Origin of the sequence: Micromonospora sp. NBC_00898 (assembly GCF_045207895.1) — a bacterium.
Classification (GTDB): domain Bacteria; phylum Actinomycetota; class Actinomycetes; order Mycobacteriales; family Micromonosporaceae; genus Micromonospora.
The window spans coordinates 7053650-7111320 of the sequence record NZ_CP108775.1 but is presented as its reverse complement, the minus strand read 5'-3'; the positions used below and the strand labels follow the sequence as shown (position 1 = coordinate 7111320).

The following is a 57671-nucleotide window of genomic DNA, read 5'->3' as shown; positions in this document are numbered from 1 at the left end:
GGCACCGCGCCCTGGCGCAGCACCCGGGGCACCTCGCCGGTGAGGTCGACGATGGTGCTCGGCACCGGGTCCGGGGCGGGCCCGGCCTCCAGGTAGGCGCGCACCGAATAGCCGAGCTGGTCCCGGGCCTCCTCGGCGGTCACCGCGGCCGGCTGGCCGACCTTGTTGGCCGATGCCACCGCCATCGGGCCGGTCTCCCGCAGTACCTCAAGGGCCACCGGGTGCAGCGGCATCCGCACCGCCACCGTGCCGCTGGAGTCACCGAGATCCCAGGCCAGGCTCGGCGAGTGCTCCACCACGATGGTCAGCGCGCCCGGCCAGAACGCCTCGACCAGCTCGCGCGCCGAACGGGGCAGCGAGAACACCAGGCCGTCGAGGGTGTGCCGCGACCCGATCAGCACCGGCGGCGCCTGCCGCGAGCCGCCCTTGGCGTCCGCGAGCGCCTTCACCGCGTACGGGGTGAAGGCGTCCGCGCCGATCCCGTAGACCGTGTCGGTCGGCAGGACGACGAGTTCACCGTTCTTGACCGCCTCGATGGCAGCGGCGATGCCGCGGTCCCGGTCGGCGGGCGACCGACAGTCGTAGAGCATCACGAGGAGCCAGTCTGCCACGCCGGGCCGCCGGCGGCGTGCTGGCCGTCCGCCCGCCGGGACGCGGTGGCGAACCGGGGCCGGCCGACCAGGTCCCGGTGCTCCGCCACGGCGGTGAACCGGCCGTCCCTGGCGAGCAGGTCCGGCACCGCCGCGCCGTGCGTGTCGTCGTGCTCGACGCCGAGCACCCCGCCGGGGCGCAGCAGCTCGGCGGCGCGGCCGATCACCGGCCGGATCACCGCCAGCCCGTCCGCCCCGCCGAAGACCGCCTCGTCCGGATCGTGTCCGGCCACCTCCGGCGGCACCGCCACCGACCGGGGCACGTACGGCGGGTTGCAGAGCAGCACGTCGACCCGGCCGACCAGCTCAGCCAACAACTCCGGGTCGGTCACGTCGGCGGCCACCACCTCGATCGGGGGGTCCCCCGCGGCGGCCCGGTCCGCGGCGTTGCGCCGCAGCCACGCCAGCGCCGCCGGCGACCGCTCCACCGCCACCACCCGGGCGTCCGGCAGTTCCTGGCCGACGGAGAGGGCGATCGCGCCGGAACCGCTGCACAGGTCCACCACCAGCGGCGCGGGGTGGCGTCGCCCCTGCTCGATCCCCCAGCCGGCGAGCAGTTCGGTCTCCGGCCGGGGCACGAACACGCCCGGGCCGACCGCCAGCTCCAGGTGCCGGAAGCCGGCGACGCCGGTCAGGTGCTGCAACGGCTCCCGGGCGACCCGCCGGCCAACCAACGCCTCGAAACGGTCGAGGTCGTCGGCGCCGAACCCGTCGGCCAGGGCCAGCCGGCCCCGGGGCACGCCCAGCACGTACGCGGCCAGCAGCTCGGCCTCCGCCCGGGGCGCCTCGACCCCCGCCTCGGCCAGCGCGCGGGCGGCCCGGGCTATCGCCAACGAGGGCCGCTCGCGTTCTGTCCCTTCGGACGGGTGTTGCGGGAGAGAGGTCACGACATAATCATGAAGCGTCGCGGGTCGCAGCACGAGCGGGTGCGTCCGGGCGCACACCGACAGGGAGGTCGCGGGTGGTTTGGCTCGACCGGGTCGAAGACCAGGTTGACGCCCTCCGGCATGCCCGGGCGTTGCAGGAGGCCAGCCGCTCGGCGGAGGCCTGCGCCGTCCTCGACCGGGTCATCCGCACCACCAGCGACCCGAACACCCGCGCCGACGCCCTCGTCCAGCGCCTCTCCGCGCTGATCAATCTCGGTCGGACGGCGGAGTTCACCCGGGCCATCGAGGACGCGTCCGCCGCCACCCGCGACCTGGCCGAGCCGTACCTGCGCGGGCATCTCAACGCGCTGGCCGCGCTGGCCGCGCACCACCAGGGGGCGCTGGACCGCTGCGTCACCCACTTGGTCAAGGCCTCGCGGTGGCTGGGCACCGTCGACGACCCGGACCGGGACACCGCCTGGGGCTGGCACGACCTGGCGATGGCCTACTCCTACCTCAGCTTCCACGGCCACGCCCTCGGGGCGATCGAACGGGCCCGCCAGGTCGGGCTGGCCGCCGGCATCCCGGAGGAGACCTTCGCCGCCCCCGGCATCCGGCTGCGCAACGCCGTCGCGCTGGACCACAACGGGGACAGCGACGGCTGCCTGCGGGTGCTCCGGGACGTCGCCGGGGACCTCAACCGGTTCCTGCGCGCCGGGCGGGCCGGCAACCTGCGGCCGAGCAGTCTGGCCGCGTACGGCTACGCGGCGGCCCGCCGGGCGGCCCTCGGCGACCGGGTGGAGTCGGGCACGGACGCCGACCCGGCCCGGCTGCTGGGCCACGGCGGGGACAGCGCCCGGGCGCGGGACATGCGCCAGCTCGGCCAGGTCTGCCTGGCCGTCGCCGACGGACGGCCGATCGAGGCGGTGACCCGGCTGGAGGCTGCCCAGGTCTCGGACGAGACGCTCGGCGCGGCCGAACCGGCCCGGCTGCGCAGCATCGCCCTGGCCCGGGCCGGCGACCACGCCGCGGCGCACCAGGCCGACCGGCACGCGTTCCGGCTGGCGGCGCAGCGCAGCGACCGGCTGCGCGACGTCTACATCGACGGGATCGCCGCCCGGATCGACCACGAGGAGATGCGCCGGGAGGCGGCCCGGTACGAGGGCGAGGCGCTCACCGACCCGCTGACCGGGCTGCCCAACCGGCGCCGCCTCGAGCGGTACATCGGTGCGGTGGTGGCCCGGGGCGAGCGGGTGGTGATCGGCATCTGCGACCTGGACGGTTTCAAGGCGGTCAACACCCGCCACGGCCACCACTCGGGGGACCTGGTCCTCCAGCGGATCGCCGGAGTGATCAACCGGGTGATGCGGCGCGGCGACTTCGTCGCCCGCTACGGCGGCGACGAGTTCGTGGTGGTGCTGGCGGGAGCCGGGATGTCGGAGGCCGCCGAGGTGGCCCGCCGGATCGACGCGGCGATCCACACCGAGGACTGGGAGTCCCTGGTGCCCGGCACGCCGGTCGGGGTGACCATCGGCTTCGCCGAGGTCAACGGCACCGGCGCGAGCCTGCGGGACGCTCTCGGCGCCGCCTTCGAGCTGGCCGACCGCGAAATGCTCCGCGCCAAGTCCCGCCTCCGCGCCTCCTGACTCCGCGCTCCCCCGCGCTGGCGCGGCCGGGCGGCGGGCGGGTGGTCAGCGGCGGGTCAGTTCGGTTTCGCCGGCCAGGCGGGCGGCGCGGTCGGCCTCGGCCAGGGCGTCGAGGACGCCGTCGAGCTCGCCGGCGAGGGCCAGGTCGAGGTTGTACGCGGTGTAGCCGATCCGGTGGTCGGTGATCCGGTTCTGCGGGAAGTTGTACGTGCGGATCCGCTCCGAGCGGTCCACCGTCCGGACCTGGGCCTTACGGGCGTCCGAGGCGGCCGCGTCGGCCTGCTCCTGGGCCGCCGCGAGCAGCCGGGCGCGCAGGATCCGCATGGCCTGCTCCCGGTTCTGCAGCTGGGACTTCTCGTTCTGGCAGGAGACCACGATCCCGGTCGGCACGTGCGTGATCCGGACCGCCGAGTCGGTGGTGTTCACCGACTGGCCGCCCGGCCCCGACGAGCGGAACACGTCGATCCGCAGGTCGTTCGGGTCGATGGTGACGTCCACGTCCTCGGCCTCCGGCAGCACCAGCACGCCGGCCGCGCTGGTGTGGATCCGGCCCTGCGACTCGGTGACCGGGACGCGCTGCACCCGGTGCACCCCGCCCTCCCACTTGAGCCGGGACCAGACGCCGTTGCCGCCCTCGGGCACGCCCTTGGTCTTGATCGCCAGCGAGACGTCCTTGACCCCGCCGAGGTCGGAATCCTGCGCGTCGATCACCTCGGTGACCCAGCCGTGCCGCTCGGCGTACCGGGTGTACATCCGCAGCAGGTCGCCGGCGAACAGGGCCGACTCCTCGCCGCCCTCACCGGCCTTGATCTCGACGATCACGTCCTTGGCGTCGTGCGGGTCGCGCGGGATCAGCAGCTCCGCCAGCCGCTCCTCCAGCGCCGGCAGGGTGGCCGCGATCGACTCGGCCTCGGCGGCGAACGCCGGGTCCTCGTCCGCCAGCTCGCGGGCGGCGACCAGGTCGGCGCGGGCCTGCTCCAGCTCGTCAGCCGCCTTGTGCAGCGGGACCAGTTCGGCATAGCGGCGACCCACCCGCCGGGCGGTGCCCTGGTCGGCGTGGATGGCCGGGTCGGCGAGCCGCTTCTCCAGCTCGGCGTACTCGTCGAGTAGGGCGGCCAGGCGCTCACTGCTCATGCTGGGGGTGCTCCTTCGACGACAACCGGGCGGGTGGGCGGAAACTGGCGAAAACGGACGAACGCCCGCGTCCGGCACGGAGCCGGACACGGGCGTCGTCGGTGAAGTTACTTGGCCTTCTTGGCCTGAACCTTGGCGTACTTCTGCTGGAACTTCGCGACCCGGCCGGCGGTGTCGAGAACGCGCTGCTTACCGGTGTAGAACGGGTGGCAGGCGCTGCAGGTCTCGACGTGCACGGCGCCGCCCTTGGCGGTGCTGCGGGTCGTGAAGGTGTTACCGCAGGAGCAGCTGACCTCGGTGGTCACGTACTCCGGGTGGATGTTGGGCTTCATGTCGCCTCGGTCCTTTCGTGGGTGGTCGCCGGGTCGCCGTCGGTCTCCCCGTCGCGTGCGACGGGCTCGGGCGTGAACCGGAACCGGTGGCCGATTGACCAGTGTGCCATGGGCGTCGGCCGACCCGGCGAGCGGGCCGCACAACTGGTCCGGCTGGCTCAACGCTCACCTACCCCCACGCATTCCCGCCCCGCCGGTGGGCATTCGCCAGTCGTACCGTGGGGGCCCGGCGCGGACCGGGACCGGACGAACCGGGGGTGAGCGGCATGTTCCGCCTGATCGCGACGCGGGGCCTACCGGCCTCCGGCAAGACCACCTTCGCCCGGCGGCTCCAGCCCGGCGTGGTCCGGGTCAACCGGGACGACCTGCGCCGGATGATGCACGGCGAGCGGCTCTTCACCCAGTGGGCCGAGGGGCAGGTCACCAGGGCCCAGCGGGCCCAGGTGGAGACGCTGCTGGCGGCCCGGGTGAGCGTCTGCGTGGACGACACCAACCTGCGGGCCCGGACCCTGCGGGACTGGGCGGAGCTGGCCGAGCGGTTCGGCGCGACGTTCGAGGTGCACGACTTCACCGACGTGCCGCTGGAGGAGTGCCTGCGCCGGGACGCGGAGCGGCCGGAGGTCGACCGGGTCGGCGAGGCGGCGATCCGCCGGCTGCACGAGCGTTACCTGGCCAACCGCCCGTTACCGCTGCCGGTGCCGACGGCCCGCACGGGCCCGCCGGCCACGGTCCACCCACCGCACCCCGAGCCGCCGGCGATCGTGCTGGTGGACATCGACGGCACGGTGGCGCTGAACGTCTCCCGCAGCCCGTACGACATGACCCGGGTGGGTGAGGACGCGCCGAACGAGGCGGTGATCGCGGCGGTGCGGGCGATGCACGCGGCCGGCCACGGGGTGGTCTTCTGCTCGGGCCGGGACGCCTCGGCGCGGGCCGACACGGAGGCCTGGCTGGCCCGGCACGTCAAGGTCCCCTACCTGGCGCTGCACCTGCGGGCGATCGGCGACCAGCGCAAGGACGCGATCGTCAAGCAGGAGATCTACGAGCGGGAGATCAGGGACCGGTACCGGGTGGTCGGCGTCTTCGACGACCGGATGCAGGTGGTCCGGATGTGGCGGTCGCTCGACCTGACCGTGTTCCAGGTCGCCGAGGGCGACTTCTGACGGCGCGCCGACGGGCTCCTCCCCAGGAAGGAGCCCGTCGGCGGGCGGCGGCCGGACCCCGGGACACGGCGCGTTCCCGAGCCCGGGGGTCCGGTCGTCAGGCGGCGGGAGCCTCCCCCGGTGCCGCCGCCGTGAGGACGACCGTCGCCTCGGCGCGGACGCCGTTGACGGTCACCGCGAGCAGCACCTGCGCCCCAGGCCGCAGCGCGGTGAGCCGGCCGGTGGCCGGGTCGAACCGGGCCACGTGCCAGGGCTTCACCCCGTCGGCGGAGCCGATGAGCAGGTTCGGCGAGCCCGACCAGTCGGCGCTGACCGGAGCCGCCACCGGCACGGTACGACCGCCGGGCTGGGTCAGCGTCGCGGTGACCGCCGCCGGGTCGCCGACCGCCACGCTCGCCGGCGCGGCCAGCGCGAGCCGGTCGACGTGGGCATGGATCTCTGCGTCGACCCAGCGCGGCCCCTCGGCGAGCGGGTCGCGGCGGGCCCGCTCGGCCTCCTGCGGGGTCACCGGGTCGACGCCGAACTCGGTCCACCCGGTGAAGCCGCCGAGCTGCGGCGGGGTGGACGGGTTCTTGCCCGAGTTGCCGTTGATGACGTACGGCACCCCGTCCACCCGGTCGGCGTGGAAGGTACCGACGTGCCCGTTGACCATGAGCGCGCCCTTGCCGGTGCGGTGCTGGAAGTCGGCCAGCCACTGCTCGACCAGCGCCGCCTCCTTGCGGTCACCGAGCTGGCTCGCCTTGGCCGGGGTGGGGTCGCGCGGCGGGTGGTGGAACAGCACCGCGACCGAGCCGACGGCCGGGTCGGCGGCGGCGGCGTCGAGGGTGTCGCGCAGCAGCTTCACCTGGTCGAACCCGCTGCCACGCAGTGAGCCGGTGGAGGTGTTCAGGGTGACGAACCGGGTGCCGCCGTGGTCGAAGGCCCGCGAGGTGTCGCCGAAGACGGCCGTGAAGTTCGTGATCGGCGCGCCCATGATCTCGTGGTTGCCCGGGACGTAGTAGAACGGCAGCTCGCCGCCCAACTCCTCGTCGAGGATCCGCTTCGCCAGCGCGAAGTCCGCCGGGTACGCGGTGTCCACGAAGTCCCCGTCGATGATCAGGAAGTCCGGCTTCGCCGCCTTGACCTCGCGGAGCGTACGGCGGGCCTGGGCGACCAGGTCGCTGTCCGGGTCGGCGGCGACGAACTGGGCGTCGGACAGCACCGCGAAGCGCCAGGTGGCGCCGTCCACCGTGCCGTCGCGGAGCACCACCCGGTCGGTACGCGGCTCCTCGGGCGGCGCCTGGACCGTGGGGGACACCTTCGCCACCAGATCGTCGATCACGATCTCGCTGGTGTACTGCGCGGCCGGGTTGGTCTCCGCCACGTAGAACCGGCGGACCCGGACCGGGTACTGCACGCCGGCCGGCACCGCGAACTCCACGTACTTCCAGCCGGTCCAGGTGATGTAGGGGCCGCGCAGCACGTGCTGGGTGTCCTGGGCGTCGTGCAGGTGCAGGCTGGGCCACTCCCCCTTGCCATTGCCCTTGATCCACATGCCGAACGCCTGCGGTTGGCCGGGCACCTCGATCCAGGCCGGCGGGTCGGCGTACGCGGCCCGGGTGCCGGTGGACTGGCTGAAGTCGTACGACAGCTTCAGGCCGGTGCCGGTGTGGCCCGCCGCCGGCGCGACGGAGCCGCTGGCCCGGGCCTGGCTGAACTTCCAGGAGGCGGCGTCGTCGAAGCCGGCGACCGGGACGTCGGTCAGGCCGACGGTGATCGGCAGCACGGTGGTGCGGTTGCCGACGTGGACGGTGACCAGGGCGGAGCCGCTGTCGCCGAGCGCCTTCACGGAGAGGTTGCCGTCGGCGGTGGGGGTGACCGCGAGCAGGTCCCGGTCGTACTCCAGCGTCAGGTCGGCCGGCTCGATCGGCGCGGTGTTCCCCTCGGCGTCGTAGCCGACCACCCCGAAGAGCCCGGTGTCGCCCTGCCGGTTCAGGCCGAGCCGGTCCACGGTGGAGTCGATCCGGTCCAGCGGCCCGAGCACGGTGAGGTCGAGGGTGCCGCTGGCTTCGTCCCGCCAGGCGGTGACGGTGCTGCGGCCGGGCGCGCCGGCCCGGAAGACGCCGTCGTCGTCCACCTTGCCCTGCACGGCCGGGTTCGCCCGCCACTGCGGCGCTCCGGCGGCCGGGCCGTACGTCTCGTCATAGCCGGCGGCGGTGAGCCGGCGGGTCAGACCGGGGAAGACCCGGTCCGGGCGGCCACCGCGGATCGGGGCGACCCCGGGCGCGGCGGTCGGGTCGCTCGCGGTCTCCAGCCAGTACCCGGTGAGCCGGCCGCTGCCCTGCGGCGCGTAGACGGCCAGGCCGTTGGGGACCGGGCGTTCGGTGCCGTCCGACGGGCTGTTCTCCACCTGCACCGCCGCCGTGCCCGGTTCCCGGGCGAGCAGGGTCGAGGAGCCGCCGCCGTCGAGGTTCAGCGCGGTGTACGCGCCGAGCTCGACCATCATCCGGCCCATCTCGGTCTGGGTGACGCCGCGGCTGTCGACCTGCCGGCCGTCCACGGTCAGCATGATCATTTTGCGTCCGTCGGCGGAGAAGCCGACCGAGGTGCGGGGCGCGAGGGTCGGGTCGGCGATGTTCTGCACCACCCCGTCCCGGACCAGCACGTTGCCGCCGCCCACCGCGGCGCGCAGGCTGCCGCCGTCGGACGGCTTCGGCTTCCAGGCCACGTCCACCGGGTCGCCGGGACGCAGCGCGGCGAGGGCGTCCGCGCCGGCCTCCCGGCCGAGCAGCACGGTGGTCCCGGCCGGGATCGGCCCCTCACCGGGCGTGGTGGCCACGGCCGCGACCCGGCCGCCGGTCACCGTCACCTCGACCGCCCGGGCCGCGCCGGCCACCGCCCGCTGCCGGGGGTACGACCCCCAGAGCGGGGTGAACACGCCGATGCCGTCCCGCTGCACCATGTTGTTGAACTGGGTCAGCGGGACCGGCCCGGCCGGCAGCGTGGCGCTGCCCTCGAAGCCGACCTGGATGATCCGGCCCAGCCCTTCGGCGCTGATCGCGGCGGCGTTGGGGTGCCCGGCGACCGGCGACTGGATCAGGTCCCCGGAGCGGATGCCGACGCCCTGGGCGGCACCCGAGTTGTTGATGTCGAAGAAGTCCCCGTTGACGGCGGCGACCGCCCGGGAGCGGTCCACCGCGGCGCGCAGCGGCTCGTCCCGGGTCACCGCGCCGGAATTGACGTAGTCGACGGTGACGCCGCCGGAGAGGTCGGCGGTGAGCGCGTCGGCACGCAGCCAGCCCTCCGCGTCGTACCGGTCGAAGGAGGTGAGGTCGAGCCCGGGAGCGACCGGGCGGGTGGTCTTCGCGGTCTCCAGGCCACCGGCCGGCTCGACGCCGTCCGCCGTGGCCGCCGCCACGCCGGCCGCCCCGGCCAGCGCCACGGAGGAGGCGGGATAGGAGGAGGCGGCGGGGGCGTCCTCGGCGGCGGTGCGGGTGTCACCGGCGGGTGCCGCGAGACCGGCCGGGGCCGGTCCGGGAAGGCTGAGCAGCGGCGTCAGCAGCAGGACGCCGGCGAGGCGGGCGGATCGTCTGCGGGTACGCATGGACGACAGTCAACCCGACGCTGAACAGAAGTTTCAATACCCGGCGACTGAACCGAAGGAAAACTTCACGCGGGAACCCGGGTACGACGAAGGGCACGGCCGTGGTGGCCGTGCCCTTCGTCGGTGTCCTACCGGGGCGGTGTCACTCCCCCGGCGTCGACTTCGCGATCTGCATCAGGAACTCGATGTTGGTGCGGGACTGCTTGAGGCGGTCCAGCAGCAGGTCGAGCGCCGCCTGCGAGTCCAGCGAGTGCAGCACCTTGCGGAGCTTGTGGATGATCGCCAGCTCCTCCGGCGCGAGCAGGACCTCCTCCTTGCGGGTGCCGGAGGGGTTGATGTCGATCGCCGGGAAGACCCGCTTGTCGGCGATCTTCCGGTCCAGCTTGAGCTCGGCGTTACCGGTGCCCTTGAACTCCTCGAAGATGACCGTGTCCGCCATGGACCCGGTCTCCACCAGCGCGGTGGCGAGGATGGTCAGCGAGCCGCCGTTCTCGATGTTGCGGGCCGCGCCGAGGAACCGCTTCGGCGGGTAGAGCGCGGTGGAGTCGATACCACCCGACATGATCCGGCCGGAGGCCGGCGCCGCCAGGTTGTACGACCGACCGAGCCGGGTCACCGAGTCGAGCAGCACGACGACGTCGTGACCCAGCTCGACCAGGCGCTTCGCCCGCTCGATCGCCAGCTCCGCCACCGTGGTGTGGTCCTGCGGCGGACGGTCGAACGTGGCCGCGATGACCTCGCCCTTCACCGACCGCTGCATGTCGGTGACCTCTTCCGGCCGCTCGTCGACCAGCACCACCATCAGGTGGCACTCCGGGTTGTTGCGGGTGATCGCGTTCGCGATCGCCTGCAGCACCATCGTCTTACCCGCCTTCGGCGGCGAGACGATCAGCGCCCGCTGGCCCTTGCCGATCGGCATGACCAGGTCGATCACCCGGGTGGTCAGGATGTGCGGCTCGGTCTCCAGCCGCAGCCGCTCCTGCGGGTACAGCGGAGTCAGCTTGTAGAACTCCGGCCGCCGCCGCGCCTCCTCCGGCTCCATCCCGTTGATGGTGTCGAGCCGGACCAGCGGGTTGTACTTGTCGCGACGCTGGTCGCTGCCACCGTCGCGGGCGGCCCGGACCGCGCCGGTGATGGCGTCACCGCGGCGCAGGCCGTACTTCTTGATCTGGGACATCGAGACGTAGACGTCGTTCGGGCCGGCCAGGTAGCCGGTGGTCCGGACGAAGGCGTAGTTGTCCAGCACGTCGATGATGCCGGCCACCGGGACGAGCACGTCGTCCTCGCTGACCTGCGGCTCGCGGCCGCCACCATCGCCGCCGCCCTCGGGCCGGTCACCCCGCCCGCGCCGACGGTCCCGGAACCGGCTGCGCCGGCCGCGTCGGCCGCCGCCCTCGCCGTCGTCGTCGGAGTCGTTGTCCCGCTCGGCACGCTGGCCACGGTCGTTGCGGTCGCCCCGGTCGCCACGGTCGTTGCGGTCGCCACGGTCGTTGCGGTCGCCACGGTCGTTGCGGTCACCCCGCTCGTTGCGCTCGCCGCGCTCGGCCCGGTCACCGCCGCGCTCGGCACCACGCTCGCCGCGCTCGGTCCGCTCGGCACGCTCGGCACCACGCTCGGTCCGCTCGGCGGCGCGCTCGGCACCGCGCTCAGTCCGCTCGGCACCACGCTCGACCCGCTCGGCGCCGCGCTCGGCCCGCTCGGTGCCGCGCTCGCGACCGCCACGGCCCTCGCCGCGTTCGGCCCGCTCGCCGGTCTCGGCCGGAGCCTCCTCGGTGCGCGCCTCGGTCGTGGCAGCGGCCCGGCCGCGACGGGTCCGGGTGCGACCCTCGGTCACCTCGGCGGCCGGGGCCGCCGGAGCCTGCTCGGCGGCGCGGCGCTCGGTGTCGGCCCGCTCCGGGAGCACCTCGGCGCGTACCTCTTCCCGGGCGGCAGCGGCCGCAGCAGCGACCTCGGCCCGCGGTCGAGGGGTCCCGGCGGCGGCGCCGCCCTGCCGCTCGGTGATCGCGCTGATCAGCTCGCCCTTACGCATGCGAGCCGTACCGGAGATACCGAGCGACGCGGCCAGGCTCTGCAGCTCCGGCAGCAGCATCGCCGACAGGCCGGTACCGCTGCGCCGACGGCGTGTGGGGGCGGCGGTGGTGGCATCGCCAGCGACGTTGGAAACATCCGACGTCACGTCGGTGGTGTCGCTCAATGGATTCCTTCCCTCGATAGGCCGGGACTGCCCGGAATCGAAAACCAGGTGGCCGGGCGGCCTCGGTGCACCCGCCTCGCATTGACGCGTCGCGGGAGTTTGTGACACAGCAGCCGGTCGGTTTCCCGACTCACCAACGTCGGTGAGCAGGTCTCGCCGTCTGCGGCGACCTGTGGAAACTGCGGTGCGGCGTGGGCCTTGGCAGGGGTGACGGGCTGACCGCCGAGAGCTTCGGGGGTGCGCCGACCCGCAGGAGATCGCATGCTTCGCGGCTGTGCTGAGTCTAGAGCGTAATCAACTCTTGCGACCTGCGGCAACAGGGTCCCGCTCGGCGTGTCCCAGTCTACCCCGGGCAACCCGGGCACCGCTGACGTCTATCGGCAACTGCCAGGGCTGCCAGTCTGTTCCCGGGTCGAAGCCCTCCGACACCTCGGTCAGGGCCAGCACCGTCGGCCCCGCCCCACTGACCACAGCCGCCACACCCGTCGCACGCAGGGCGCTGACCAGGGCCGCCGTCCCCGGCATTCCCCCGGCGCGGTAGTCCTGGTGCAGCCGGTCGACGGTGGCCGGTAGCAGCAGCGCCGGCGCCACGGTCAGCGCGTGCACCAGCAGCGCCGCCCGGCCGGCGTTCAGCGCGGCGTCGGCGTGCGGCACGGTGGCCGGCAGCGCGGCCCGCGCGGCGGCCGTCAGGCCGCGTTCCGCGGGCACGAAGACGGTCGGCCGGACGCCGTCGGCGACGGCCAGTGACACCGCACGCGCGCCGGACGGCTCAGTCCACGCGATGGTGAAGCCGCCACGCAGGCAGGGCGCCACGTTGTCGGGGTGCCCCTCGATCTCGGCGGCGAGCCGCAGCACCGCGTCGTCGTCGAGCCGCTCGGCCCCGCCGGCGACCAGCGCGCGGGCCAGCAGCACACCCGCGACGATGGCCGCCGAGGACGAGCCCAGGCCGCGGGCCTGCGGGATCCGGTTGACGCACTCCAGCGCGAGACCCGGCGGCTGCCCGCCCAGCGCGTCGAAGGCGGCCCGCATCGCCGTCACGATCAGGTGCCGCTCGTCGTCCGGCAGCTCGCCGGCGCCCTCGCCCGTCACCGTCACGCGTACGCCGCCCGGGGTCACCTCGGCCGCCACGTCGTCGTACAGCCCGAGGGCGAGGCCGAGCGCGTCGAAGCCCGGGCCCAGGTTCGCGCTGGTCGCGGGCGTCCGGACCCGGACGGGACCGGAGGTGAAAGTCATCGGCACCGGCTCATGCTAGGGCCCGGGACCGACATCGCGGCGGTTCGCCCGACCCATGGGAATTGCGCTATTCCGTTAGCCTGACGCCGATCCACCGACGGCGGGAGGCCACGTGCGATTCCTGGGTTACTCCGGTTGGCAGCTGGTCACCCAACTCCCCACCCTGATCGTGCTGGCGACCGGGCTCGTGCTGGCCCTGGTGAGCCGGCGGCTGCCGCGCGGCCCACGGGGGCTGTTGCTCGCCGGGGCGGCGGTGCTGCTGCTCGGGGCGCTGCTCAACCTGGTCTGGGTGCTCGCGCTGCCCCGCCTGGTCGCCGACGGGTGGAGCGCCGTCCAGATGAGCCGGCTGACCCTGGTGGTCGGGCCGCTGCTGGCACTCCTGCACCCGGCCGGATTGGGCCTGCTCGTCGCCGCCGCCCTCACCGGACGGCGGACGACCGCCCCACCCCCGCCGCCGACCCCCTGGAGCGGCTGGCAGCCAGACAGCGGTGAACCCAGGCCGCAGCAGTGGGCCGGACCGGACGTACCCGGCCCCACCCCACCGCCGCAGACCGTCGACCACGGCTGACGACCCCGGGGCCGTACCGGCCCTGGCCGATCGCGCCGACGCGGGCAGCGCGGCCCGGCGCGGATGCTCCTATGGATGTCAAGGGGTGTCGAGGGTGGTGAAGTCGGCGAGTAGGGCGGTGTGGACCTCGCGGACGACATAGCGCTTGAGGCATCGCATGATCTCTTTTTTGCTGAGGCCTTGTTTGGTGCGTTTGTCGAGGTAGGCGCGGGTGCGGGGTTCGTAGCGCATGCGGCTGAGCACGATCGTGTGCAGCGCGTTGTTCGCGGCTCTGTCGCCGCCGCGGTTGAGGCGGTGGCGGTCTGTGCGTCCGCTGCTGGCGGGGATGGGTGCGGCGCCGCAGAGGTGGGCCAGGGCGGCTTCGGAGCGCAGCCGGTCGGGGTTGTCGCCGGCGGTGGCCAGGAGTTGACCGGCGACCTCGGGTCCGACACCGAACAGGGCGCTGAGGGTGGGGGCGGTGCGGGCGACGGTGGGACGTAGTCGCTGGTCGGCGAGGGTGATCTCCGCGGTCAGGGCGTGGATCCGGGCGGCGATCGCGGCGAGGGAGGCTTTGGTGGCCTCGGCGGGGTCGCTGAGCCGGGTGTCGTCGTAGGTCAGGGCGGCGCAGTGGTTGATCAGGGCAGCGCCTGAGTAGCCGGCGAGTTCGGCGCGTAGCGGCTCGGGTGCGGCGGTGAGCAGACCGTGGAGCTGGTTGATCGCGGCGGTGCGGGCCTTGACCGCGCCGTTGCGGGCCACCCGCAGCGCGCGGATGGCCTCGACCGGTCCGGTTCGGGTCTTCGGTACGCCGCACGCTTGTCCAGACAGCGCGGCGCGGGCGGCGGCGAGCGCGTCGATCGGGTCGGACTTGCCCTTCACCCGGCGGGTCTTACGGTCTGGCCGGTCGACCTCGACGACGGTGATCTTCTGGCCGCTCAGGTAGCGGGCCAGGCCCGCGCCGTAGGCGCCGGTGCCCTCGACACCGACCTTCACCACCGTGCCGAAGGTGCGAAGCCACACCAGCAGCTGCTGGTAACCGGCCGCGGTGGCGGGGAACTGCTGATCACCGAGTACACGTCCGGTCTGGTCAACCACGGCCGCGTGGTGCGTTCTGCCGTGAGTATCGACGCCGCCGGTGACCTTGCGCTTCTTGGCTGTCATGCTGGAACCGTCGTCCCTTTCGCTTGCACCGAACAGGGTCGGCACGCACCGCTGGGACGGGCGGACAGGACAGTGGCGGGGCCTCTTGCACAGGCTCCTATCAGGTCACGACGCCCCTGCCAGTGACGTGCAGGAACGGGGCCACCCGGAACCGGTCGACGGATCCTCAGCAGGACAACATCGTCGGTCAGGCGGTGAGTCAGACCAGACCGGGTGACCCCACCCCTACATCCTCACTGTCAGGCGGCGGGGGTGGACTCCGGCTCGGTCGCCGGATCGGTGAGGGACAGCCGGCGGGTGGCCAGCCGCCAGCCGACCGCGTACAGCAGGGTGACCAGGCCGCAGCCGGCCAGCACGGTCCGCTCGCTCACGGTGTCCACCACGAGGGCCACCACCAGCTGGCTGACCGAGATGGCCAGCGTCGCCAGCATCATGTCGGTGGCGAAGACCCGGCCGCGCAACCGGTCCGGCACCTCGCCCTGGAGGGCGTAGTTGGACAGCACCCAGTTGCTGCCGCCGCCGAAGTGGGCGAGAAAGACGAGCACCAGCACCAGCGGGAACCAGCTGACCACCGAGGCGCCCAGGTAGGCCACGCCGTACAGGGACATCGACAGGGCCAGACCGGGCAGCAGCCAGGCCCGGTTGGTGAGCACCCGCCGCATCAGGATCGGCCCGACCAGGGCGCCCGCGCCCCGGGAGGCGAACAGCAGGCCGGTGCCGACCGCGCCGACCCCGTACACGCCGGCGAGCAGCGGAAACACGGTCAGCACGCCGTTACCCAGCCCGACCGCCGACTTAACGGTGACCAGCGCCAGCACCCGGGGCCGGTGGGCGATGTAGCGCAACGCCTCCCGGATCGCCGGCCAGGTCCGCTGGACCGGGCCGTCGGGCTCGCGAGCGGACTGCAACGGCCGGCGGATCAGGGCGGCCAGGCCCGCCGCGAGCGCCAGGCCGACCGCCGCCACCCAGAAGCAGGCGTACGGGCCGGCGGCGGCGCTCAGCATGCCGCCGAGCGAGGCGCCGACGACCGTCATGGTGCCCCAGGCGGATCCGGCGACGGCGTTGCCGGCGGCCAGGTCGTCCGGGTCGAGCACGTTGGGCAGGGCGGCCTGGGCGGCGGGCGAGTAGAAGGCCTTCGCCACCGCGACGGCGCCGATCGCCACCATCGCCAGCCAGGCCGTCCCGGCGCTGCGGACGCCGAGCAGCAGCAGGACACCGGCCAAGGCCGCCAGGTTGGCGATCATCATGATCTTCCGGCGGTCGAACCGGTCCGCGATGGTGCCGGTGTACGGCAGCATCAGCGCCACCGTGCCGGTGTCCACGGCGAGCACCAGCGCGCCCCACACCCCGCTGCCGGTCAGCTCGGGCAGCAGGACCAGCAGGGGCACCATCACGAACCAGTCCGCCCCGAAGACCACCAGCTCGGCGAGGAACAGGTTGCGGAAGTCGCGGTTGCGGACGAGGACCGAGAGGGTGGGTGACACGCCGGAACCCTATCGGGCCGGTCAGACGACCGTGCTGTGCCCGAGCAGCTGGGAGACCGTCACGAAGGTGTAGCCGCGGTCCCGCAGCCCGGTGATCATGTCCGGGAGCCCGCGGAGCGCGACCAGCCGCCGCTCCGTACCGACGTCGTGGCCGAGCAGGATGGTGCCGGGCTGCATGTCGGCGACGATCCGCCGGGCGTGGCCGGCCGGGTCGCCCGGGAACTCGCCCTCGACCATCTGCAGCGTCCACAGCACCAGCCGGTAGTTCAGCCGGGCGGCGGCGTGCAGCACCGCGCCCCCGAGGTGCCCCCACGGCGGGCGTACCAGTCGGGGCGGCACGCCGGTCACCTCGGCGATCGCGTCGTGGCTGCGCCGCAGGTCGTCGTAGGCGGCGTGCGCGTCGAGCCGGGCCAGGTCGTGGTGAGCCCAGCTGTGGTTGCCCACCTCGTGCCGGCCCAGCCGTCCGCGCAGCAGCGCCGCGTGCTCCCGGACCCGGGCGCCGACCAGGAAGAACGTGGCCGGTACGGCGTGCTCCTCCAGCGTGTCCAGCACCATCGGCGTCCACTGTGGCAGCGGGCCGTCGTCGAAGGTGAGCGCGACCAGCCGGTCGGTGGTGCGTACCCCCCAGGTGACCTCGACGGCGCCGGCACCGACCTCCTGGTGGCGGCTGCCCACGGTGGCGCTGGCCGGGCCGCCGGCGAGCGGGAGCCGCCGGTCGGCGATCCAGGCGGTCTCGGACGTGGCGGCGGCGCCCAGGGCGGCGCCGCCGGCCAGCAGGGCGGTCCGGCGCAGCACGGCCCGCCTGCCCCACCGGCCAGCACCGTCCGCCATGACCCCCGCCCCCGCTTCGGCCGATCGCCCCTCCCGGAGCGATCCGAGACTCACCGTATGTGACAACTCACTCACGGTACATCGTCGGACATCCGACGCGGGGCGGCCGGCACCGGCGGACGGCGACGGCCCCCGCGGACGGAAACGCCCCCGGCGGCGCTGGCCGGCCGGGGGCGTTTCCAGGTCACCCGCTCACTCGGTGGGCGGCAACGGTGACCGGCGGGTCTTCGGCAGGCGCAGCACCTCGAACTGGTCGGTCCCGTCGACCAGCGCCGCCGACGGCCGGACCGGCGGCGCCGCGACCGTCCGCTCGGCGGGGGCGACCCCGGCCTCCGCCCGCTGGTCGCCGCTGAAGGCCCCGACGGCCGCCGGGACCCCGGCCGGCGCCGACCCGGCGGCGGCGGAGCGACCGGTACCCCGGGCCCGCCGCTGCCGTAGCGACTCCTTGGTGCGCTCCACCATCGTGTAGAGCGTCGGCACCAGGATCAGGGTCAGCAGCGTCGAGCTGAGTAGGCCACCGATCACCACCACGGCCAGCGGCTGCGAGATGAAGCCGCCCTCGCCGGTGAGCCCGAAGGCCATCGGCAGCAGCGCGAAGATGGTCGCGACCGCGGTCATCAGGATCGGGCGCAGCCGGCGCCGGCCACCCTCGACCACCGCCTCGGTCACGCTCCGGCCCTGCGCCCGGTACTGGTTGATCAGGTCGAGCAGCACGATCGCGTTGGTGACCACGATGCCGACCAGCATCAGCACGCCGATCAGCGCCGGCACGCCCAGCGGCGTCCCGGTGGCCAGCAGCAGCCCGATGGCGCCGGTGGCGGCGAACGGGATGGAGATCAGCAGGATCAGCGCCTGGGTCAGGCTGCGGAACGTGCCTACCATGATCAGGAAGACGATCGCGATGGCGGCCAGCACGGCCAGCCCCAAGTCGGCGAAGGCGTCCTTCTGATCGGCGCTGACGCCACCCACGGCGAAGGTCGCCCCCGGCACGTCCAGCGCGTCCAGCCGCTTGTGCAGCTCCTGCGTGGTCGCGCCCAGGTTGGAGCCGGTGGCCGTACCGGTGACGGAGACGCTGCGCTCACCGTCGATCCGGGTGACCTGCTGCGGCCCCTCCACCTGGTTCACGTCGGCGATGTCGTCCAGCTTGACCCGGCCGACCGGCAGCGCCCGCAGCTCGGCCACGCTCATCGGCGGCCGGGCCCCGGTGCTCAGCACCACGTCCTGCTGCGTTCCGTCGAGGCCGACCTGGCCCAGCGGCGCGCCCCGGTACGCCTGGGCGACGAGCTGACCCACCGCCGCCTCGGTCAGCCCGGCGCGGGCCGCGGCCACCCGGTCGACGGTGACGTCGATCCGGGGCACCCGGTCGGCCAGGCTGGTGGAGACGTCCTCGACGCCCGGGGTGCCGGCCATCGCGTCCCGGGCGGCCTCGGCGGCCCGGGTCAGCACCTCGGCGTCGGCAGCCTGCACGACCACCTCGAGCTGGTTGGCGGAGGTGTTCTGCCCGGCGCCGAAGCTCAGCTCCCCGGCGTCGGAACCGAGGGCGTCGAACTCCTTGCGCAGGTCCCGCTTGACCTTCGCCGCGTCGGTGCCCTCGTCCAGCGCGACCGAGAAGGTGGCCGTGTTGTTGCCGCCGCCGCCCGCCCACGGCTGGTCGCTGCCGCCCGCGCTCACCTGGTACGTCTTGACGCCCTCGGTACGCGCCAGCACCGCCTCGACCTTCGCGGCCGCCTGGTCGGTGCCGGCGAGCCCGGTGCCGGCCGGCAGTTCCTGGCTGATGTTGAAGGTGTCCTGGCCGGAGTCGTCCAGGAAGTTGGTCTCCAGCTTCTGCGCCAGCCCGAACGTGCCGAGCAGCACCAGCAGCCCCAGCCCGACGGTGATCCAGCGGGTCTTCCGGGACCGGGTGGCGAACCCGATCGCCGGCAGGTACACCCGCTGGAGCGGGCTGCGCAGCTCCTTCTGCTCGGCGGCGCGGCGGGCCGCCGCGTCGTCCGCGCCGGCCCGGGGCGGCTTGAGGAACCAGTACGCCAACACCGGGATCACGGTCAGCGAGACCAGCAGGGAGGCGAGCAGGGCGACCGTCACGGTGATCGCGAACGGCGCGAAGAGCTGCCCGACGAAGCCGCCGACGAGTGCGATCGGCGCGAAGACGGCGACCGTGGTGAGCGTGGAGGCGGTCACCGCGCCGGCCACCTCGCGGACCGCGCCGAGGATGGCGTCCCGCTTCGGCTCGCCGTACTCCAGGTGCCGTTTGATGTTCTCCAGCACCACGATGGAGTCGTCGACCACCCGGCCGACGGCGATGGTCAGCGCGCCGAGGGTGAGCAGGTTGAGCGAGTAGTCGCCGGCCCAGAGCGCGATCAGCGCGACCAGCACGGACAGCGGGATGGAGACCGCGGTGACCAGCGTGGAGCGCAGCGAGAGCAGGAAGACCAGGATCACCACGACCGCCATCAGCAGGCCGAGCAGGCCCTCGGTGGTGAGGCTCTCGATGGACCGCTCGACGAACGGGGCCTGGTCGAAGACGACGGTCAGGTCCGCGCCGGAGGCCGACTTCAGGTCGTCGAGCCGGTCGCGGATCTCGTGGGAGATCGCCACGGCGTTGCCGTCAGGCGTGGCGGTGACGGCGATGCCCAGGCTGGGCCTGCCGTTGGTCCGGGTGATCGCGGTGGCCGGGGCGAGCTGCTGCTCGACCCGGGCCACGTCGCCGAGCCGGAGCGGGGCCGCGGGGGCGGTGGCCAGGACGATGCCGCGCAGGTCGTCGAGGGTCCGGACCGGGGTGCCGACCTGCACGGGAAGCGACCGGCTGCCGTCGGCGACCGCACCGGCCGGCACCGCGACGCCGTTGGTCTTCAGCGCCTCGGCGATCGCGGTGGGCGCGAGCCGGGCCGCGGCCAGCTTCGCCGGGTCCGGGGTGATCAGCACGACCTCGTCGCGGGTGCCGGTCACCTCGACCGTGCGGACCCCGTCCAGGCCCTCCAGCTCCGGTACGACGCTCTGGCGCAGCTTCTCCGCCAGGGCCCGCTCGTCGTCGCCGCCGGTCGCGGCGACCACCACGGCGGGCAGGTCGTCCGTGCTGCCGGCGATGACCTGCGGATCCACCCCGGCGGGCAGTTGGGCGTCGATCCGGCTCAGCGCGGTCTGCATCTTGTTCACCACGTCGTCCAGGTCGGTGCCGAACTCGTACTGCACCTGGACGGTGGTGGAGCCCTCACGGGAGGTGGAGGTGACCTTGTCCAGCCCCGGGATGCCCTGGAGGCTGTTCTCGATCGGTTCGGTGACCTGGGACTCGACGATCTCCGGCGCGGCGCCCGGGTACGCCGCCACGATGAACGCGGCGGGGAACTCCAGCGACGGCAGCAGCTGCTGCTTCAGCGACGGCACGGCGTACGCCCCGAACGCCGCGGTGACCAGCGCGATGAGGGCGACCAGCCCTCGGTTGGCGAGGCTGAATCTGGCGAGCAGCGACATCGGCGTGGCTCACTCCTGAGGAAGGGGTATACGGGGTAGGCAAAGTCTGCCCGACCCGATCTCCCCCGTCCGCCCCGCCCCCACCGGCGCGAGGACCGGTGGGGGTTAGGCGAGGTCGAGGGAGCGGGCGGCGGCCAGGGGGTCGTTGGCGATCGTGATCGGGGCGGGGGCCGTGGAGATGGCCCACTCGGGGTCCTTGAGGCCGTGGCCGGTGACCGTGCAGACCACCGTCGAGCCGGACGGCACCTTGCCGGCGGCGGCCTGCTGGAGCAGGCCGGCCACGCTGGCCGCGCTGCCCAGCTCGACGAAGACGCCCACCTCCCGGGCCAGCAGCCGGTACGCCGACAGGATCTCCCGGTCGGTGACCGCGGCGATCAGTCCCTGCGAGGCGTCCCGGGCGTCGACCGCCTTCGTCCAGCTCGCCGGGTTGCCGATCCGGATGGCGGTGGCGATGGTGGACGGCTCCGGCACCACCTGGCCGGTGACGATCGGCGCGGCGCCGGCGGCCTGGAAGCCGTACATCTTCGGGGACTTCGTGGCGTTGCCGTCGCGCACCTCCTCGGAGTAGCCCATCCAGTAGGCGGAGACGTTGCCCGCGTTGCCGACCGGCAGGCAGTGGATGTCCGGCGCGTCGCCGAGCGCCTCGATGATCTCGAAGGCGGCGGTCTTCTGCCCGTGCAGCCGGTCGATGTTGACCGAGTTGACCAGGGCCACCGGGTAGTCCTGGGCGAGCTTGCCGGCCAGCGCCAGGCAGTCGTCGAAGTTGCCCTGGACCTGGAGCAGCTTGGCGCCGTGCACCAGCGCCTGGGCCAGCTTGCCCAGCGCGATCTTGCCCTGCGGCACCAGTACCGCGCAGGTGATCCCGGCGCGGGCGGCGTACGCGGCGGCCGAGGCGCTGGTGTTGCCGGTCGACGCGCAGATGATCGCCTTGTCGCCGGCTCCCACCGCCTTGGAGACCGCGAGGGTCATGCCCCGGTCCTTGAACGAGCCGGTCGGGTTGGCCCCCTCGACCTTGAGGTGCACGTCGCAGCCGAGCCGGGCGGACAGCACCGGCGCGGGCAGCAGCGGGGTGTTCCCCTCGTGCAGGGTGACGACGGGGGTGGCGTCGGTGACCGGCAGTCGGTCCCGGTACGTCTCGATCAGACCCCGCCACATGTCGCTCTCCTCGCCTCTACCGGCCGCTGTCGCCCGTCAAGCCTGGACCAGCGTCCCGGGCCGCCGCCCGGCACACCCGCCCTTAACCACCTGACGGGACACCGCCTACAGCCCGCCCTCGACCCGCAGCACGCTCGTCACCGAGCGGACGATCTCCAGCCCGCGCAGCGCGCGGACGGTGGCCGCGAGCGCGGCGTCCGGCGCGACGTGCGTGACGATGACCAGTTCGGCGTCGGAGCCCCGGCCGGCCGGGCCGCCACCCGCCGGGCCCTGCCGCACGGTGGCGATGGAGACCTCGTGCCGGGCGAAGACCCCGGCCACCGCCTCCAGCACGCCGGGACGGTCGGCCACGTCGAGGCTGATGTGGTAGCGGGTCAGCGCCTCGCCCATCGGCCGCACCGCCAGGTCGGCGTACGCCGACTCGCTGGCCGCGTGCACCCCGGCGATCCGGTTGCGGGCCACCGCCACCACGTCGCCGAGGACGGCGCTGGCGGTCGGCGCGCCGCCCGCACCCCGACCGTAGAACATCAACTGCCCGGCCGCCTCCGCCTCGACGAAGACCGCGTTGAACGCGTCACCGACGCTCGCCAGGGGGTGGGTCAGCGGGATCATCGCCGGGTGCACCCGGACGCCGACCGACTCCCGGCCCGCCGCGTCGGTGTTGCGGGCGGCGATGCAGAGCAGCTTGATCGTGCAGCCCATCGCCTTGGCGCTGGCCACGTCGGCGGCGGTCACCTCGGTGATGCCTTCCCGGTGCACGTCGGCGGCGGTGACCCGGGTGTGGAACGCCAGCGAGGCGAGGATGGCGGCCTTGGCGGCGGCGTCGAAGCCCTCCACGTCGGCCGTCGGGTCCGCCTCCGCGTACCCGAGCGCGGTGGCCTCCTCCAGGGCCTCGGCGAAGCCGGCGCCGGTGGCGTCCATCGCGGAGAGGATGAAGTTGGTGGTGCCGTTGATGATGCCGGTGACCCGGTTGATCCGGTCTCCGTGCAGCGACTCGCGCAGCGGGCGCAGCAACGGGATCGCCCCGGCGACGGACGCCTCGTAGTAAAGGTCGGCCCCGCCCTCGGCGGCCGCGTCGTGCAGCGTCGCGCCGTCCTCGGCGAGCAGCGCCTTGTTGGCGGTGACCACGCTCTTGCCGGCCCGCAACGCCTCGACCAGCCAGCCCCGGGCCGGCTCGATGCCGCCGACGACCTCCACCACGACGTGCACGTCGTCCCGCTTGATCAGGCCGAGCGGGTCGGTGGTGAACAGGGCGGGGTCGACCGGCAGGTCGCCGCGGTCCCGCCCGACCCGGCGCACGGCGATGCCGGCGATCTCCAGCGGGGCGCCGATCCGGGCGGCGAGGTCGGCCGACTGCTCGTGCAGCAGCCGCACCACGTCGCTGCCGACCGTGCCGCAGCCGAGCAGCGCCAAGCGAACGGGTGAGGTCATCCGACATCCAATGCGAGCAGGTCCTCTTCGGTCTCCCGGCGGACGATCAGCCGGGCCCGACCGTCGCGTACGGCGACGACCGGGGGCCGCGGAACATGGTTGTAGTTGCTGGCCATGCTCCGGCAGTACGCCCCGGTGCCGGGCACCGCGACAAGATCTCCGGGCTGCACGTCGGCGGGCAGGAATTCATCCTTCACCACGATGTCCCCGGACTCACAGTGCTTTCCCACCACGCGGGCGAGCAGCGGCTCCGCCACCGACGCCCGGTTGGCCACCGTCGCCGAGTACGACGCGTCGTACAGCGCGGTACGGATGTTGTCGCTCATCCCGCCGTCGACGCTCACGTACGTCCGGATCCCGTCGACGTCCTTGACCGTGCCGACCTCGTAGAGCGTGAAGACGGCGGGTCCGACGATGGCCCGGCCCGGCTCGATGGACAGGTGCGGCACGGTCAGCTTCTCCGCCGCGCACTCCCCGTCGACGATCTTGCGGAGCCGCTTCGCCAGCTCGTGCGGCGCGGCCGGGTCGTCCTGGGTGGTGTACGCGATGCCGAAGCCGCCGCCCAGGTCCAGCTCGGGCAGCTCCACGCCCCGGGCGTCGCGGATCTGCGCCTGGAGGCCGAGTACCCGGCGGGCGGACACCTCGAAGCCACTGGCGTCGAAGATCTGCGAGCCGATGTGCGAGTGCAGGCCGCGCAGTTCCAGCACGCCCTCGTCGAGGACCTTGAAGGCCGCCGCCGCGGCCGCCCCGCCGGCGAGCGAGAAACCGAACTTCTGGTCCTCGTGCGCGGTGGCGATGAACTCGTGGGTGTGCGCCTCGACGCCGACCGTCACCCGGATCAGCACCTTGGGGCGGACGCCGCGCTCGCGGGCCAGCGCGGTGAGCCGGTCGATCTCGGCGAACGAGTCGAGGATGATCCGGCCCACCCCGGCGTCGAGGGCCCGGGCCAGCTCGGCCAGGGACTTGTTGTTGCCGTGGAAGCCGATCCGCTCCGCCGGCATCCCGGCCGACAGCGCGGTGGCCAGCTCGCCGCCGGTGCAGACGTCGAGGAACATGCCCTCCTCGGCGATCATCCGGACCACGGCGCGGCAGAGGAACGCCTTGCCGGCGTAGTAGACGTCGGCGTCCGGGAAGGCGGCCCGGAACTCCCGGCAGCGCGACCGCAGGTCGTCGGAGTCGAGGACGTACACCGGGGTGCCGTACTCCGCGGCGAGGTCGCGGACGCCCAGGCCCGCGACCTCCAGCGCGCCGTCGGCGGCGCGGGCGACGTTGCGCGGCCAGAGCTGCGGCACCAGGGCGTTGACGTCGCCCGGGGGCCGCAGCCAGGGCGGCCGGCTGCCGATGTCGCCGTGCAGGGCACCGGCCTCATGAGCACGCATGGGTGGGCTACATCCTCTCCGGGGCGGAGACGCCGAGCAGGCGCAGGCCGTTGGCGATGACCACCCGGGTGGCGTCGTTCAGCCAGAGCCGGGCCCGGTGCAGGTCGGTGACCTCCTCGTCGCCGCGCGGCAGGATCCGGCAGTTGTCGTAGAACCGGTGGTACGCCCCGGCCAGCCGCTCCAGGTAGCGGGCGACCAGGTGCGGCCCGCGCAGCTCCGCCGCGGAGGCGACCACGGCGGGGAACTCGGCGAGCGCCTTGAGCAGCTCGTTCTCCTTCTCGTGGGAGAGCAGCCCGGCGTTCAAGTCGGCGGCGTCACCCCGGGTCAGCCCCACCTCGGCGGCGTTGCGCCCGACGCTTGCGGTCCGGGCCGCGACGTACTGGACGTAGTAGACCGGGTTGTCGCGGGTGGCCCGGGTCCACAGCTCCACGTCGATGTCGATCGGCGAGTCGCTGGAGTAGCGGGCGAGCGCGTAGCGCGAGGCGTCCACGCCGATCGCGTCGACCAGGTCCTCCAGGGTGACCACGGTGCCGGCCCGCTTGCTCATCCGCACCGGAGCGCCGTCGCGGACCAGGTTGACCAACTGGCCGATGAGGATCTCCAGGTTGCGCTCCGGGTCGTCGCCGAAGCAGGCGGCCATCGCCTTCATCCGGCCGATGTAGCCGTGGTGGTCGGCGCCCAGCATGATCACCACGCGCTCGAACCCGCGCTCGCGCTTGTCCAGGTAGTACGCGCAGTCGGCGGCGAAGTACGTCCACTCGCCGTTGGACTTGCGCAGCACCCGGTCCTTGTCGTCGCCGAAGTCGGTGGTGCGCAGCCAGGTCGCGCCCTCGGACTCGAAGACGTGTCCCTGCTCGCGCAGCCGGGCCAGTGCCTGGTCCAGCTCGCCCCGGTCGTGCAGGTCCTTCTCGTTGAAGTAGGTGTCGAACTCGACGCCGAAGTCGCGCAGCGAGGACTTGATCTCCTCGAACATGAGCGCGACGCCCTCGACCCGGAACACCTCCTGGGCGGCGGCGTCGTCCAACTCCAGCACGTCCGGCCGGCGCTGGGCCACCTCGGCGGCGATCTCCGCGATGTACGCCCCGCCGTAGCCGTCCTCCGGGGCCGGTTCGCCCTTGGCGGCGGCGAGCAGCGACCGGGCGAACCGGTCGATCTGGGAGCCGGCGTCGTTGAAGTAGTACTCGGTGCCGACCTCCGCCCCGGTGGCGCGGAGCAGCCGGCTGAGCGCGTCGCCGACGGCCGCCCAGCGGACCCCGCCGATGTGCACCGGGCCGGTCGGGTTCGCCGAGACGAACTCCAGGTTGATCTTCTGCCCGGCGAGGGTGTCGCTGCGGCCGTAGTCCGGGCCGGCCTCGACGATCACCTTGGCGAGCTGGCCGGCGGCGGCCGCGTCGAGCCGGATGTTCAGGAAGCCCGGGCCGGCGATCTCCACCGACTTGATCCCGGGCGCCTGGCCGAGCCGCTCGGCAAGGGCGGTGGCCAGCTCCCGCGGGGGCACGCCCACCTTCTTGCTGAGCTGGAGCGCCAGCGTCGAGGCGTAGTCGCCGTGCTCGGGGTTGCGGGGTCGCTCCAGGACGGTCTGCGCGGGCAGCGCGGCGGGATCCAGCCCCCGGTCGGTGAAGACGGCGCGGGCTGCGGAGAGGACGACCTCGGCGAGTTCTGCGGGAGTCACCGACCCATGTTATCGGGGGTAGACTCGGGCACCGCGGCGGCGACCCAGCATGTGAACGGCCCGCCAGCTCCCTGACCGACCGACCTGACGAGGCACGATGAGCATCAGCACCCCGGGCGGCCCGGAACGCCGCCCGACCGTGGTCAGCACCGGCAAGAAGCCGGCGGCCGGCCGGCCGGCCGCTGCCGACAAGCCGTCCGGTGGTAAGGCCGGGGCGGGCAAGGGCACTCCGCGGCAGACCGCCGGCGGCAAGGGCCGCAAGCCGGTCGCGCCGGTCAAGGTCAGCCAGGGCCGCTCGTGGGGCCCGATCGCCCTCTTCGTCGCCGTCGGCGTGCTCGCCGCCGGCATCATCGGCGTCGGCGCGTGGGCGGTGTACCGGGGCTCGCAGCCGTGGCAGGAACGGGCCGACGCGATCAACGGCGTGGTCGACTACCGCAAGACGGACAAGGCGCTGGTCGAGGGCGGCAAGCACCAGCAGGGCGCGATCAAGTACGACGTCCTCCCGCCGGTCGCCGGCCCGCACAACCCGTCCTGGCAGAACTGCATGGGCGACGTCTACGACGCCCCGATCGCCAACGAGCACGCGGTGCACAGCCTGGAGCACGGCACGGTCTGGATCACCTACCGTCCGGACCTGCCGGCCGACCAGGTGGCCAAGCTCAAGGCCAAGGTGCAGGGCAAGGAGAAGCTGATGCTCAGCCCGTTCGAGGGGCTGGACAAGCCGATCTCGCTGCAGGCCTGGGGCTTCCAGCTCAAGGTCGACAACGCCGACGACGGCCGGATCGACGACTTCATCAAGACCCTGCGGGTCAACGCCTCGATCGAGGGCCCGAACGCCAACTGCGCCCAGGGCGTCACCGCGACCGGCACCACGCCGCGTGACCTGGGCAACGCCGCGGACCAGCCGACCCAGTAAGGACTCCGATGACTGCTCCCGTCACGACGGCCAGCGCGCCCGACGAGACCCCGGTCACCGCCGACGGCGGCCGGGGGGCCGCGCGCCGGTTCGGCACGCTGGCGTTGGCCGCCGCCGTCGTGGTCGGCCTTCTTCTCGGGTACGCGGGCGGCCTGCTCACCCCGACCGTCACCCGGCCGGGTGACAACTCGGCCGAGGCGGGTTTCGCCCGGGACATGAGCACCCACCACGCCCAGGCGGTGCAGATGGGGCTGATGGCCTTCCAGCAGGGCGAGGATCCCGAGGTACGCCAGATCGGCGGCGACATCGCCACCGGCCAGCAGGGCGAGATCGGCACCATGCAGACCTGGCTGCGGCTGTGGAAGCTGGACCCGACCGGCGACCAGCCGGCGATGGCCTGGATGCCGGACGGCGCCGGGCTGGTGAAGGACGGCCTGATGCCCGGCATGGCCACCCCGGCGGAGATCACGAAGCTGAGCCAGTCGCGGGGGCGCGAGTTCGACGTGCTCTTCCTGCAGCTGATGATCCGGCACCACCTCGGCGGGATCCACATGCTCGAGGGCATCCTCGACGAGGGGCACGACGACGACGTGCTGAAGGTCGCGCAGACCATGAAGAACACCCAGCAGACGGATCTCACCAACCTCCAGGCGGCGCTCAAGCGCCTGGGCGGCTGATCCGTCGTACCGTCCCGCACCGAGGGGCCCGCGTCGTCCGCGACGCGGGCCCCTCGGCGTCTCCGACCGTACCTGTCCCGTTATGGCACTTTATAACGGTTTGCACTCTGCGACCGATTGCGCTGCTTGGAGACTTTTCTCCCCACATATCGTGACCAGTTGCGATTCGGGCTCGTTGCGCAGGACGTGGGGGTTGCACTCAGAGACGCAGGACGCTCGGTCACCAGTTGGTGCCGGCGCCACACCATCGGCGGTGACGGGGCGGTGGCAGCCGTCCGTCGCGGACAGCGGCAGGGCGAGTCGGGAACGCTCAGCCGCGAACAGGAACTCGAACTGATCGACGTGCTGCGGGGCGTCCACCCCGACGAGTTCGGCCTGGACGAGGAGCTCTGGACGCGACAGAGCCTGACCACCCTCATCCAGCGCCGGTTCGATCTGACCATGGACGCCGGCACGGTCGGGGCGTACCTGCGGGCCTGGGGGTTGGGTCCGCGGGAGCCCCGGGAGCGCGCCTGTGGGCTCTGTGTGGGCGCGGTCGAGCGGTGGGTGCGCGGGGAGTACCCGACCATCACCCGGGCCGCCCAGGAGCACCTCGCCGACGTCTACTGGATCGGCCGGGTACGCCTGCGCGGCACGATGCCGGCGGCGGACGTGGTCTCCGCGGTCTCCTCCCGGGGCCGGGTGCGCTTCATGATCACCACACCCACGGTCGACCCGCCACTACCCCGCGACTTCGTGCTGCGGCTCAGCGGGGCCGAGGAGCGGACGGCGCACCTGATCGTGGACGGCTCCTGGCCGAAGAACGAGTGGCCGCGCCGCCTCCCCCGCCGCATCGTCCTGCACCCCCTCCCCAGCTGCGGCCGCGCTGTGGCCGCCGCCTGACCCCCCAACCCCCCACCCCGTCAACTCCGTTGATCATGAGGTTGGCGGGGGCCGGGGAGATCCACTCGCCCGTCAACCTCATGATCAACGCAGGTGGGCGGCGCGGGAGGGGTCGGTGGGTGTCGATTCGGTGATCCCGGGAGGGGTTTGCTACTCTTCTCGGGTCGCTGAGCCCCCGTAGCTCAGGGGATAGAGCACCGCCCTCCGGAGGCGGGGGCGCAGGTTCGAATCCTGCCGGGGGCACAACAAACGAACGACAAACGCCCTGCCACTCGGCAGGGCGTTTGTCGTGTGCCACCCCAGCCGACCTGCCCCGCCGCTGCCACGTCACGGCCAGCCGAGGGCTGGCATCGACCCGGCGCGAGCGGGGCCGGCGGTGTCGGGCGGCGGGACGCACGATGCCTCAGGTGGCCGGTGTGGACAGCGTGACGGCATGGTGACGGAGAGCACGCGGATATTGCGGGATTGTTACCCGCGCGGGCCTCCCAGCACTTGCGAATGGCCTTCTCGTCGGAATACGTTGCCGACGGCAACAAAAACAGTGAAGGCCATCCCCCCCCGGAGGCATCCATGACGTTGGCGAGGTGGTACGAGCGATGAGCGACGTGCCCATCCTCCTGGAGATGCGTTCCATCACCAAGGAGTTTCCCGGAGTCAAGGCCCTCTCCGACGTCAACCTGGTGGTTCGCGCCGGCGAGATCCACGCCATCTGCGGTGAAAACGGTGCCGGCAAGTCCACGCTGATGAAGGTCCTCAGCGGGGTCTACCCGTACGGCACGTACGACGGTCAGATCATCTACCAGGGTGCGGAGACGCGGTTCTCCGACATCCGCTCCAGCGAGCACGCCGGGATCGTGATCATCCACCAGGAGCTCGCGCTCATCCCGGACATGTCGATCGCCGAAAATATCTTCCTCGGCAACGAACCCCGCAAGCGCGGTGCGATCGACTGGAAGTCCGCGAACCGGATGGCGCTGGACCTGATGGCCCGGGTCGGCCTGCAGGAGGACCCGGACACCCTGATCAAGGACATCGGGGTCGGCAAGCAGCAGCTCGTGGAGATCGCCAAGGCGTTCGCCAAGGACGTGAAGCTGCTCATCCTGGACGAGCCGACCGCCGCGCTGAACGAGGCCGACTCGCGGCACCTGCTGGACCTGCTGCGCGGTTTCCGCTCGCGCGGCATCACCTCGATCATGATCTCGCACAAGCTGAACGAGATCGAGGCGATCGCCGACCAGATCACGATCCTGCGCGACGGCCGGACCGTGGAGACGCTGGACGTCAAGGCGGACGGCGCCGACGAGGACCGGATCGTGCGGGGCATGGTCGGTCGCGAGCTGAGCAGCCGGTTCCCGGACCACACCCCGAAGATCGGCGAGGTCTTCTTCGAGGTCCGCGACTGGAACGTCCGGCACCCGATCTCCGCCGAACGGCAGGTCTGCAAGAACGAGAGCTTCGTCGTCCGCCGCGGCGAGATCGTGGGCTTCGCCGGGCTGATGGGCGCGGGTCGCACCGAGCTGGCGATGAGCGTCTTCGGCCGGTCCTACGGCGTCTACGAGTCCGGCACGATCAGCAAGGACGGCAAGGAGATCGTGCTCAAGTCGGTGGCGGACGCGATCGCCCACGGCCTGGCGTACGTCAGCGAGGACCGCAAGGCGATCGGCCTCAACCTGCTCGACGACATCAAGGCCTCCACGGTGGCCGCCAAGCTGTCGAAGATCACGAAGCACGGCGTCCTCGACGAGGTCGCGGAGTACCAGGCGGCCGAGGCGTACCGCAAGGAACTGCGGACCAAGGCCCCGACGGTCGACGAGAGCGTCTCCAAGCTCTCGGGCGGCAACCAGCAGAAGGTCGTGCTGGCGAAGTGGATGTTCACGGACCCCGACCTGCTGATCCTCGACGAGCCGACCCGCGGCATCGACGTGGGCGCCAAGTACGAGATCTACGGCATCATCCAGCGGCTCGCCGACCAGGGGAAGGGCGTCGTCGTCATCTCCTCGGAGCTGCCTGAGCTGATCGGGCTCTGCGACCGCATCTACACCGTGTTCGAAGGCACCATCACCGGCGAGATCGACCGGCAGGACGCGGACCCGGAGACCCTCATGAAGCAGATGACCTCGACGAAGAAGATGCAGACACGATGAGCCGACTTAAGGACCTGCAGAAGAACCTCTTCGGAGGCACCACGTCCAATGCCCGTCAGTTCGGGATGATCTTCACTCTGGTGGCGATCGTCGTCCTGTTCCAGGTGCTGACCGACGGGCTGACGCTGCGATCGGACAACCTGATCGCGCTGTTCAACCAGAACTCGTACATCCTCATCCTGGCCATCGGCATGCTGATGGTGATCGTCGCCGGCCACATCGACCTCTCGGTCGGCTCGATCGCCGCCTTCACCGGCATCCTGGTCGCCAAGTCGATGGCGGAGTGGTCGCTGCCCTGGCCGGTCGCCATCCTGTTCGGCCTCGCGATCGGCGCGGTGATCGGCGCCTGGCAGGGCTTCTGGGTGGCCTACATCGGGGTGCCGGCGTTCATCGTCACCCTGGCGGGCATGCTGCTCTTCCGAGGCGGCAATCAGTTCATCGGCAACGCGAACACCATCCCGGTGCCCGAGGGCTTCCGGGTGATCGGCTCCGGGTTCCTGCCCGAGGTCGGCCCGGACACCGGCTACAACAACATGACCCTGCTGCTCGGCCTCGCCGCCTGCGTGGCCGTGGTGTGGCGGGAGTTCCAGTCGCGCAAGACGCGCCGGGAGATGGACGCCGACCCGGCCCCGATGTGGATCTCGCTGCTGCGGCTGGCCGTGATGGTCGGTGTGATCGTCTTCGCCTCGCTGCGCTTCGCCAGCGGCCGGGTCGGCACCAGCTTCCCGGTCTCCGGCATCATCCTGGTGGCGCTGGTCCTGGCCTACTCCTTCTACACCCGCAACACCGCCGGCGGCCGGCACATCTACGCGGTCGGCGGCAACTCCCGGGCCGCGGAGCTGTCCGGTGTGAAGCTCAAGCGGGTCAACTTCTTCGTCATGATGAACATGTCGGTCCTGGCCGCACTGGCCGGCATGATCTTCGTGGCCCGTTCGGCGGCCTCCGGCCCGCAGGACGGCAACGGCTGGGAACTGGACGCGATCGCCGCGGTCTTCATCGGTGGCGCGGCCGTCTCCGGCGGTATCGGCACCATCAGCGGCTCGATCGTCGGTGGTCTGGTCATGGCCGTGCTCAACAACGGCCTGCAGCTCCTGGGCGTCGGCACCGACCGGGTCCAGATCATCAAGGGCCTGGTCCTGCTGCTGGCCGTCGCGATCGACGTCTACAACAAGAGCCAGGGGCGCTTCTCGGTCATCGGGAGCATCACGCGCTCGTTCCGTCGTGACACACCAACCCCACCCACGTCATCGTCCGACGCGGAGCGCGAGCCCGCCCGGACGGCGGTGTCCGGCTGACGGCCACCGGACCTCTCCCCCGTATCACCTCTCCAGAAGGGTTCTACCCAGTCATGCGCAATCTCATTGGCAAGTCGGTGGCCATCGGTGCCATCGCGGCGCTCGCTCTCACCGCGACCGCCTGCGGCTCCGGCCGCGACGGGGACTCCGGCGGCTCGAAGGGTGACACCAAGGGCTTCGCGGCGGACTCCCTGATCGGCGTCGCCCTGCCGTCGAAGACCTCGGAGAACTGGGTCCTCGCCGGTGACCTGTTCACCAACGGCCTCAAGGACGCCGGTTTCAAGAGCGACGTCCAGTACGCCGGCGCGTCCACCACGGTCGCCGACCAGCAGGCGCAGATCACCGCCATGGTGACCAAGGGCGCCAAGGTCATCGTCATCGGCGCGACCGACGCCGCGCAGCTGTCGACCCAGGTCGCCGCGGCGCACCAGGCCGGCGCGAAGGTCATCGCGTACGACCGCCTGATCACCAACACCCCGGACCTCGACTACTACGTCGCGTTCGACAACTTCAAGGTCGGCCAGCTCCAGGGCCAGGCCCTGCTGGACGGCATGAAGGCCAAGAAGCCGAACGGCCCGTACAACATCGAGCTCTTCTCCGGCTCGCCGGACGACAACAACGCCGGTGTCTTCTTCAACGGCGCGATGAGCGTGCTCAAGCCGGAGATCGACAAGGGCAACGTGGTCGTCGCCTCGAAGCAGACCGACGTCAAGCAGACCGCCATCCAGGGCTGGAAGGCCGAGGGTGCGCAGGCCCGCATGGACCAGCTGCTGACCTCGACCTACGGCAGCAAGGAGCTGGACGGCGTCCTCTCCCCGAACGACACGCTGGGCCGCGCGATCATCACCTCGATCAAGGGTGCCGGCAAGCCGATCCCGGTCGTCACCGGCCAGGACTCCGAGGTCGAGTCGGTCAAGTCGATCATGGCTGGCGAGCAGTACATGACGATCAACAAGGACACCCGGAACCTGGTCAAGCAGACCATCGAGATGGTGAAGGCCCTGCAGGCCGGTAACACCCCCGAGGTCAACGACACCAAGTCCTACAACAACGGCAGCAAGGTCGTGGACACCTACCTGCTCCCGCCGGTCGCCGTCACCAAGGCGAACGCGGCCGAGGCGTACGCGAACGACCCGAAGCTCGCGCCGCTCACCAAGTAAGCACCACCGGCTAGTCAGCGACGAACGTCGGGTCCCGGAATCCTCCTTCCGGGACCCTTCGTCGTCATGGCGGCCGACAACCGACCGGAAGGAGGCCCGACCGTGACGACACCCCTGCGGTCCGGTGTCCCCCGGCCGGGCCGGAACCCGTCGTTCCCCATGCCGTCGTCGCCGGGCGCCAGCCAGGAGGAGATCCGCCGGCTGAACCTCGGCGCCGTGCTGCGCCACGTCCACGTGCACGGTCCGACCTCCCGGGCGGAGCTGACCACCCGGCTCGGCCTCAACCGCAGCACCATCGGCGCGCTCGCCGCGGACCTCGCCGCCACCGGCCTGGTCACCGAGGAGGCGCCGACCACCGCCCGCCGGGCCGGACGCCCCTCGCTGGTGGTGAGCCCCCGCTCCGACCGCGTCTACGCGCACGCGCTGAGCATCGAGGCGGACCAGCTGCGCGCCGCCCGCATCGGCCTCGGCGGTCGCATCCTCGACCTCCGGGAGGCCGCCCGCCCCTGCGGCATGTCGGCCCTCGACGCCGTCGGCCCGCTGGCCGAGCTGGTCCGCGACATGGAACGCGCCGTCGCCGCGGACGCGGTGTTCGTGGGCGGCGCGGTCGCCGTCGGCGACACCAGCCGCGACCGCCAGGGACGGATCCGCATCGGTGGCGGCGACGAGGCGCTCGGCGCCGCGCTCGGGGCCGAGCTCACCGGCGGGCCGGGCTTCGTCGCCGCCGACATGGCCGACATCGCCGGCCTCGCCGAACACGTACGCGGCGTGGCGGCGGGCGTCGACGATCTCATCTACCTGCACGGGGACCTCGGGGTCAGCGCCGGCATCATCATCGGCGGCCGGCTGGTCATCGGCCACCGCGGACACAGCGGCAAGGTCGGCCACATGGTGGTCAACCGGGACGGCCTGCCCTGCGGGTGCGGCTCACGCGGCTGCTGGGAGACCGAGATCGGCGCGGCGGCGCTGCTGCGGCACGCCGGCCGGAATCCGGAGGACCGCGCCGCGGTCGCCGAGGTCCTGCGCGCCGCCGCCGACGCCGAACCCACCGCCCTGGCGGCGGTCCAGCAGGTCGCCGACTGGCTCGGTTTCGGCGTGGCCAATTTGGTCAACGTGGTCAACCCGGACACCGTCGTGTTCGGCGGCTACCTGCGCGAGGTCTACGCCGCCGGCGCCGACACGGTCCGCCGCCGCCTGGACGAGATGGCCCTGCCCGCCTCCCGCGAGCACGTACGGTTGCGGGCGGCCGCGCTCGGCCGCGACGCGCCCCTGATCGGCGCCGCCGAACTGGCCTTCGACAAGCTGCTCGCCGACCCGCTCAACGCCGGCGGCACGGGCCAGCCGGGACTCGGGCCCGCCCAGACCCCGACCTGACGGGCGCGGCCCGGCAGGCGTCCGAAGCCGGTGGGCGGATCGTCAGCCGCCCGCTCGGCGGGCCCGGGCCCGGCGCTTTCCCTCGTGCATGGCCTGCACCCGGGCCACCGGGATGGTCCGCCCCTCGGCGACCAGGTCGGCGGGGAGCCGCTGCGGCGTGGGCATCGCCGCCGCCCACGGATCCCGCTCGACGACCAGCGCCGGGACGGTCCGCACGGTGAAGTCCGCCGGTGTGACCGTGGGCAGGTCGTCCCAGGCCACCGGGAAGGAGACCGGCAGGCCGGGCCGGATCCGCGGGCTGTACGCGGCGACCACGGTCGCCCCGCCGGCCCGGGTCGGGTCAATGAAGACCCGGCCGCGCCGGTCCTCCCGGATGAAGGCGGTGGTGGCCAGCGTCGGGTCGAGTCGTTCGGTGTGCACCGCGAGGGCCCGGGTGGCCGCCGCCGCCTCCTCCGCGGTGGTCTCCCCGACGACCGGCACGAAGACGTGCAGGCCCTTCGCTCCGCTGGTCTTCACCGCCGCGGTCAGGCCGACCCCGGCGAGCGCCCGCCGGACCAGCTCGGCGGCCCGGACGACGGTGCCGAACGGGCCGCCCTCCGGCGGGTCGAGGTCGAGCACCAGATGGGTGGGACGGTCGGGTTGCGTCGCCGTGCCGAGCGTCGGGTGGTACTCGACCGCCCGCTGGTTGGCGAACCAGAGCAGGGTGCGCCGGTCGTCGCAGAGCGCGTACGACACCTGCCGGTGCGACGCCTCGGCCCAGACCGCGGTGCGGCGTACCCATTCCGGGGTGTACTTCGGCAGGTTCTTCTGCATGAACGGATCCTGCCCGCGAAGCAGCCGGATCACCGACAGGGGCCGGTCCCGCAGGCCGGGCAGGATCCGGTCGCGCACCGCGTCCAGGTAGTCGACCAGGTCCCGCTTGGTGACGTCCCCGCCGACGAGCAGCGGTTGGTCCAGGTTGGTCAGTGCGACCCCGTCCCGGGTCTCGTCCGCCCCGCTCATCCGCCCACCTTGCCGCCCGTACCGGCCGGTGGCAACCCGACGCGGCGGTCAGCCGGTGAACGGGTTTCCGCCGGCGGCCAGCGCGGTCAGCACCTCGGCGGCCCGTCGCCGGGCGGCGTCGTACACGCCGGAGCCGAGACTGACCCGGGCCACCCCGAGCCGGGCCAGCTCCGCCACCCCGGGCGTGCCGGGGCGCAGGAGCACGTTCACCGGACCGTCGACCGCCGCCACGAACCGCCCGATCAGCTCCGGGTCGGCGAGCATGATCGGGTACACGCAGTCGGCGCCGGCCGCCCGGTAGCGGCGGGCCCGGCCGACCGCCTCGTCGAACCCCGCGGCGTGCTCGCCGGTGGCGCGCAGGAAGACGTCCACCCGGGCGTTGACCACCAGGTCGGGCCCGGCCGCCGCCCGGACGGCGGCGAGCAGCTCGGCCTGCTCGTCCACGTCGCACACCCGTTTCGTACGCGGGTCGGAGTCCTCCAGGTTCAGCCCGCCAGCGCCGGTGGCGAGCAGCCGGTCGACCAGTTCCGCCGGGCGCAGCCCGTACCCGCGCTCCAGGTCGGCGGTGACCGGGACCGGGACGGACCGGACCACCCGGGCCACCGCGTCGAGCATCTCGGCGACCGGGGTGGCCTCGCCGTCGGCGTGGCCGAGCGACTCGGCGACGGCGGCGCTGCTGGTCGCGACCGCCGGGAATCCGGCGGCGGCGACCGCCCGGGCCGACCCGGCGTCCCAGGCATTCGGCAGCATCAGCGGGTCGCCGGGGCGGTGCAGGGCGCGCAGCGTGGCGGGGGTACGGGAGTCGGTCATGCCCCGATTGTCGGCCGGCCGGCGGTCCACCCTTAAGCTCCAATCCTGTGCCGATGGACTGGGCCGATTTCGGCGTCGACCTGCACCTGGAGCTGGACGCCACCGGCGGCCGGCGGGCCGGGCTGGAGCGGGCGTTGCGCGCCGCGATCCGCGACGGCCGGTTGCCCCCGTCGACCCGGCTGCCGGCGACCCGCGCACTCGCCGCCGAGCTGGGTGTCGCCCGGGGCACGGTCAGCGCCGCCTACGACCAGCTGGTCGCCGAGGGTTGGCTGGTGGCCCGTGTCGGCGCGGGCACCGAGGTCAGCCCGCAGCGACCGGCGGCCCCACCGGGTCCCGCCCCGGCGCCGGTCACCGCCCCACCCCGGTACGACCTGCGGCCGGGCAGCCCCGACGTGGGCGCCTTCCCGGTCGCCGCCTGGTCGCGGTCCACCCGCCGGGCGCTGGCCACCGCCCCGGCGACCGCGTACGGCTACGGCGACCCGCGCGGCCGGCCCGAGCTGCGCGCGGCGCTCGCCGGGTACCTGGGCCGGGCCCGGGGGGTGCTGACCGACCCGGAGCGGATCGTGGTCACCACCGGGTACGTCCAGGCTCTCGTCCTGCTCACCACCGTGCTCCGGGACGCCGGCCGGCCGGTGCTGGCGATGGAGGACCCGGGGCTGCCGTTCCACCGGGAGGTCGTGCGCCGCCAGGGCGGCCTGGTGCTGCCGCTGCCGGTGGACGACCGGGGTGCCCGCACCGAGCTCCTCGGCACGGGCGAGCTGGCCGACGTCGCGGCGGCGGTGCTGACCCCGGCGCACCAGTACCCGACCGGGGTGACCCTGCACCCGGCCCGCCGGCACGCGCTGACCGGCTGGGCCCGGGACGCGGGCGCCCTGGTCGTCGAGGACGACTACGACGGCGAGTTCCGCTACGACCGGCAGCCGGTGGGCGCCGTCCAGGGCACCGCGCCCGAGCAGGTCGCCTACGTGGGCACCGCCGCGAAGACGCTGGGGCCGGCGCTGCGGCTGGCCTGGCTGGTGCTGCCGACCCGGCTGGTGGAGCCGGTGGTCGAAGCCAAGCGCCACCTGGACGTGCAGACCGAGGTGGTCGGGCAGCTCACGCTCGCCGACCTGATCGACAGCCACGGGTACGACCGGCAGGTGCGTACCGTCCGCCGCCACTACCGGCAGCGCCGGGACCTGCTGCTGGACCGGCTCGGCGGGCGGCTGGTCGGCGGGATCTCCGCCGGGCTGCACGCCGTGGTTCCGCTGCCGCCGGACGGGCCGACCGAGGCGGAGGTGCTGGCCCGGGCGGCGGCGCGAGGGCTGGCCCTGGCGGGGCTGGACCGGCACGGGCACCACCCCGGCACCCACCCTCCGGGCCTGGTGGTCGGGTACGCCACCCCGCCCTCGTACGCCTACCCGGCGGCGCTGGCCGCGCTGGCCGAGGTGCTGCGTACCCCCGCCGCCCCGGCCTGACCGGGCCGCCGAGGTCCGGCCGGCGCCCTCGCCGGCGCGGGCCAGGTCCGGGCCGAGTGGCGCGAGGAGCGCCGCGGCCCGAGCCCGACGGCGCTCCCGGTCGGTCACCGGGCCCAGGTGCCCGGTGGGCCCGGTTCAGGCCCGGGCGCCCGGCCGGGCCGGGTCGCCGGCGAGGGCCGGCGTCGGGGTGGCTGCCCGGCGCAGGGTGGCCACGGCGACCAGCAGGGCGACCGTGACCAGGGCGGCGGCCACGGCGAACGCGGTCCGGTAGCCGCCGGCCAGAGCCTCCACCTCGGACCAGCCGGCGCCGCGCAGCCCGGCGGCCCGGTGGCCGGCGAGGGTGGCCAGCGCGGCCAGCCCGAGCGCGCCGCCGACCTGCTGGGTGGTGTTGGCCAGTCCCGAGGCGAGGCCGGCGTCGGCCGGGTCCGCGCCGGCCATGGCGAGCGTGGTGACCGCCGGCAGGGTCAGCCCGCCGGCCACGCCGAAGACCAGGGTCGCGGGAAGCACCTCGGTGAGGTAGTGCCCGTCGGCCGGCAGCCGGGCCAGCAGCAGGAAGCCGACGACGGCGAGGCCCAGTCCGGTGAGCAGCACCGCCCGGCCGCCGAAGCGGGCGATCAACCGGCCCGCCAGGCCGAGCGAGACCACCGCGATCAGCACCGGGGTGGGCAGGAAGGCCAGCCCGGTGGCGGCCGGGTCGAGTCCGAGCACCAGTTGCAGGTCGAGGGCCAGCAGAAACTGGAAGCCGAAGAACGCGGCGATCGTCAGCAGCTGTACCAGATTGGCGGCGACCAGGTCGGGCGTTCGCAGGATCCGGGGCGGCAGCAGCGGTACGGCGGCGACCGTCTGCCGGAACGCGAACCCCGCGAGCAGGGCGGCGGCGAGGGCGGCGGCGCCGAGGGTGCGGGGCGAGGTCCAGCCGTGCTCGCCGGCGCCGAGGACGGTGACCACCGTGGCCATCAGGCCGGCGGTGACCAGCACGGTGCCGGCCAGGTCCAGCCCCGCCGCCAGCCCGACGCCGCGGTCCGCGGGCACCCGCAGCAGCGCCCCGGCGATGATCAGCAGCCCGATCGGCAGGTTGACCAGGAAGATCGACCGCCAGCCGGCCAGTTCGGTGAGGAACCCTCCGGCCAGCAGGCCGAGCGAGGCGCCGGCCGCCCCGGTGAAGCTGAACACCGCGATGGCCCGGGCCCGATCGGCGGGGGCGGGGAAGAGCGCGACGACCATGCCGAGCCCGACCGCGGTGGCGAGCGCACCGCCGGCGCCCTGGAGGAAGCGGGCGACGACGAGCGTCGCCGGGCCGGCCGCCACCGCGCAGGCCAGGGAGGCGAGGGTGAAGATCGCGACCCCGGCGAGGAAGACCCGGCGCCGGCCGGCCAGGTCGCCGAGTCGCCCACCGAGCAGCAGCAGGCCGCCGAAGGCGACAAGGTAGGCGTTCACCACCCAGGCCAGGCCCGAGGTGGAGAAGCCGAGATCGCGCTGGATCGCGGGCAGCGCCACCGCGACGACGCTGCCGTCCAGGATGATCATCAGGCTGCCGGCGCAGAGCACCAGCAGCGCCTGCCAGCGATGGGTCCCCGTCATGGAACTGCCTCCTTGGTGCACGGTTTGTTACCGAGGCCATCGTCTGTGACCATGAGCCGGAGCGGAAGGAGGCACTTTGGTGTCCCAGGGGAACAGGTGTGTGTCCATCACGGCGGGACAGGCCCGGGCCTGCACGGTCCGCGAGGCCCTCGACCGGGTCGGCGGGAAGTGGAGCATCGGCATCCTGGTCGCCGCCAGCCAGGGACCGGTCCGCTTCACCGAGCTGGAACGGCAGGTCGAGGGGATCAGCCGGCGGATGCTCACGCTGACCCTGCGCAACCTCGAACGCGACGGCCTGCTGCACCGGGAGGTCTACCCGACCGTGCCGCCGAAGGTGGAGTACACCGCCACCCCGATGGCGCTGGAGCTCTACGAGTCGCTGGTCGCGCTGACCGCCTGGGCGGAACGGCACCGGGCGGCGATCACCGACGCCCGGGCCGCGTACGACCGGGAACACGGCGCCCCGGCCGACTGAGCTGAGTCACTCCTTCACCGGCGCGTCCCAGTCGATGTGGTGGTCGTAGAGCCAGGCCAGTGACCGGCCGTCGGCCCGGGCCACCTGCCGGGCGATGATCGGCAGGGCGAGGTCGCGCACCACCCGGCCCACCGGCCCGGCCACCTTGGTGGTGCTGGTCCGCTTCCCCTGCGCGACCACCCGCTCCACCCGCCGCCGGCGCAGCCGCTCGTACGCCTCGAACGCCGCCGACACGTCCGGCCGGTCACGCAGGCAGCGGGCGAGCTGGACGGCGTCCTCGAACGCCATCGCCGCGCCCTGCCCGGAGGAGGGCGCCGCGGTGTGCGCCGCGTCGCCGATGAGGATCATCCGGTCCCGGTGCCAGACCGGCACCGACGGCAGGTCGTACGTGGGCCAGCCGTACTCGATCCGCTCGGTCCGGTCGAGGACCGCCAGGGCCGGGCCGGTGTCACCGGCGAGCAGCTCGCGCAGCCGGGACCGGGCCTGCTCCGGGCGGATCGCGGCGAGCTGTTCGCGGGTCAGCTCGGTGGGCTGCGGCGGGTTGGCGAACCACCACACCTCGTCCTCGCCCACCGCCATCCAGCAGAAGAAGCACCGCCGGCCGAAGACCATGTGCATCAGCCCGCGCTCGCCGGGCAGCCGCAGCCCCCGGGCGAATCCACCGGCGTTCAGCAGCGGCACGTAGCGCGGGGCGGGCGCCCCGGGGTCGATGATCGTCCGGGTCCGCGAGCGGAGCCCGTCCGCGCCGATCAGCAGGTCACCCTCGGCGACCCGGCCGTCGGCGAAGCCGGCCCGCACTCCCGAGCCGGTCGGCTCGGCGTCCACCAGCCGGGCGCCGTGCACGATCTCGACGCCCCGGCGCAGCGCCTCGTCCCGCAGCGCCCGGTAGAGGTCGGAGCGGCCGATGGTGCTGCTGCCGAAGCCGCGGGTCCGAGTGCCGCTGGTGCCGAACTCGCCGAGCTTGCGTCCGTGGTGGTTGTGCAGCGCCATCCGGGGCGTCGGGTGGCCCGGGCCGGCCACCAGCCCGTCGAGTCCGATCGCGCGCAGCGCGTCGACCCCGTTGACCGAGAGGGTGAGGAACGCACCGACGCCGACTGCGTCCCGCTCGTACGCCTCGTGCACCGTCACGTCGATCCCGGCACGGCGCAGGGCCATGGCGGCGACCGGGCCGGCCAGGCCGGCGCCGATGATGAGAGCCTTAGTCATAAGATGACTATACATAGAATGACCATTGATCGACACCCCGTCACCTAAGGTGATGGCATGGCCGCCCGCGCGTACCGTCGCTCCCCGCTGGCGATGATGGTGCTGGCGCTCCTGGTCGAGGAGCCGATGCACGCGTACCGGATGCAGCAGCTCATCCGGGAGCGCGACAAGCAGGACGTGGTCAACGTCGCGCAGCGCAACAGCATCTACCAGACCATCGACCGGCTCCGCCGGGACGAACTGATCCGGGTGGCGCACACCGCCCGCGACGAGCGCCGGCCGGAGCGCACGGTCTACGAGCTCACCGACGAGGGGCGGCGCACCCTCGACGCGTGGCTCGCCGACGCGCTCGCCACCCCCGCGCGGGAGTTCCCGGAGTTCCCCGCGGCGCTGTCGTTCCTGCCGATCCTGCCGCCGGCCGAGGCGACCCGGCAGCTCGAGCGGCGGGCCGAGACCCTCGCCGCCCGACTGCGCGAACGCGAGGCGGTGCTGGCCGCGGTGGAGTTGCCCCGCCTGTTCCTGATCGAGGACGAGTACCGCCTGGCGCTGCTGCGGACCGAGCTGGACTGGGTCCGGCGGCTCGCGGCCGAGCTGCGCGCCGGCACGCTGACCTGGTCGGGCGAGTGGCTGGCCGACTGGACCGGCACCCCGGGCGACTGAGCCCTGTGGCGAACGCCACGCAATCCGTCTGACCGATCGGTCAGGTGCTGACCAATCGGTCAGGCATGCTGGCGGACATGGCACGCGCGACACCGGAGACCCATGGCGAGATCCTCGCCGCAGCGGCGCGGCGGTTCGCCGTCACCGGCTACAAGGGCACCTCGTTGCAGGACATCGCCCGCGAGGTGGGCTGCTCCAAGGCCGCGGTGCTCTACCACTTCGCCAACAAGGAAGCCCTGCTCGGCGAGCTGATGGCCCCGGCCATGGCGGTGCTCCAGGCGCTCGACGAGCGGATCGCCGGGCATACCGGGGCCGACGCCCAGCGGGCCGCCGCCGAGGGCTTCGTCGACCTCGCCGTCCGCTTCCGGCGGGAGATCGCGCTGCTCCGCGGCGAATTCCCCGACCTGCTCCAGCAGCCCGCCTTCGCGCACGTCCAGCAGATCTCCGAACGACTGCTCGACGCGTTCGCCGGCCACTCCGACCGCCCGGCGGCGCGGATCGCCGCGCTGGTGGTCCTCGCCGGGATCCCGGAGGCCTGCGCCGAGTTCGCCGACGTCCCCGACGAGGAGCTGCGGCCCGCCCTGCTGGCCGTCGCTCACCGGGCCCTGGACACCACCACCACCTGACCCCAGTTCCCCCACGACCCCGAGGACAAGGAACCTTCATGGCGACCCTGCTGTACCGGCTCGGCCGGGCCTCGTTGCGCCGCCGATGGCTCGTCGCTGTCGGGTGGCTCGTCGTACTCGTCGGCCTCGGCGTGGCCGCGGCGACGCTGCACGGCCCGACGGCGAGCAACTTCACCATGCCCGGCACCGAATCCCAGCGCGCGATCGACCTGCTCGCCGACCGGTTCCCGGCGGCCAGCGGGGCCACCGGCACCATCGCGGTCAAGGCGCCGCAGCCGGGCCAGCTGATGAGCCCTGAGGGGCAGGCGGTGGTCAGGCAGGTCACCCAGGAGGCGGCCACCCTGCCCGGCGTGGTCGGCGCGGTCGACCCGTACCAGGTCAAGGCGCTGTCCCCGGACGGCCGGTACGCGCTGATCCAGGTGCAGTTCAAAGGGCGCGCGGACGACGTGACCGACGCGCAGCGCGCCGCGTACGAGAAGGTCGGCGCGCAGGCCGAGGGGTGGCAGATCGCCCCCGGCGGCGAGGTGCTGAACTCCGAGCCGGAGGTCGGCTCCACCGAGGCGCTGGGCGTGCTGGTCGCCGCGATCGTCCTGGTGGTCACCTTCGGCTCGCTGGTCGCGGCCGGGATGACCATGCTGAACGCGCTGATCGGCGTGGGCGTCGGCATGGCCGGCCTGTTCGCGCTCAGCGGCGCGGTCGAGCTGACCAGCACCGCGCCGATCCTGGCCCTGATGCTCGGCCTCGCGGTCGGCATCGACTACTCGCTCTTCATCACCTCCCGGCACCGGCAGAACCTGCTCGACGGGCTCTCCCCCGAGGAGGCGGTCGGCCGCGCTGTGGGCACCGCCGGCTCCGCCGTCGTGTTCGCCGGCGCCACCGTGGTCATCGCGCTCGCCGGCCTGGCCGTGGTGGACATCCCGTTCCTCACCGTGATGGGCCTGGCCGCCGCCGGCACGGTGACCATCGCGGTGCTGGTCGCGATCACCCTGGCGCCGGCCCTGCTCGGCTTCGCCGGCCGCCGGGTGCTCCCCCGCAAGCTGCGCAACGCTGCGGCGGCGACCGCCGCCGCGAGCCGTCCCGGGTTCGGCTTCCGCTGGGCGCACTGGGTGACGAAGCTGCGGATCCCGGTCATCCTGGTCGGCCTGCTCGGCCTCGGGCTGCTCGCGCTGCCCGCCCAGGACATGCGGCTCGCGCTGCCGGACGCCGGCACCGCGCCGGAGGGTACCCCGGCCCGGGCCAGCAACGAACTGATCCGGGAGGGCTTCGGCCCCGGCTTCACCGGCCGGCTCGCGGTGGTCGTCACCGCCGATTCCCCGCAGGCCACCCAGGCCGCCGTACCGCAGGTGACCGCGCTGATCCAGAAAACCGACGGGGTGCTGGCGGTGGCCCCGCCGCAGCTCGACCCGACCGGCCGCACCGCGCTGCTCGGGGTGATCCCGAAGACCGGCCCGACCGACGAGGCCACCGAGACGCTGGTGCACGACATCCGCCGCCAGGTCGCCGGCATCGACACGGCCGACGTGCTGCTCACCGGCGTCACCGCGATCGGCATCGACGTGTCGGAGAAGCTCTCCGATGCGTTGCCGGTCTACCTGCTGCTGGTGGTCGGGCTGTCGATCCTGCTGCTGATGCTGGTGTTCCGCTCGATCCTCGTCCCGGTCAAGGCGGCGCTGGGCTTCCTGCTCACCGTGGCGGCGACGTTCGGGATCACCGTCGCGGTGTTCCAGCAGGGGCACCTGGCCGACCTGGTCGGCCTGGACACCCCGGGGCCGCTGATCAGCTTCCTGCCGATCCTGCTCATCGGCATCCTGTTCGGGCTGGCCATGGACTACGAGGTCTTCCTGGTCTCCCGGATGCGGGAGGACTTCGTGCACGGCGACACCGCCCGGCAGGCCACCATCAACGGGATGGGGCACGGCGCCCGGGTGGTCACCGCCGCCGCACTGATCATGATCTCGGTGTTCAGCGGCTTCATCTTCCTCGACGACCCGGTGATCAAGTCGATGGGCTTCGCGCTCGCGATCGGCGTCGCCATCGACGCCTTCGTGGTCCGGATGACCATCGTCCCGGCGGTGATGTCGCTGCTGGACAACGCCGCGTGGTGGCTCCCCCGCCGGCTCGGCCGGATCCTGCCCAACGTCGACGTGGAGGGCGAGGGCCTGCGCGCCCACCTCGCCGACAAGGAACCCGCGAACGTCTGAAAGGAGGGGCCCCTGTTGACGCATTCCGCACAGCAGGGGCCCCTCCAAACGGCCGCCGGTCAGACGCCGGCCGGGTAGGTCTCCATCTCGCCGGGGGTGGTCAGGGCGGGCAGCGGGTGCAGGGCGGTGGCCTCGTCGCACCAGATGAACCCGTCGTAGCGCTCGGCCAGCCGGGTCGGCACGTAGTTGCCCCACGACTCGAAGGTGGGGTCGTAGACCACCCCGATGGCCCGGTGGTCGGCCGGCCCGGTGACCCACTCCGGCTGGTCGGGGCCGCCGAAGACCAGCACCGCCCGCTCCGGCATCAGCTCGTGCAGCCGCCGCTCCACCGAGCCCTCCCGGGCCGGCGGGACCACCATCGCCTCGGCCGGCGAGCCCCAGCGCGGCGCGGCGATCACCGTCCCCCGGTAGCTGCCGAGGCCGACCAGCGCCACCACGTCCCGGCCGTGCCGCTCGCGCGCCAACTGGCCGATGTTGACCATCCCGTCGGCGGCCATGTCGGTGGCCCGGGCGTCCCCGACGTGGGTGTTGTGCGCCCAGACGATGCCCCGGGCGTCCGGGCCGTACCGGTCCAGCAGCCGGTCCAGCGTGTCCGCCATGTGGATGTCCCGGACGTTCCACGACTCCGGGCCACCACCGATCATCGCCCGGTAGTAGCGCTCCGCGCCGGCCACCACCTCCGCGTTCTGCCAGGCCGAGAAGCGGTCCGGCCCGTCCGCGGCGGCCTGTTCCCGGGTACGCGCCAGCAGCCGCACCACCTCCTCCTCGCAGCGCGCGGAGACGAAACGGCTGGCCGCGCCGTACTCCTCGACCCGCTTGCCGTACGGCTCGAAGCAGCGGTACGCCTCCTGCGCCGCCTCCAGCGAGGCCGGGTCCTCCTCGCCCAGGTAGTCGAAGATCGCCTGCATCGACTCCCAGAGGCTGTAGACGTCCAGCCCGTGGAAGCCGGCCCGTTCGCCCTCCGGCCGCTCCAGGTTCCAGGCCCGCAGCCACTGGCAGAAGCGGGCCACCTCGGCGTTGGCCCACATCCAGGTGGGCCAGCGTTCGAAGCGCTCCAGGGCGGTCTGCGGGTCGGCCGACCCGCCCGGCGCGCCGACCACCGAGCGGTGCACCCGATCGCAGTCCGGCCAGTCCCCCTCCACCGCGACGAAGTCGAAGCCCTGCTCGGCGATGAGCCGCCGGGTCAACTGTTCCCGCAGCCGGTAGTAGTCGTAACTGCCGTGCGTCGCCTCGCCGATCATCACGATCCGGGCGTCCTGGACACGCTCCAGCAACGGGTCGAAGTCGCTCGGCGCGCCGAGCCGCTGTACCAGCATGCCCGCGGCTACCCGGGTCCCGCGCGGGCAAACCGAGGCCCGGCCCGCGCCCGCAGCAGGGCGGGCCGCCGCAGCCCGGCGGCCACCGGCGGCATGGTGGCGGGCGGAGCGGGTAGCCGGCCGGCATGACCGTCACCGGGGTGCAGTTGCAGGAGTACCTGGCCGGGCTCGACTACCCGGTCTCCCGCGAGGACCTGGTCCGCTGGGGGCAGGAGAACGGGGCCAGCACCGAGATGTTGCAGATGTTGAAGGCGCTGCCCGCGGAGGAGTTCGACTCCCCCGCCGAGCTGAGCGAAGCGCTGAACACCCTCGCCTGAGGCGGCCGGGTCAGCCCACCGTGACGCTGACCGGGTGCCAGCCGGTGGCGCCGTCCGGGAACGGCGGGCGGCGCTGCTCCGGCCGCACCGCGCCGGCGCCGTCGGTGGCGCGTACCCGCAGGCTGTGCCCGCCGGGAAGGGCCGACCAGTCGTGCCGCCGCCCGGCCGGATGGGTCCCGTGATCAGCGCAGCAGCCGGAGGTAGTGCTCCGGCCAGGTCGGCGCGGTCAGCCGGGGATGGTGACGGTGCGCCCCTCGGCGCGGGCCGTCTCGGCGGCGTCCAGCACCGCGACCACCTCACGGCCGAAGCGGACGTCACAGCGGTGGTCCCGGGTGCCCGCGTCGATCTCCTCCAGCAACTGGTCGATCGCCGTGCCGAACGCGGCCAGCACGCTGCCGTCGCCCGGCGGGACGGTCTCCGTGCCGTTCTCGCCGAAGAAGACGAAGTCCCGGGTCACCGCCTCCGGAGGGGCGTCCAGGGTGAGCGACATCGTGCTCGTCGCCCCGCCGTCGTGGGTGAGCAGCAGGTGCACCAGGCCGCTCGGGCCGTCCATCGCGGCCACCCGACTGACCCGGCCGAGCACCGGCAGGATGATGGAGAGCGCGTGCGGGCCGATGTCCCACAGCGCGCCCCGGTCCCGCCGCCACTGTGAGTTCCCGTACGGGTTCCCCGGCTGGTAGATAGAAGCGAACATGGTGGCCCGGGCGTGCTGCCAGCCACCGGCCGCAGCGGTGGCGGCGAGGAATCCGGTGACGTTCGGGTGGTACCGCTGGGTGAAGAAGACCACCGAGGCCACCCCGGACGCCTCGGCCGCGACGACCACCCGGTCGGCGTCGGCGAGGCTCAACGCCAGCGGCTTGTCCAGCAGCAGGTGCCGACCGGCGGCGGCGGCCCGGACGGCGATGTCGGCCTGTACGTCCGGCGGCAGCGCCACGGCGATCGCGTCGCACGCCCCGATCAGCGCGTCGGCGTCGTTGAAGACCGGCACGCCGTGCCGACCGGCCAGCACGGCGGCCTTCTCCCGGTCCCGACCCCAGACCCCCGCGAGCTCGGCGCGGGGGTGTGCGTCGATGGCCGCGGCGTGCGTCTCCGCCGCCCAGTGACCGGTGCCGAACAAGCCGAACCGCAGCACGAGGTACTCCCGCTTTCCGTCGTCCGCCACGGCGACCCCGTGGCCGTGATCCACGCTAGTCGGTCCGGTACGCCCCACGCATGCGACCCGACGGAGAGCCGGCCGCCGGGCAGTACTACGCGGGTTAGTAGGCTGTGCCGGTGAACGGGACTCCGACGGGATGCCGTCGATGACCAGCGCGGCCACGGCCGGCTCGCCGGTGGACGGGCTCCTCGCGACGGCGACGATCGTGCTGTCGCTCGTACTCGCCCTCTGGGCGCTGGTGGCCGCCGTGCGCCACCGGCCGCCGGACCGGGTGCAGTTCCTCGGCCTGGCCGTGCTGGAGGTCGCGCTGCTGGCGCTGGCCGTGGTGGCGCTCGTCGCGATCGGCGGCGGCGAACGGCCCGGCGAACCCGGCGCGTTCTTCGGCTACCTGGTGACGCTGGTCTGCCTGCCCCCGCTGGCCTGGGTGCTGGCCCGGATGGAACCGACCCGCTGGGGCTCCGCGATCGTCTGCGCGATCTGCCTGGTCACCCCGGTCGTGGTGGTCCGGCTCGGCCAGACCTGGGAGGTGCTCGGTGGCTGAACCCGTCGGCGTACGCCCGGACGAGGCCGGCGGCCCGACGCCGGCGCCGGAACGCGCCACCAACAAGGGGCCGGGCCGGCTGCTGATCGCCGTCTACATCCTGTTCGCCATCGCCGCGACCTCCCGCGCCGGGCTGCAGATCGCCACCAAGTTCGACGAGGCGCCGGTGGCGTACCTGCTCTCCGCCGTGGCCGCGCTGATCTACATCGTCGCCGCGGTCGGGCTGGCCCGGGCCGGGCACACCGGCCGGCGGGTCGCGCTGACCTGCTGCTCGGTGGAACTGGTCGGGGTGGTCGCCGTGGGCGTCCTCAGCCTCGCCGACAAGGCGCTCTTCCCCGACGAGACGGTCTGGTCCGGCTTCGGCAGCGGCTACGGCTACATCCCGCTGGTCCTGCCGATCCTCGGCCTGCTCTGGCTCTGGCGCACCCGCCGCACCCCCGCCTGACCCCCACCGCGCAGCCCTGTCGCCTCCGTCGCACCCGCGCCACACCCGCCCACCCGCGCCGCGCACGGCGCGTCGGGCGCGGGCGCGGGTGCCGGGGTGGGTCAGTCCTTGGGGCCGCCGGCCACGTAGATGACCTGGCCGGAGACGAAGGACGCACCCTCGCTGGTCAGGAACGAGATGGTGTGGGCGACGTCCTCCGGCCGGCCGGGGCGGCGGACCGGGATCTCGGCGGCGGCGTGCTGCTGCAACGCCTCGAAGTCGACCTTCATCCGGGCGGCGGTGGCGGCGGTCATGTCGGTGACGATGAAGCCCGGCGCGACCGCGTTCACGGTCACCCCGAACGGGCCCAGCTCGATGGCGAGGGTCTTGGTGAAGCCCTGGAGGCCGGCCTTGGCGGCCGAGTAGTTCGCCTGGCCCCGGTTGCCCAGCGCGGAGGTGCTGGAGAGGTTGACGATCCGGCCCCACTTCCGCTCGACCATGTGCTTCTGGGCGGCCTGGCTGAACAGGAACGCGCCGCGCAGGTGCACGCCCAGCACGGTGTCCCAGTCGGTGTCGGTCATCTTGAACAGCAGGTTGTCGCGGAGCACGCCGGCGTTGTTGACCAGCACGGTCGGCGCGCCGAGCTCGGCGGCGACCCGCTCGACGGCCGCCTCCGCCTGGGCCCGGTCCGACACGTCGGCGCCCACGCCGAGCGCCCGGCCGCCCGCGGCGACGATCGCGTCGACGGTCTCCTTGGTGGACGACTCCTCGATGTCGACGACGGCGACGGCCATGCCGTCGGCGGCCAGCCGGCGGGCGGTAGCCGCGCCGATGCCGCGCGCGGCTCCCGTCACGATGGCGACGCGGGGCTCCTCCGACATGATTACCTCCCGGTAACTTGGGCTCGATCGAAGGAGCTTAACCCAGGGGTTCGCGGACCAGCCCGCCGCCGACGAACGGCGACGGGCTGGCACGTCGGACGGTCAGGCCGACCAGCTGCGGCACAGCCGGATCCAGCGGTACCCGTGCCCGGCGAGCTTGAGCCGGTCCAGCTTGCCCACCTCGTCGTAGCCCCGGTCGGAGAGCACGTCGATCGGCAGGTCCGCCTCCGGCTGCAACGTGCTCAGGTCGACCTCGACGTCCTCGGTGCCGAGGTTGTGCAGGAAGACCACGGTGCCGGTCGGGCCGTCGGCCCGGTGGGCGAGCACCCCGGCGGGCAGCGGCACGTCGATGTGGGTGGTCGCGCCGGAGCCGACCTCCGGCGCCTCCCGCAGCGTCCGGATCATCCGCTCGAACCAGCCGAGCAGCGACCGGGGGTCCTTGCGCTGGGCGGTCACGTTGACCTTCTCGTAGCTGAACTCGCCCGTGTCGATCACCGGCCGGACCAGCTTCTCCGGCTCGGCGGTGGAGAAGCCGCCGTTGGGCTGGTACGACCACTGCATCGGGGTACGGATCGCGTCGCGCCCCTTCAGCGACAGGTCCTCGCCCATCCCGATCTCCTCGCCGTAGCGCAGCACCGGCGTGCCGCGCAGCGAGAACTGGAGGGCGTAGGCCAGCTCGATGTGCCGCCGGTCGTTGCCGAGCATCGGCGCGAGTCGACGTCGGATGCCCCGGCCGTAGAGCTGCATCTCCTCGTCCGGACCGAACTTCCCCAGCACGTCGTTGCGCTGGTCCGTGGTGAGCCGGGACAGGTCGATCTCGTCGTGGTTGCGCAGGAAGGTCGCCCACTGGCCGCCGGTCGGCAGCTTCGGCGTGTCCCGCAGCGCGTCGACGATCGTCTCCGGGTCCTCCCTGGCCAGGGCGAGCATCAACCGGCCGTTGAGCATGAAGTCGAAGAGCATGTGGATCCGGTTGCCCGACCCGCTGCCGTCACCGAAGTAGACCGGCAACTGGTCCGGCTCGACGTTCGCCTCGGCCAGCAGGACGGCGTCCCCTCGACGCCACTGCACGTGCTGGCGCAGGTCGGTGAGGAAGTCGAAGTCCTTCGGCGAGTTGGGGTTGCCCGCCTCGGTCTGCTCGATGATGAACGGCACCGCGTCCATCCGGAAGCCGGAGACCCCGAGCTGGAGCCAGAACGAGGTGATCTTCTTGATCTCCTCGCGCACCTTCGGGTTGTTGATGTTGAGATCCGGCTGGAACTTGTAGAACCGGTGGTAGAACCAGGCCTTGGCGGTCCGGTCATAGCTCCACGTCTCGTGCTGCTCGCCCGGGAAGACCATGCCCTGGCTGCGGTCGTCGGGCTCCTGGTCGGCCCAGACGTACCAGTCCCGGTACGGCGAGTCGGGCGAGGACCGGGCGGACTGGAACCACGGGTGCTCGTCCGAGGTGTGGTTGACCACGAGGTCGATGATCACCCGGATGCCCCGGTCCTGCGCCTGGTGCAGCAGCTCCGCGAAGTCGCCGAGGGTCCCGAAGCGCGGGTCCACGTTGTAGAAGTCGGTGGCGTCGTAGCCGTCGTCCTTGTTGGGCGACGGGTGAATCGGGTTGAGCCAGAGGCAGGTCACCCCCAGCCGCGCCAGGTAGTCGAGCCGGCCGATCAGGCCACGGAAGTCACCGACCCCATCGCCGTCGGAGTCCGCGTACGTGTCGACGTCGAGGCAGTAGACGACCGCCTCGGAGTACCACCTGTCACCCATGCCCGGTTAACTTCTCCGGTCGGCCGGCCCGGCAAACCCGCGGCGGCGGCCGACGGGTATGTCGCCGCCGGATCCGGCGGGGTACGGTGCCGGCATGGCTGATCATGAGGTGGCCCCGCGCGAGATGGGCTGGGACGACGGCCGGTGGCTGCACCCGCCGGTACGCGTCGACCGGACCGCCGAGGGGCACCTGCTGGTGGAGCCGGGGCCGGAGACCGACATGTGGCGGCACACCAGTTACGGCTTCGTGCACGACAACGGCCCGGCGCTGCTCGCCCCGCTGCCCGGCGGGAGCGCGGTCGAGGTGAGCTTCCTGCTCGACTACACCGCGCAGTTCGACCAGGCCGGCGTGCTGGTCCACGTGGACGAGCGGAACTGGGTCAAGACCGGGGTGGAGCTGAGCGACGGGCTGCCGCAGCTCGGCGCGGTGGTGACCCGGGAGCTGTCGGACTGGTCGCTGGCCCCGGTGCCGGAGTGGACCGGGCGGGAGGTCACCGTCCGGGTCAGCCGCTCCGGTGACGCGCTGACCGTCCGGGCGCGGGTGGACGACGAACCGTGGCGGCTGGTCCGGCTCGCCCCGCTCCCGCCGGAGGCGGCGGCCTCGGCCGGGCCGTTCTGCTGCTCGCCGAGCCGGGAAGGGCTGACCGTCCGGTTCACCGGCTGGCGGAGCGGGCCGGCCGACGCCGCGCTGCACCCGGATGACTGATGCGTTGATCAGTGGGGCGGGTCACCGGCAGGTGTGACCGGCGACGGGTCGGGTACGACTGTCCGATCCCCGGCCGGAAGGACGCCCATGGCTCTCGCCCAGAACGTCGACCCGAACCAGTTCAGCGGGCTGACCGGGTGGGTGGCGACCATCATCGACTCGCTCGGCGCGCTCGGCGTGGCCGTCCTGGTGGCGCTGGAGAGCATCATCCCGCCGATCCCGAGTGAGATCGTGCTGGCGATGGCCGGCTACCTGTCGTCGCAGGGCCGGTTCAACGTGGTGCTGATCGTGCTCGCCGCCACGGCCGGCTCGCTGGTCGGCGCGCTGGTGCTCTACTGGCTCGGCGCGGCACTCGGCGAGGAGCGACTGAAGCGCTGGCTGGACCACATCCCCCTGGTCGACCGGGACGACCTGGAGCAGGCCGACCGCTGGTTCGAGCGGCACGGCCGGTGGGCGGTGCTGATCGGCCGGGTGGTCCCGGTGGTGCGCAGCCTGGTGTCGATCCCGGCCGGGGCGAACCGGATGCCGCTGGGCGAGTTCGTCCTGCTCACCACGCTGGGCAGCGGCGTGTGGAACGCGCTGATCGTCGGGCTCGGCTTCGCCCTCGGTTCGCAGTGGCAGCAGGTGGACCGGTACAGCAGTTGGTTCAACTACGCGATCTTCGCGGTCTTCGCCGTCATGATCGTCAGCTGGGTGGCGAAGAAGATCCGGAGACGGCGCGCGCGGCGCGACCGGCAGTCGGTGACCGCCGGCCGCTGACCCCGCGTCAGACGTACGGGTGAGAAGGGTCCCCTTCCTTTCAGTACCGGGCCGTGATCGAGGCCGGCTGCGGCCGGCGCAGCACCACCTGCTCCAGCGCGGTCCACCCGGTCGTGGTGACCAGGTAGAGCACCGCCGCCAGCGGCACCACCAACGCCACCAGCACCGTGGTGTACGGCAGCAGCGGCAGCAGCCGGCCCAGCGTCGCCGCGCCCGGCCCCTCGGTGGGTGTGCCGGCGACGGTGCCGGTGGCCGCGGCCGCCCGACGGGCCCGGCGCGACGAGTACCAGGCCAGGACGAGCAGCGCCACCAGCAGCACCCCGAAGACCGCGACCACCGGCCCGGTGAGCCCGTCGCCGAGGTGCCAGCCCAGCGGCACCCCGGCCAGCCGCTCGTCGAGCAGCTCTGGCGAGCCGTCGCCGGTGGCGAAGAGGCGGTACATGACCAGGAAGAACGGCGCTTGGAGCAGCGCCGGGAGGCAGCCGGCGACCGGGCTGGCGCCGGCCCGCCGGTACAGCGCGAACAATTCGCTCTGCAGCTTGGCGGGGTCGTCGGCGTACCGGCGCTGAAGGTCGCGGACCTCGGGGGCGAGCGCCGTGCGGCGCCGCTCCCCGCGGACCTGCGCCAGGGTGAGCGGCGAGATGAGCAGGCGGACCCCGATGGTGAACAGGACGATCGCGGCGGCCGTGGCCGCGCCGCCGGTCAGCGGCTCGAGCGTGCCGGCGAGCCAGGTGACGACGGAGGCGGCGACGGACGCCGCGGCGTGCAGTGGTGCGAAGGCGAGCATGGAACCCCTCGGTCCGATTCCGGAGGTCCCGGCCGGGACGACGCGTCCCGGCGGGACGGATGACGACGGAATCGGCCGCGCGGCGGCGCAGCGCTACGCGGCCGAGGGGCGCAGACCGGGGGCGCGCGGTCGCGGCCGGCCCGCCGCGTCGGGGTCGACCTGACGGGGGACGCGACGACCACGGGCCCGGGCCCGCAGCGCGGTGGCGAGCCGGCCGGACCGGGGAGCGCCCGGCAGCGCCCGCAACCGGAGGGCGAGCAGCGCGGCCAGCAGCAGCGCGGCGGCGACCGCCGCGCCGGCGAGCAGCTCCACCGGGCGGTCGGCCAGCACGGTGAGCTGGGCGAGGGCGTACGCCCACGTCCCCGCCACCGCAATCAGCAACCCCGACACGCCGACCAGCCTAGGACCCGGTGTCACGCCCGACGGCGGCAGTCGCGGCGCCGGATCCGCTCCGGGTCGCCGGCCGGGGCAGCCGGCGGACCGGGCCGACGGGGGTCACGAGGACTCGCGGACCAGCGGGAAGGGCAACGTCTCCCGGATCGACCGGCCGGTCAACAGCATCACCAGCCGGTCCACGCCCAGGCCCAGACCGCCGGTGGGTGGCATGGCGTACTCCAGCGCGGTGAGGAAGTCCTGATCCAGCTCCATCGCCTCCGGGTCGCCGCCGGCCGCCTTGAGCGACTGCTCGGTGAGCCGGCGCCGCTGCTCCGTCGGGTCGACCAGCTCCGAGTACGCGGTGCCCAGCTCCATCCCGAACGCCACCAGGTCCCACCGCTCCGCCAGCCGCGGATCGGCCCGGTGCTGCCGGGTCAGCGGCGAGACGTCGGTCGGGAAGTCCAGGTAGAACGTCGGCGCCCCGGTCCGCGCCTCGACCAGCCGCTCGTACAGCTCCAGCAGCACCGCGCCGCGCTCCCAGCGTGGGTCGTACGGGACCTTCGCGGTGTCGCAGAGCTTGCGCACCGCGGCCAGGTCGGTGTCCGCGGTGACCTCCTCGCCGAGCGCCGCGGAGACCGCCTCGTCCACCGTACGCACCGGCCACTCACCGCCGATGTCCACGGTCTCCCCCGTCCCGGGGCGGCGGACCACCGGCGACCCGTGCACCGCCACCGCCGCGGCGACGATCAGCTCCCGGGCCAGCTCGCGCATCACGTGGTAGTCGGCGTACGCCTGGTACGCCTCCAGCACCGTGAACTCCGGGTTGTGGCTGTGGTCGACGCCCTCGTTGCGGAACGCCCGGCCCAGCTCGTACACCCGCTCCACCCCGCCCACGGCCAGCCGCTTGAGGTACAGCTCGGGGGCGATGCGCAGGCTCAGCCGCAGGTCGTACGCGTTGCTGTGGGTGACGAACGGGCGGGCGTTCGCGCCGCCGTGCACCCGTTGCAGGATCGGCGTCTCGACCTCCAGGAAGTCCCGGTCGGCCAGCGTCTGCCGCAGGCTGCGCAGGGCGGCGCCGCGGGCCCGCAGCAGTTCCCGCGCCTCCGGGTTGATGGCGAGGTCGAGGTAGCGCTGCCGGACCCGGGCCTCCGGGTCGGCCAGCCCGTGGTGCTTGTCCGGCAGCGGGCGCAGGCACTTTGCGGTCAGCCGCCAGTCGGCCACCCGCACCGACACCTCGCCGCGCTTCGTGGCGTACACCTCGCCGGTGGCGCCCACGTGGTCGCCGATGTCCACGGTGGCACGCCAGCGGTCCAGGTCGTGCTCCAGCATCAGTTGCAGGTCGCCGCTGCCGTCCCGGATCGTCGCGAAGCACAGGTGCCCGTGATCGCGGACCAGCATCACGCGGCCGGTGACCGCCACGGTCTCCCCGGTGCCGGTGTCCGGCGCCAGCCCGGCGTGCCGCTCCCGCACCGCCGCGCAGCCGTCGGTACGCGGGTAGCCCACCGGGTACGGGTCGACGCCCTCGGCGCGCAGCCGGTCCAGCTTCGCCAGGCGTACCCGGATCTGCTCCGGCAGGTGCACCGCGGCCGGCTCCGGCGGCACCGCCCGGACCGTCGCGGCGGCCGGCGGCACGTAGCCCACCCCGCCGCCGGCCGGCGGCACCCCGAGCAGCGGGGTCGGCCGCCCGCCGGGCAGGGCGACGAAGCCCTCGGCGACGGCCGCGGCGAGGCCCACCCGGGCCAGTTCCCGGCGCTCCGCGAAGCACAGGTAACGCGGCGTCCAGTGCGGCTGGTACTTGGCGTTGGACAGGTAGAGCGACTCCAGCTGCCACCAGCGGGAGAAGAAGAGCAGGGTGTGTCGCCAGAGCCGGATGATCGGGCCGGCGCCCATCCGGGCGCCCTGCTCGAAGACCGACCGGAACACCGCGAAGTTCAGCGACACCCGTTCGACGCCGAGCCGGGGCGCCGCGCCCATCAGCGCGGCGACCAGGAACTCCGTGACCCCGTTCTCGGCGGACCGGTCCCGGCGCATCAGGTCCAGCGACAGCCCGTCGGCGCCCCACGGGCTCAGCGACAGCAGCGCCCGCACCCGGCCCGCCGCGTCCCGCGCCTCGACCAGCACGCAGTCGCCGTCGGCCGGGTCGCCGAGCCGGCCCAGCGCCATCGAGAAGCCCCGCTCGTGTTCGGTGTCCCGCCAGGCGGTGGCCAGCCGGGCCAGCCCGGCGAGCTCCTCCGGCGGGATCTCCGCGTGCCGGCGCACCCGGGTCGTGTAGCCGGCCCGCTCCACCCGGTGCACCGCCTGGCGGACCGGCCGCATGTCCCGCCCGTCCAGGTCGAACTCGCGGGCCAGCAGGATCGCCTCGTCCCCCAGGTGCAACACCTTCAGCCCGTGCCGGTGGTACGCCTTGGCGCCCGCCTCGCCGGTGCCCATCACCGCCGGGGTCCAGGCATACTCCCGGGCCTGGTCGAGCCACGCCTCGATGGCCGGCCCCCACGCCTCGGGGTCCCCGACCGGATCCCCGCTGGCCAGGCTGACCCCGTTGACCACCCGGTAGGTGATCGCCGCCTTGCCGCTGGCCGAGAAGATCGCCGCCTTGTCCCGGCGGGTGGCGAAGTAGCCGAGCGAGTCCCGCCCGCCGTGCCGGGCGAGCAGCTCCCGGATCCGTTCCTCCTCGTCCGGACGCAGCACGGCGGCGGCCCGCTGCGACCGGAGCAGGGTGAACAGGCCGGCGACGAACGCGATCGCGCCGAAGCCGCCGAGCAGCAGGTTGACCCAGCCGGGCGCCTGCCCCTGCCGGGTGACGTCCAGGGTGATCGCGCCGCCGAACACCTTCTCGATGGCGTAGCCGAGCCGGTCCAGCCAGGTCCGCAGGCTGCCCGGCTCGACCAGGAGCAGCAGGTAGCCCAGCCCGACCGCGACCGCCGCCAGCCCGAAGAAGACCCCCAGGGCCTGCCAGGTGCTGCCGCTGCGCACCCGGGCGTAGAACTCCCGCCGGGCGGCCAGCAGCAGGGCCAGCGCCCCGGCGGCGAAGGCGATACCGACCCACACCCCGACCGTCTCCAGCGAGTTGAACAGCCGCTCGCCGGCGTCGTCGGTGAGGTCGTTGCTGCCGACCGTCAGCAGCAGCACCCCGGCCAGCACACCGACGGCCAGGCTGAGGGTGAAGTAGACGACCAGCACCCAGTACGCCAGCCGCTTGCGGCGCAGCACCGCCGAGGCGAGGGTCCCGATGAAGACCGCGTACGCCAGGTTGGCCGGCGCGGGCAGCAGCAGGGCGTCGATCGCGGTGCGGACCGGCTGGATGTCGGAACGGACGGCGCTGCTCAGCGCGGCCAGCGCGCAGACCACCGCGATCACCCAGAGCAGCGTCGCGAAGGCCCGGGGCACCTGGCGGCGCCAGTCCCGGTCGGCGCGCCGGGCGTCGGCCGCCATCCGCGACGCGGTGCTCGGGGTCAACGTGGCCTCCCTCGCTCCCGGCGACGACGCCGAGCCGTCGGCCGGCCCATCGTAATCACGCGGTCCGCCCCCGGCGTCGCGGAAGCACCCGCACCGGCGCGCGCAGTCTCCCGGAACGAGTGCCCATTCCGGCGGCGACAGCCACTCTTTCCCGGAAAGCGGGCCGCTGCGGGGCCCGGCGGCGGCGCCTCGGGCGCGCGGCGGCGCTCCGGGTCGCGCGGCGGGAGGCGACACGCCCGGTGGCGTTTCCGTGCGCCGACACGGTGGGTAATGGGCCGTCGACGACGCGGCACGGCGCCGCCGCCGGCACGGAACGGACGGTGATGGGAAATGAGCGGGTCAGTGGCGGAGCGGGAACGGGACGCCGCACCGGGCGGCACCGACCTGTTCACCGTCGGCGTCGAGGAGGAGTTCCTGCTCGTCGACCCGCACACCGGCGCCGCCGTACCGGCCGTCGACCTGGTCATGGAACAGGTGCCGGCCGAGCTGCGCGGCCAGGTCGAGCGGGAGTTCCAGACCAGCCAGATCGAGATCGGCAGCCCGCCCGGGCTGGAACTCTCCTCCATCCGGCACTCGCTGGGGGTGCTGCGCGCCGCGCTGGTCGACGCCGCCGAGCGGGCCGGCGTACGGGTGCTGGCCATCGGCACCGGCCCGGTGGACGGCCCGGTGCCGCCGGTCGTCGACAAGCCCCGCTTCGACCGGATGATCGAGCGGTTCCGGCTGCTCGTGCCGGGCCCCGGCAACAACGGCATGCACGTGCACGTCGGCATCCCCGACCCGGACACCGGCGTGCAGGTGCTCAACCA

Annotated in this window: 47 protein-coding genes and 1 tRNA gene (2 of these 48 running past the window's edge); 22 read left to right on the top strand and 26 right to left on the bottom strand. The window is 73.3% G+C overall.

What is annotated here, in order from left to right; translation table 11 throughout:
* Together OG799_RS34565 and prmC are read right to left on the bottom strand one after the other, a co-directional pair.
* Positions 1–611 carry the 5' portion of an L-threonylcarbamoyladenylate synthase gene (locus OG799_RS34565; RefSeq protein ID WP_406041395.1) on the bottom strand. 55 nt of this gene lie to the left of the window's left edge, so the window shows 611 of its 666 coding nt (coding positions 1–611); the start codon lies at positions 609–611; the stop codon falls past the left edge of the window.
* Entirely contained in the window at positions 590–1537 is a 948-nt protein-coding gene (prmC, locus tag OG799_RS34560) for a peptide chain release factor N(5)-glutamine methyltransferase (RefSeq protein ID WP_406041393.1), read from the bottom strand. Before prmC ends, OG799_RS34565 begins: the two co-directional genes overlap by 22 nt.
* Positions 1538–1611: 74 nt before the next feature.
* Between prmC and OG799_RS34555 the strand changes: the two genes are divergently transcribed.
* Positions 1612–3162 carry a diguanylate cyclase gene (locus OG799_RS34555; protein ID WP_406041391.1) on the top strand — a complete coding sequence of 517 codons (1551 nt, stop codon included), beginning with the start codon at positions 1612–1614 and terminating at the stop codon, positions 3160–3162.
* A 45-nt stretch (positions 3163–3207) separates the two neighbouring features.
* Here the strand turns inward: OG799_RS34555 and prfA are convergent, their stop codons facing one another.
* Together prfA and rpmE are read right to left on the bottom strand one after the other, a co-directional pair.
* Positions 3208–4296 carry a peptide chain release factor 1 gene (gene prfA / locus OG799_RS34550; RefSeq protein WP_406041389.1) on the bottom strand — a complete coding sequence of 363 codons (1089 nt, stop codon included), beginning with the start codon at positions 4294–4296 and terminating at the stop codon, positions 3208–3210.
* Between the two features lie 107 nt (positions 4297–4403).
* On the bottom strand, positions 4404–4628 hold the full coding sequence (rpmE, locus tag OG799_RS34545) for a 50S ribosomal protein L31 (protein ID WP_406041388.1): 225 nt from the start codon (positions 4626–4628) through the stop codon (positions 4404–4406).
* Positions 4629–4894: 266 nt separating this feature from the next.
* Here rpmE and OG799_RS34540 point away from each other — a divergent pair, with 266 nt between their 5' ends.
* The gene (locus tag OG799_RS34540) at positions 4895–5791 is read left to right on the top strand and encodes an AAA family ATPase (RefSeq protein ID WP_406041387.1); all 897 of its coding nucleotides are present in this window, start codon (positions 4895–4897) and stop codon (positions 5789–5791) included.
* 97 nt (positions 5792–5888) lie between these two features.
* Here OG799_RS34540 and OG799_RS34535 read toward each other — a convergent pair whose 3' ends face one another.
* The 3 genes from OG799_RS34535 to thrB all read right to left on the bottom strand — a co-directional run bounded on the left by OG799_RS34535 (position 5889) and on the right by thrB (position 12801).
* On the bottom strand, positions 5889–9374 hold the full coding sequence (locus OG799_RS34535) for a phosphodiester glycosidase family protein (RefSeq protein WP_406041385.1): 3486 nt from the start codon (positions 9372–9374) through the stop codon (positions 5889–5891).
* A 142-nt stretch (positions 9375–9516) separates the two neighbouring features.
* Positions 9517–11568, bottom strand: a complete 2052-nt coding sequence (rho, locus tag OG799_RS34530; protein ID WP_406041383.1) for a transcription termination factor Rho — start codon at positions 11566–11568, stop codon at positions 9517–9519.
* Positions 11569–11862: 294 nt separating this feature from the next.
* Positions 11863–12801: a homoserine kinase gene (gene thrB, locus OG799_RS34525; RefSeq protein WP_406046492.1), complete on the bottom strand. Its 939-nt coding sequence runs from the start codon at positions 12799–12801 to the stop codon at positions 11863–11865.
* Positions 12802–12913: 112 nt separating this feature from the next.
* On the opposite strand from thrB, the gene OG799_RS34520 reads away from it, so the two are divergent.
* Positions 12914–13369, top strand: a complete 456-nt coding sequence (locus OG799_RS34520) for a hypothetical protein (RefSeq protein WP_406041381.1) — start codon at positions 12914–12916, stop codon at positions 13367–13369.
* A gap of 78 nt (positions 13370–13447) precedes the next feature.
* On the opposite strand, the gene OG799_RS34515 is transcribed toward OG799_RS34520, so the two are convergent.
* From OG799_RS34515 to argS, 8 genes are all read right to left on the bottom strand, one after another.
* On the bottom strand, positions 13448–14506 hold the full coding sequence (locus OG799_RS34515; protein ID WP_406041379.1) for an IS110 family transposase: 1059 nt from the start codon (positions 14504–14506) through the stop codon (positions 13448–13450).
* 239 nt (positions 14507–14745) lie between these two features.
* Positions 14746–15990: an MFS transporter gene (locus OG799_RS34510; protein ID WP_406041377.1), complete on the bottom strand. Its 1245-nt coding sequence runs from the start codon at positions 15988–15990 to the stop codon at positions 14746–14748.
* Positions 15991–16011: 21 nt separating this feature from the next.
* Positions 16012–16821 (bottom strand): polysaccharide deacetylase family protein, encoded by an 810-nt coding sequence (locus OG799_RS34505; RefSeq protein WP_406041375.1) that lies wholly within the window; start codon positions 16819–16821, stop codon positions 16012–16014.
* 192 nt (positions 16822–17013) lie between these two features.
* The gene (locus tag OG799_RS34500) at positions 17014–20289 is read right to left on the bottom strand and encodes an efflux RND transporter permease subunit (protein ID WP_406041372.1); all 3276 of its coding nucleotides are present in this window, start codon (positions 20287–20289) and stop codon (positions 17014–17016) included.
* 105 nt (positions 20290–20394) lie between these two features.
* Positions 20395–21444, bottom strand: coding sequence for a threonine synthase (gene thrC, locus OG799_RS34495; RefSeq protein WP_406041370.1), 1050 nt, complete (start codon positions 21442–21444; stop codon positions 20395–20397).
* A gap of 105 nt (positions 21445–21549) precedes the next feature.
* Positions 21550–22875 carry a homoserine dehydrogenase gene (locus tag OG799_RS34490; protein WP_406041368.1) on the bottom strand — a complete coding sequence of 442 codons (1326 nt, stop codon included), beginning with the start codon at positions 22873–22875 and terminating at the stop codon, positions 21550–21552.
* On the bottom strand, positions 22872–24254 hold the full coding sequence (lysA, locus tag OG799_RS34485; RefSeq protein WP_406041366.1) for a diaminopimelate decarboxylase: 1383 nt from the start codon (positions 24252–24254) through the stop codon (positions 22872–22874). Before lysA ends, OG799_RS34490 begins: the two co-directional genes overlap by 4 nt.
* Before the next feature lie 7 nt (positions 24255–24261).
* Positions 24262–25926: an arginine--tRNA ligase gene (gene argS, locus OG799_RS34480; protein ID WP_406041364.1), complete on the bottom strand. Its 1665-nt coding sequence runs from the start codon at positions 25924–25926 to the stop codon at positions 24262–24264.
* 97 nt (positions 25927–26023) lie between these two features.
* Between argS and OG799_RS34475 the strand changes: the two genes are divergently transcribed.
* The 8 genes from OG799_RS34475 (at position 26024) to OG799_RS34440 (ending at position 34374) form a co-directional block, all read left to right on the top strand.
* Positions 26024–26842: a DUF3105 domain-containing protein gene (locus OG799_RS34475; protein WP_406041362.1), complete on the top strand. Its 819-nt coding sequence runs from the start codon at positions 26024–26026 to the stop codon at positions 26840–26842.
* 8 nt (positions 26843–26850) lie between these two features.
* Positions 26851–27519 carry a DUF305 domain-containing protein gene (locus tag OG799_RS34470; RefSeq protein ID WP_406041360.1) on the top strand — a complete coding sequence of 223 codons (669 nt, stop codon included), beginning with the start codon at positions 26851–26853 and terminating at the stop codon, positions 27517–27519.
* A gap of 186 nt (positions 27520–27705) precedes the next feature.
* On the top strand, positions 27706–28401 hold the full coding sequence (locus OG799_RS34465) for a winged helix-turn-helix domain-containing protein (protein WP_406046491.1): 696 nt from the start codon (positions 27706–27708) through the stop codon (positions 28399–28401).
* A 171-nt stretch (positions 28402–28572) separates the two neighbouring features.
* Positions 28573–28644: transfer RNA gene (locus tag OG799_RS34460), tRNA-Arg, on the top strand.
* Between the two features lie 353 nt (positions 28645–28997).
* Positions 28998–30545 (top strand): multiple monosaccharide ABC transporter ATP-binding protein, encoded by a 1548-nt coding sequence (mmsA, locus tag OG799_RS34455; protein ID WP_406041358.1) that lies wholly within the window; start codon positions 28998–29000, stop codon positions 30543–30545.
* Positions 30542–31840 carry a multiple monosaccharide ABC transporter permease gene (mmsB, locus tag OG799_RS34450; protein ID WP_406041356.1) on the top strand — a complete coding sequence of 433 codons (1299 nt, stop codon included), beginning with the start codon at positions 30542–30544 and terminating at the stop codon, positions 31838–31840. The genes mmsA and mmsB overlap by 4 nt, the downstream gene beginning before the upstream one ends.
* Before the next feature lie 53 nt (positions 31841–31893).
* The gene (locus OG799_RS34445; protein WP_406041354.1) at positions 31894–33000 is read left to right on the top strand and encodes a substrate-binding domain-containing protein; all 1107 of its coding nucleotides are present in this window, start codon (positions 31894–31896) and stop codon (positions 32998–33000) included.
* A 66-nt stretch (positions 33001–33066) separates the two neighbouring features.
* Entirely contained in the window at positions 33067–34374 is a 1308-nt protein-coding gene (locus tag OG799_RS34440) for an ROK family protein (protein WP_406041352.1), read from the top strand.
* A 42-nt stretch (positions 34375–34416) separates the two neighbouring features.
* On the opposite strand, the gene OG799_RS34435 is transcribed toward OG799_RS34440, so the two are convergent.
* Together OG799_RS34435 and OG799_RS34430 are read right to left on the bottom strand one after the other, a co-directional pair.
* Complete coding sequence (locus OG799_RS34435) at positions 34417–35376, bottom strand: DNA polymerase domain-containing protein (protein WP_406041350.1); 960 nt, start codon at positions 35374–35376, stop codon at positions 34417–34419.
* Between the two features lie 48 nt (positions 35377–35424).
* The gene (locus tag OG799_RS34430) at positions 35425–36186 is read right to left on the bottom strand and encodes an isocitrate lyase/phosphoenolpyruvate mutase family protein (RefSeq protein ID WP_406041348.1); all 762 of its coding nucleotides are present in this window, start codon (positions 36184–36186) and stop codon (positions 35425–35427) included.
* A gap of 53 nt (positions 36187–36239) precedes the next feature.
* Here OG799_RS34430 and OG799_RS34425 point away from each other — a divergent pair, with 53 nt between their 5' ends.
* On the top strand, positions 36240–37643 hold the full coding sequence (locus tag OG799_RS34425; protein ID WP_406041346.1) for a PLP-dependent aminotransferase family protein: 1404 nt from the start codon (positions 36240–36242) through the stop codon (positions 37641–37643).
* Between the two features lie 135 nt (positions 37644–37778).
* Here OG799_RS34425 and OG799_RS34420 read toward each other — a convergent pair whose 3' ends face one another.
* On the bottom strand, positions 37779–39224 hold the full coding sequence (locus tag OG799_RS34420; protein ID WP_406041344.1) for an MFS transporter: 1446 nt from the start codon (positions 39222–39224) through the stop codon (positions 37779–37781).
* Between the two features lie 100 nt (positions 39225–39324).
* Between OG799_RS34420 and OG799_RS34415 the strand changes: the two genes are divergently transcribed.
* Complete coding sequence (locus OG799_RS34415) at positions 39325–39699, top strand: winged helix-turn-helix transcriptional regulator (protein ID WP_406041342.1); 375 nt, start codon at positions 39325–39327, stop codon at positions 39697–39699.
* A gap of 6 nt (positions 39700–39705) precedes the next feature.
* On the opposite strand, the gene OG799_RS34410 is transcribed toward OG799_RS34415, so the two are convergent.
* Positions 39706–40905 carry an FAD-dependent monooxygenase gene (locus tag OG799_RS34410; protein ID WP_406041340.1) on the bottom strand — a complete coding sequence of 400 codons (1200 nt, stop codon included), beginning with the start codon at positions 40903–40905 and terminating at the stop codon, positions 39706–39708.
* 57 nt (positions 40906–40962) lie between these two features.
* Between OG799_RS34410 and OG799_RS34405 the strand changes: the two genes are divergently transcribed.
* The 3 genes from OG799_RS34405 to OG799_RS34395 all read left to right on the top strand — a co-directional run bounded on the left by OG799_RS34405 (position 40963) and on the right by OG799_RS34395 (position 44392).
* Positions 40963–41565 (top strand): PadR family transcriptional regulator, encoded by a 603-nt coding sequence (locus tag OG799_RS34405; protein ID WP_406041338.1) that lies wholly within the window; start codon positions 40963–40965, stop codon positions 41563–41565.
* Positions 41566–41642: 77 nt separating this feature from the next.
* Complete coding sequence (locus OG799_RS34400) at positions 41643–42191, top strand: TetR/AcrR family transcriptional regulator (RefSeq protein WP_406041336.1); 549 nt, start codon at positions 41643–41645, stop codon at positions 42189–42191.
* A 38-nt stretch (positions 42192–42229) separates the two neighbouring features.
* The gene (locus tag OG799_RS34395; RefSeq protein ID WP_406041334.1) at positions 42230–44392 is read left to right on the top strand and encodes an MMPL family transporter; all 2163 of its coding nucleotides are present in this window, start codon (positions 42230–42232) and stop codon (positions 44390–44392) included.
* A 59-nt stretch (positions 44393–44451) separates the two neighbouring features.
* On the opposite strand, the gene OG799_RS34390 is transcribed toward OG799_RS34395, so the two are convergent.
* Positions 44452–45708, bottom strand: coding sequence for an erythromycin esterase family protein (locus tag OG799_RS34390; RefSeq protein WP_406041332.1), 1257 nt, complete (start codon positions 45706–45708; stop codon positions 44452–44454).
* A gap of 125 nt (positions 45709–45833) precedes the next feature.
* Between OG799_RS34390 and OG799_RS34385 the strand changes: the two genes are divergently transcribed.
* Positions 45834–46025: a DUF2795 domain-containing protein gene (locus OG799_RS34385; RefSeq protein ID WP_406041330.1), complete on the top strand. Its 192-nt coding sequence runs from the start codon at positions 45834–45836 to the stop codon at positions 46023–46025.
* Positions 46026–46251: 226 nt separating this feature from the next.
* Here OG799_RS34385 and OG799_RS34380 read toward each other — a convergent pair whose 3' ends face one another.
* A complete protein-coding gene (locus tag OG799_RS34380) occupies positions 46252–47157 on the bottom strand; it encodes a Gfo/Idh/MocA family protein (protein ID WP_406046490.1) in 906 nt (301 codons plus the stop codon).
* A gap of 169 nt (positions 47158–47326) precedes the next feature.
* Here OG799_RS34380 and OG799_RS34375 point away from each other — a divergent pair, with 169 nt between their 5' ends.
* Together OG799_RS34375 and OG799_RS34370 are read left to right on the top strand one after the other, a co-directional pair.
* The gene (locus OG799_RS34375) at positions 47327–47722 is read left to right on the top strand and encodes a hypothetical protein (RefSeq protein WP_406041328.1); all 396 of its coding nucleotides are present in this window, start codon (positions 47327–47329) and stop codon (positions 47720–47722) included.
* Between the two features lie 79 nt (positions 47723–47801).
* Positions 47802–48167, top strand: coding sequence for a hypothetical protein (locus tag OG799_RS34370; protein WP_406046489.1), 366 nt, complete (start codon positions 47802–47804; stop codon positions 48165–48167).
* A gap of 101 nt (positions 48168–48268) precedes the next feature.
* Here OG799_RS34370 and fabG read toward each other — a convergent pair whose 3' ends face one another.
* Positions 48269–49027, bottom strand: a complete 759-nt coding sequence (gene fabG / locus OG799_RS34365) for a 3-oxoacyl-ACP reductase FabG (protein ID WP_406041326.1) — start codon at positions 49025–49027, stop codon at positions 48269–48271.
* 102 nt (positions 49028–49129) lie between these two features.
* The gene (locus OG799_RS34360; protein WP_406041324.1) at positions 49130–50782 is read right to left on the bottom strand and encodes an alpha-amylase family protein; all 1653 of its coding nucleotides are present in this window, start codon (positions 50780–50782) and stop codon (positions 49130–49132) included.
* A gap of 94 nt (positions 50783–50876) precedes the next feature.
* Here OG799_RS34360 and OG799_RS34355 point away from each other — a divergent pair, with 94 nt between their 5' ends.
* Entirely contained in the window at positions 50877–51488 is a 612-nt protein-coding gene (locus OG799_RS34355) for a DUF1349 domain-containing protein (protein WP_406041322.1), read from the top strand.
* An 87-nt stretch (positions 51489–51575) separates the two neighbouring features.
* Positions 51576–52247 carry a DedA family protein gene (locus OG799_RS34350; RefSeq protein ID WP_406041320.1) on the top strand — a complete coding sequence of 224 codons (672 nt, stop codon included), beginning with the start codon at positions 51576–51578 and terminating at the stop codon, positions 52245–52247.
* Positions 52248–52287: 40 nt separating this feature from the next.
* Here OG799_RS34350 and OG799_RS34345 read toward each other — a convergent pair whose 3' ends face one another.
* From OG799_RS34345 to lysX, 3 genes are all read right to left on the bottom strand, one after another.
* The gene (locus OG799_RS34345; protein WP_406041318.1) at positions 52288–53034 is read right to left on the bottom strand and encodes a YidC/Oxa1 family membrane protein insertase; all 747 of its coding nucleotides are present in this window, start codon (positions 53032–53034) and stop codon (positions 52288–52290) included.
* Between the two features lie 93 nt (positions 53035–53127).
* A complete protein-coding gene (locus OG799_RS34340) occupies positions 53128–53424 on the bottom strand; it encodes a DUF6412 domain-containing protein (protein ID WP_406041316.1) in 297 nt (98 codons plus the stop codon).
* A gap of 105 nt (positions 53425–53529) precedes the next feature.
* On the bottom strand, positions 53530–56865 hold the full coding sequence (lysX, locus tag OG799_RS34335; protein ID WP_406041314.1) for a bifunctional lysylphosphatidylglycerol synthetase/lysine--tRNA ligase LysX: 3336 nt from the start codon (positions 56863–56865) through the stop codon (positions 53530–53532).
* 330 nt (positions 56866–57195) lie between these two features.
* Between lysX and OG799_RS34330 the strand changes: the two genes are divergently transcribed.
* Positions 57196–57671: the beginning of a glutamate--cysteine ligase gene (locus tag OG799_RS34330; RefSeq protein WP_406041312.1), read on the top strand. It continues 664 nt past the right edge of the window; only the first 476 of its 1140 coding nucleotides appear in the window; it begins with the start codon at positions 57196–57198; its stop codon lies beyond the right edge, outside the window.

Bases quoted from the DNA above. Each gene is read 5' to 3' on its own strand.
- prfA (WP_406041389.1), bottom strand. From the start codon at position 4,296: ATGAGCAGTGAGCGCCTGGCCGCCCTACTCGACGAGTACGCCGAGCTG.
- rpmE (WP_406041388.1), bottom strand. From the start codon at position 4,628: ATGAAGCCCAACATCCACCCGGAGTACGTGACCACCGAGGTCAGCTGC.
- OG799_RS34540 (WP_406041387.1), top strand. From the start codon at position 4,895: ATGTTCCGCCTGATCGCGACGCGGGGCCTACCGGCCTCCGGCAAGACC.
- OG799_RS34535 (WP_406041385.1), bottom strand. From the start codon at position 9,374: ATGCGTACCCGCAGACGATCCGCCCGCCTCGCCGGCGTCCTGCTGCTG.
- thrB (WP_406046492.1), bottom strand. From the start codon at position 12,801: ATGACTTTCACCTCCGGTCCCGTCCGGGTCCGGACGCCCGCGACCAGC.
- OG799_RS34515 (WP_406041379.1), bottom strand. From the start codon at position 14,506: ATGACAGCCAAGAAGCGCAAGGTCACCGGCGGCGTCGATACTCACGGC.
- OG799_RS34505 (WP_406041375.1), bottom strand. From the start codon at position 16,821: ATGGCGGACGGTGCTGGCCGGTGGGGCAGGCGGGCCGTGCTGCGCCGG.
- OG799_RS34500 (WP_406041372.1), bottom strand. From the start codon at position 20,289: ATGTCGCTGCTCGCCAGATTCAGCCTCGCCAACCGAGGGCTGGTCGCC.
- thrC (WP_406041370.1), bottom strand. From the start codon at position 21,444: ATGTGGCGGGGTCTGATCGAGACGTACCGGGACCGACTGCCGGTCACC.
- OG799_RS34490 (WP_406041368.1), bottom strand. From the start codon at position 22,875: ATGACCTCACCCGTTCGCTTGGCGCTGCTCGGCTGCGGCACGGTCGGC.
- lysA (WP_406041366.1), bottom strand. From the start codon at position 24,254: ATGCGTGCTCATGAGGCCGGTGCCCTGCACGGCGACATCGGCAGCCGG.
- OG799_RS34475 (WP_406041362.1), top strand. From the start codon at position 26,024: ATGAGCATCAGCACCCCGGGCGGCCCGGAACGCCGCCCGACCGTGGTC.
- OG799_RS34470 (WP_406041360.1), top strand. From the start codon at position 26,851: ATGACTGCTCCCGTCACGACGGCCAGCGCGCCCGACGAGACCCCGGTC.
- mmsA (WP_406041358.1), top strand. From the start codon at position 28,998: ATGAGCGACGTGCCCATCCTCCTGGAGATGCGTTCCATCACCAAGGAG.
- mmsB (WP_406041356.1), top strand. From the start codon at position 30,542: ATGAGCCGACTTAAGGACCTGCAGAAGAACCTCTTCGGAGGCACCACG.
- OG799_RS34445 (WP_406041354.1), top strand. From the start codon at position 31,894: ATGCGCAATCTCATTGGCAAGTCGGTGGCCATCGGTGCCATCGCGGCG.
- OG799_RS34440 (WP_406041352.1), top strand. From the start codon at position 33,067: ATGGCGGCCGACAACCGACCGGAAGGAGGCCCGACCGTGACGACACCC.
- OG799_RS34435 (WP_406041350.1), bottom strand. From the start codon at position 35,376: ATGAGCGGGGCGGACGAGACCCGGGACGGGGTCGCACTGACCAACCTG.
- OG799_RS34430 (WP_406041348.1), bottom strand. From the start codon at position 36,186: ATGACCGACTCCCGTACCCCCGCCACGCTGCGCGCCCTGCACCGCCCC.
- OG799_RS34425 (WP_406041346.1), top strand. From the start codon at position 36,240: ATGGACTGGGCCGATTTCGGCGTCGACCTGCACCTGGAGCTGGACGCC.
- OG799_RS34420 (WP_406041344.1), bottom strand. From the start codon at position 39,224: ATGACGGGGACCCATCGCTGGCAGGCGCTGCTGGTGCTCTGCGCCGGC.
- OG799_RS34410 (WP_406041340.1), bottom strand. From the start codon at position 40,905: ATGACTAAGGCTCTCATCATCGGCGCCGGCCTGGCCGGCCCGGTCGCC.
- OG799_RS34405 (WP_406041338.1), top strand. From the start codon at position 40,963: ATGGCCGCCCGCGCGTACCGTCGCTCCCCGCTGGCGATGATGGTGCTG.
- OG799_RS34400 (WP_406041336.1), top strand. From the start codon at position 41,643: ATGGCACGCGCGACACCGGAGACCCATGGCGAGATCCTCGCCGCAGCG.
- OG799_RS34395 (WP_406041334.1), top strand. From the start codon at position 42,230: ATGGCGACCCTGCTGTACCGGCTCGGCCGGGCCTCGTTGCGCCGCCGA.
- OG799_RS34390 (WP_406041332.1), bottom strand. From the start codon at position 45,708: ATGCTGGTACAGCGGCTCGGCGCGCCGAGCGACTTCGACCCGTTGCTG.
- OG799_RS34385 (WP_406041330.1), top strand. From the start codon at position 45,834: ATGACCGTCACCGGGGTGCAGTTGCAGGAGTACCTGGCCGGGCTCGAC.
- OG799_RS34375 (WP_406041328.1), top strand. From the start codon at position 47,327: ATGACCAGCGCGGCCACGGCCGGCTCGCCGGTGGACGGGCTCCTCGCG.
- fabG (WP_406041326.1), bottom strand. From the start codon at position 49,027: ATGTCGGAGGAGCCCCGCGTCGCCATCGTGACGGGAGCCGCGCGCGGC.
- OG799_RS34360 (WP_406041324.1), bottom strand. From the start codon at position 50,782: ATGGGTGACAGGTGGTACTCCGAGGCGGTCGTCTACTGCCTCGACGTC.
- OG799_RS34355 (WP_406041322.1), top strand. From the start codon at position 50,877: ATGGCTGATCATGAGGTGGCCCCGCGCGAGATGGGCTGGGACGACGGC.
- OG799_RS34350 (WP_406041320.1), top strand. From the start codon at position 51,576: ATGGCTCTCGCCCAGAACGTCGACCCGAACCAGTTCAGCGGGCTGACC.
- OG799_RS34345 (WP_406041318.1), bottom strand. From the start codon at position 53,034: ATGCTCGCCTTCGCACCACTGCACGCCGCGGCGTCCGTCGCCGCCTCC.